Annotated in this window: 48 protein-coding genes, 2 tRNA genes and 4 pseudogenes (1 of these 54 cut by a window edge); 24 read left to right on the top strand and 30 right to left on the bottom strand. The window is 56.6% G+C overall.

The annotated features are described in order from the left end of the window. Window positions 1-1506 carry the 3' portion of an RNA polymerase sigma factor RpoD gene (gene rpoD, locus EIEH_RS14410; protein WP_015869958.1) on the top strand. The gene continues 330 nt to the left of window position 1, outside the view, so 1506 of the gene's 1836 nt are visible here — the last part of the coding sequence; the start codon falls outside the window, past its left edge; the stop codon is at window positions 1504-1506. A 124-nt stretch (window positions 1507-1630) separates the two neighbouring features. On the opposite strand, the pseudogene mug reads toward rpoD, so the two are convergent. Beyond that, a pseudogene (mug, locus tag EIEH_RS17975) lies at window positions 1631-2103 on the bottom strand (G/U mismatch-specific DNA glycosylase). Between the two features lie 141 nt (window positions 2104-2244). Here mug and EIEH_RS14405 point away from each other — a divergent pair. Beyond that, a tRNA-Ile gene (locus tag EIEH_RS14405) sits at window positions 2245-2320 on the top strand. Between the two features lie 491 nt (window positions 2321-2811). Here EIEH_RS14405 and EIEH_RS14400 read toward each other — a convergent pair. From EIEH_RS14400 to EIEH_RS14390, 3 genes are read right to left on the bottom strand one after another with little or no spacing between them, the layout of a single operon-like run. Continuing rightward, window positions 2812-6060: a type I restriction endonuclease subunit R gene (locus EIEH_RS14400; RefSeq protein WP_015869955.1), complete on the bottom strand. Its 3249-nt coding sequence runs from the start codon at window positions 6058-6060 to the stop codon at window positions 2812-2814. Further along, window positions 6057-7382 (bottom strand): restriction endonuclease subunit S, encoded by a 1326-nt coding sequence (locus EIEH_RS14395; RefSeq protein ID WP_015869954.1) that lies wholly within the window; start codon window positions 7380-7382, stop codon window positions 6057-6059. The genes EIEH_RS14400 and EIEH_RS14395 overlap by 4 nt, the downstream gene beginning before the upstream one ends. Then, on the bottom strand, window positions 7382-9742 hold the full coding sequence (locus EIEH_RS14390) for a type I restriction-modification system subunit M (protein ID WP_015869953.1): 2361 nt from the start codon (window positions 9740-9742) through the stop codon (window positions 7382-7384). Before EIEH_RS14390 ends, EIEH_RS14395 begins: the two co-directional genes overlap by 1 nt. 197 nt (window positions 9743-9939) lie before the next feature. On the opposite strand from EIEH_RS14390, the gene EIEH_RS14385 reads away from it, so the two are divergent. Next, entirely contained in the window at window positions 9940-10347 is a 408-nt protein-coding gene (locus tag EIEH_RS14385; protein WP_107775195.1) for a helix-turn-helix domain-containing protein, read from the top strand. A 19-nt stretch (window positions 10348-10366) separates the two neighbouring features. Then, a pseudogene (locus tag EIEH_RS18600) lies at window positions 10367-10480 on the top strand (formate acetyltransferase 3); the annotation flags it as partial. A 58-nt stretch (window positions 10481-10538) separates the two neighbouring features. On the opposite strand, the gene EIEH_RS14380 reads toward EIEH_RS18600, so the two are convergent. After that, entirely contained in the window at window positions 10539-10940 is a 402-nt protein-coding gene (locus EIEH_RS14380) for a YgiW/YdeI family stress tolerance OB fold protein (RefSeq protein ID WP_015869951.1), read from the bottom strand. A 212-nt stretch (window positions 10941-11152) separates the two neighbouring features. Between EIEH_RS14380 and qseB the strand changes: the two genes are divergently transcribed. Both qseB and qseC read left to right on the top strand, forming a co-directional pair. Continuing rightward, window positions 11153-11812 carry a quorum sensing response regulator transcription factor QseB gene (qseB, locus tag EIEH_RS14375; RefSeq protein WP_015869950.1) on the top strand — a complete coding sequence of 220 codons (660 nt, stop codon included), beginning with the start codon at window positions 11153-11155 and terminating at the stop codon, window positions 11810-11812. Further along, on the top strand, window positions 11812-13176 hold the full coding sequence (qseC, locus tag EIEH_RS14370; RefSeq protein WP_015869949.1) for a quorum sensing histidine kinase QseC: 1365 nt from the start codon (window positions 11812-11814) through the stop codon (window positions 13174-13176). The genes qseB and qseC overlap by 1 nt, the downstream gene beginning before the upstream one ends. 41 nt (window positions 13177-13217) lie before the next feature. Here qseC and EIEH_RS14365 read toward each other — a convergent pair whose 3' ends face one another. Beyond that, window positions 13218-14375 (bottom strand): pyridoxal phosphate-dependent aminotransferase, encoded by a 1158-nt coding sequence (locus EIEH_RS14365; RefSeq protein WP_015869948.1) that lies wholly within the window; start codon window positions 14373-14375, stop codon window positions 13218-13220. 178 nt (window positions 14376-14553) lie between these two features. Beyond that, window positions 14554-15699, bottom strand: a complete 1146-nt coding sequence (gene rlmG, locus EIEH_RS14360; protein ID WP_015869947.1) for a 23S rRNA (guanine(1835)-N(2))-methyltransferase RlmG — start codon at window positions 15697-15699, stop codon at window positions 14554-14556. A gap of 77 nt (window positions 15700-15776) precedes the next feature. Here rlmG and EIEH_RS14355 point away from each other — a divergent pair, with 77 nt between their 5' ends. Then, window positions 15777-16280 (top strand): M48 metallopeptidase family protein, encoded by a 504-nt coding sequence (locus EIEH_RS14355; RefSeq protein ID WP_015869946.1) that lies wholly within the window; start codon window positions 15777-15779, stop codon window positions 16278-16280. 55 nt (window positions 16281-16335) lie between these two features. Continuing rightward, window positions 16336-17316 (top strand): Gfo/Idh/MocA family protein, encoded by a 981-nt coding sequence (locus EIEH_RS14350; RefSeq protein ID WP_015869945.1) that lies wholly within the window; start codon window positions 16336-16338, stop codon window positions 17314-17316. Window positions 17317-17344: 28 nt separating this feature from the next. Here the strand turns inward: EIEH_RS14350 and EIEH_RS14345 are convergent, their stop codons facing one another. Next, a complete protein-coding gene (locus tag EIEH_RS14345) occupies window positions 17345-18253 on the bottom strand; it encodes a DMT family transporter (RefSeq protein ID WP_015869944.1) in 909 nt (302 codons plus the stop codon). Between the two features lie 384 nt (window positions 18254-18637). On the opposite strand from EIEH_RS14345, the gene EIEH_RS14340 reads away from it, so the two are divergent. Together EIEH_RS14340 and sstT are read left to right on the top strand one after the other, a co-directional pair. Beyond that, window positions 18638-19606 (top strand): TerC family protein, encoded by a 969-nt coding sequence (locus EIEH_RS14340; protein ID WP_015869943.1) that lies wholly within the window; start codon window positions 18638-18640, stop codon window positions 19604-19606. Window positions 19607-19954: 348 nt separating this feature from the next. Then, window positions 19955-21196, top strand: coding sequence for a serine/threonine transporter SstT (sstT, locus tag EIEH_RS14335; RefSeq protein ID WP_015869942.1), 1242 nt, complete (start codon window positions 19955-19957; stop codon window positions 21194-21196). 113 nt (window positions 21197-21309) lie between these two features. Here sstT and EIEH_RS14330 read toward each other — a convergent pair whose 3' ends face one another. From EIEH_RS14330 to uxaC, 4 genes are all read right to left on the bottom strand, one after another. Then, entirely contained in the window at window positions 21310-21831 is a 522-nt protein-coding gene (locus EIEH_RS14330; protein ID WP_015869941.1) for a YgjV family protein, read from the bottom strand. A gap of 49 nt (window positions 21832-21880) precedes the next feature. Next, on the bottom strand, window positions 21881-23371 hold the full coding sequence (locus EIEH_RS14325) for a UxaA family hydrolase (protein WP_015869940.1): 1491 nt from the start codon (window positions 23369-23371) through the stop codon (window positions 21881-21883). Window positions 23372-23389: 18 nt separating this feature from the next. Next, window positions 23390-24868 (bottom strand): tagaturonate reductase, encoded by a 1479-nt coding sequence (locus EIEH_RS14320; RefSeq protein ID WP_015869939.1) that lies wholly within the window; start codon window positions 24866-24868, stop codon window positions 23390-23392. A gap of 106 nt (window positions 24869-24974) precedes the next feature. Then, window positions 24975-26384: a glucuronate isomerase gene (uxaC, locus tag EIEH_RS14315; RefSeq protein WP_015869938.1), complete on the bottom strand. Its 1410-nt coding sequence runs from the start codon at window positions 26382-26384 to the stop codon at window positions 24975-24977. A gap of 485 nt (window positions 26385-26869) precedes the next feature. Between uxaC and EIEH_RS14310 the strand changes: the two are divergent. The 11 genes and pseudogenes from EIEH_RS14310 to nrdG all read left to right on the top strand — a co-directional run bounded on the left by EIEH_RS14310 (window position 26870) and on the right by nrdG (window position 35908). Then, window positions 26870-28096 (top strand): annotated as a pseudogene (locus tag EIEH_RS14310) (MFS transporter). Window positions 28097-28249: 153 nt separating this feature from the next. Then, window positions 28250-29017 (top strand): transcriptional regulator ExuR, encoded by a 768-nt coding sequence (exuR, locus tag EIEH_RS14305; RefSeq protein ID WP_015869933.1) that lies wholly within the window; start codon window positions 28250-28252, stop codon window positions 29015-29017. Window positions 29018-29296: 279 nt separating this feature from the next. After that, window positions 29297-29686 (top strand): fluoride efflux transporter CrcB, encoded by a 390-nt coding sequence (gene crcB / locus EIEH_RS14300; RefSeq protein ID WP_015869931.1) that lies wholly within the window; start codon window positions 29297-29299, stop codon window positions 29684-29686. A gap of 191 nt (window positions 29687-29877) precedes the next feature. Then, on the top strand, window positions 29878-30342 hold the full coding sequence (locus tag EIEH_RS14295) for a hypothetical protein (RefSeq protein WP_035610023.1): 465 nt from the start codon (window positions 29878-29880) through the stop codon (window positions 30340-30342). A gap of 100 nt (window positions 30343-30442) precedes the next feature. Further along, window positions 30443-31123, top strand: a complete 681-nt coding sequence (locus EIEH_RS14290; RefSeq protein ID WP_015869929.1) for a DedA family protein — start codon at window positions 30443-30445, stop codon at window positions 31121-31123. A gap of 1 nt (window position 31124) precedes the next feature. Next, window positions 31125-31541: an EnvZ/OmpR regulon moderator MzrA gene (gene mzrA, locus EIEH_RS14285; RefSeq protein WP_015869928.1), complete on the top strand. Its 417-nt coding sequence runs from the start codon at window positions 31125-31127 to the stop codon at window positions 31539-31541. Between the two features lie 272 nt (window positions 31542-31813). After that, window positions 31814-32119 (top strand): ElaB/YgaM/YqjD family protein, encoded by a 306-nt coding sequence (locus tag EIEH_RS14280; protein WP_015869927.1) that lies wholly within the window; start codon window positions 31814-31816, stop codon window positions 32117-32119. Beyond that, window positions 32119-32523: a phage holin family protein gene (locus tag EIEH_RS14275; RefSeq protein ID WP_015869926.1), complete on the top strand. Its 405-nt coding sequence runs from the start codon at window positions 32119-32121 to the stop codon at window positions 32521-32523. Before EIEH_RS14280 ends, EIEH_RS14275 begins: the two co-directional genes overlap by 1 nt. Next, entirely contained in the window at window positions 32520-32807 is a 288-nt protein-coding gene (locus EIEH_RS14270) for a YqjK family protein (protein ID WP_015869925.1), read from the top strand. Before EIEH_RS14275 ends, EIEH_RS14270 begins: the two co-directional genes overlap by 4 nt. 414 nt (window positions 32808-33221) lie before the next feature. Next, entirely contained in the window at window positions 33222-35360 is a 2139-nt protein-coding gene (gene nrdD / locus EIEH_RS14265) for an anaerobic ribonucleoside-triphosphate reductase (RefSeq protein WP_015869923.1), read from the top strand. Between the two features lie 83 nt (window positions 35361-35443). Continuing rightward, complete coding sequence (gene nrdG, locus EIEH_RS14260; RefSeq protein ID WP_015869922.1) at window positions 35444-35908, top strand: anaerobic ribonucleoside-triphosphate reductase-activating protein; 465 nt, start codon at window positions 35444-35446, stop codon at window positions 35906-35908. Window positions 35909-35920: 12 nt separating this feature from the next. Here the strand turns inward: nrdG and EIEH_RS14255 are convergent, their stop codons facing one another. Continuing rightward, entirely contained in the window at window positions 35921-36571 is a 651-nt protein-coding gene (locus EIEH_RS14255) for a Rossmann-fold NAD(P)-binding domain-containing protein (protein ID WP_015869921.1), read from the bottom strand. A 95-nt stretch (window positions 36572-36666) separates the two neighbouring features. Next, window positions 36667-37122 carry a YhbP family protein gene (locus tag EIEH_RS14250; RefSeq protein ID WP_015869920.1) on the bottom strand — a complete coding sequence of 152 codons (456 nt, stop codon included), beginning with the start codon at window positions 37120-37122 and terminating at the stop codon, window positions 36667-36669. A gap of 85 nt (window positions 37123-37207) precedes the next feature. Here EIEH_RS14250 and EIEH_RS17970 point away from each other — a divergent pair, with 85 nt between their 5' ends. Then, on the top strand, window positions 37208-37588 hold the full coding sequence (locus EIEH_RS17970; protein WP_071525737.1) for a GIY-YIG nuclease family protein: 381 nt from the start codon (window positions 37208-37210) through the stop codon (window positions 37586-37588). Here the strand turns inward: EIEH_RS17970 and putP are convergent. The 3 genes from putP to ubiT all read right to left on the bottom strand — a co-directional run bounded on the left by putP (window position 37509) and on the right by ubiT (window position 40339). Then, complete coding sequence (putP, locus tag EIEH_RS14245) at window positions 37509-38993, bottom strand: sodium/proline symporter PutP (protein ID WP_015869919.1); 1485 nt, start codon at window positions 38991-38993, stop codon at window positions 37509-37511. The genes EIEH_RS17970 and putP overlap by 80 nt on opposite strands. A 327-nt stretch (window positions 38994-39320) precedes the next feature. After that, a complete protein-coding gene (locus EIEH_RS14240; RefSeq protein WP_015869917.1) occupies window positions 39321-39824 on the bottom strand; it encodes a GNAT family N-acetyltransferase in 504 nt (167 codons plus the stop codon). After that, window positions 39818-40339 (bottom strand): ubiquinone anaerobic biosynthesis accessory factor UbiT, encoded by a 522-nt coding sequence (gene ubiT / locus EIEH_RS14235; protein ID WP_015869916.1) that lies wholly within the window; start codon window positions 40337-40339, stop codon window positions 39818-39820. The genes EIEH_RS14240 and ubiT overlap by 7 nt, the downstream gene beginning before the upstream one ends. A gap of 305 nt (window positions 40340-40644) precedes the next feature. On the opposite strand from ubiT, the gene ubiU reads away from it, so the two are divergent. Then, the gene (gene ubiU, locus EIEH_RS14230) at window positions 40645-41640 is read left to right on the top strand and encodes a ubiquinone anaerobic biosynthesis protein UbiU (RefSeq protein WP_015869915.1); all 996 of its coding nucleotides are present in this window, start codon (window positions 40645-40647) and stop codon (window positions 41638-41640) included. A gap of 11 nt (window positions 41641-41651) precedes the next feature. Further along, window positions 41652-42530 carry a U32 family peptidase gene (locus EIEH_RS14225; protein WP_015869914.1) on the top strand — a complete coding sequence of 293 codons (879 nt, stop codon included), beginning with the start codon at window positions 41652-41654 and terminating at the stop codon, window positions 42528-42530. Window positions 42531-42737: 207 nt separating this feature from the next. Here EIEH_RS14225 and EIEH_RS14220 read toward each other — a convergent pair. The 13 genes and pseudogenes from EIEH_RS14220 to EIEH_RS14165 form a co-directional block, all read right to left on the bottom strand. Next, window positions 42738-43078, bottom strand: a pseudogene (locus EIEH_RS14220) (L-serine ammonia-lyase, iron-sulfur-dependent, subunit alpha); the annotation flags it as partial. A gap of 356 nt (window positions 43079-43434) precedes the next feature. After that, window positions 43435-44766 carry an SLC5/6 family protein gene (locus tag EIEH_RS14215; protein WP_015869912.1) on the bottom strand — a complete coding sequence of 444 codons (1332 nt, stop codon included), beginning with the start codon at window positions 44764-44766 and terminating at the stop codon, window positions 43435-43437. A 577-nt stretch (window positions 44767-45343) separates the two neighbouring features. Continuing rightward, window positions 45344-47248, bottom strand: coding sequence for a DEAD/DEAH family ATP-dependent RNA helicase (locus EIEH_RS14210; RefSeq protein WP_015869910.1), 1905 nt, complete (start codon window positions 47246-47248; stop codon window positions 45344-45346). Next, window positions 47241-47318 (bottom strand): protein YrbN, encoded by a 78-nt coding sequence (gene yrbN / locus EIEH_RS20145; protein WP_107775295.1) that lies wholly within the window; start codon window positions 47316-47318, stop codon window positions 47241-47243. Before yrbN ends, EIEH_RS14210 begins: the two co-directional genes overlap by 8 nt. Before the next feature lie 103 nt (window positions 47319-47421). Beyond that, window positions 47422-48306 (bottom strand): lipoprotein NlpI, encoded by an 885-nt coding sequence (gene nlpI / locus EIEH_RS14205; protein WP_015869909.1) that lies wholly within the window; start codon window positions 48304-48306, stop codon window positions 47422-47424. 119 nt (window positions 48307-48425) lie between these two features. Further along, entirely contained in the window at window positions 48426-50549 is a 2124-nt protein-coding gene (gene pnp / locus EIEH_RS14200; RefSeq protein ID WP_015869908.1) for a polyribonucleotide nucleotidyltransferase, read from the bottom strand. 251 nt (window positions 50550-50800) lie between these two features. Further along, window positions 50801-51070, bottom strand: coding sequence for a 30S ribosomal protein S15 (rpsO, locus tag EIEH_RS14195; protein WP_005281373.1), 270 nt, complete (start codon window positions 51068-51070; stop codon window positions 50801-50803). A 148-nt stretch (window positions 51071-51218) separates the two neighbouring features. Next, window positions 51219-52181: a tRNA pseudouridine(55) synthase TruB gene (gene truB, locus EIEH_RS14190; RefSeq protein ID WP_015869907.1), complete on the bottom strand. Its 963-nt coding sequence runs from the start codon at window positions 52179-52181 to the stop codon at window positions 51219-51221. Continuing rightward, window positions 52181-52579: a 30S ribosome-binding factor RbfA gene (gene rbfA, locus EIEH_RS14185; RefSeq protein ID WP_015869906.1), complete on the bottom strand. Its 399-nt coding sequence runs from the start codon at window positions 52577-52579 to the stop codon at window positions 52181-52183. Before rbfA ends, truB begins: the two co-directional genes overlap by 1 nt. A gap of 97 nt (window positions 52580-52676) precedes the next feature. Further along, entirely contained in the window at window positions 52677-55382 is a 2706-nt protein-coding gene (gene infB / locus EIEH_RS14180) for a translation initiation factor IF-2 (RefSeq protein WP_015869905.1), read from the bottom strand. Window positions 55383-55406: 24 nt separating this feature from the next. After that, the gene (gene nusA / locus EIEH_RS14175; protein WP_015869904.1) at window positions 55407-56894 is read right to left on the bottom strand and encodes a transcription termination factor NusA; all 1488 of its coding nucleotides are present in this window, start codon (window positions 56892-56894) and stop codon (window positions 55407-55409) included. Between the two features lie 21 nt (window positions 56895-56915). Beyond that, the gene (gene rimP, locus EIEH_RS14170; RefSeq protein ID WP_071525738.1) at window positions 56916-57368 is read right to left on the bottom strand and encodes a ribosome maturation factor RimP; all 453 of its coding nucleotides are present in this window, start codon (window positions 57366-57368) and stop codon (window positions 56916-56918) included. Window positions 57369-57583: 215 nt separating this feature from the next. Next, a tRNA-Met gene (locus EIEH_RS14165) sits at window positions 57584-57660 on the bottom strand. Between the last annotated feature and the right edge of the window lie 11 nt (window positions 57661-57671).

The raw sequence follows: 57671 nt of genomic DNA, 5'->3' as shown, positions 1-57671 counted from the left end.
CTGACCCGTGAAGGGGAAATCGATATCGCCAAGCGTATCGAGGACGGTATCAACCAGGTTCAATGTTCCGTTGCCGAATATCCGGAGGCCATCACCTACCTGCTGGAGCAGTATGACCGCGTTGAGGCCAGCGAAGCACGTCTGTCCGACCTGATCACCGGCTTTGTCGATCCCAACGCCGAAGAGGATATGGCCCCAACCGCAACCCACGTGGGTTCCGAGCTGCCGGAAGAGGAGCTGGACGACGACGGGGATGAGAACGAAGACGAGGACGATGACAGCGACGATGACAACAGCATCGATCCAGAGCTGGCTCGTCAGAAATTCGTTGAGTTGCGCCAGCAGTACGAAAAAACCCGTCTGGCCATCAAGGCCGAAGGGCGTAGCAGCGGCAAGGCACAGGAAGAGATCCAGAATCTGTCTGAAATCTTCAAGCAGTTCCGCCTGGTGCCGAAACAGTTTGACTATCTGGTCAGCAACATGCGCGAAATGATGGATCGCGTTCGTGGTCAGGAACGTCTGATCATGAAGTTGTGCGTTGAGCAGAGCAAGATGCCGAAGAAAAACTTCATCACCCTGTTTACCGGCAACGAAACCAGCATCACCTGGTTTGACGCCGCGCTGGCCATGGGTAAACCCTGGGGCGAAAAACTCAAGGATATGCGTGAGGAAGTCGAGCGCAGCCTGCAGAAACTGCACCAGATTGAAGAAGAGACCGGCCTGACCATTGAACAGGTCAAAGACATCAACCGTCGTATGTCCATCGGCGAAGCCAAAGCGCGCCGTGCAAAGAAAGAGATGGTTGAGGCTAACCTGCGTCTGGTTATCTCCATCGCTAAAAAGTATACCAACCGCGGCCTGCAGTTCCTGGATCTGATCCAGGAGGGTAACATCGGCCTGATGAAGGCGGTCGATAAGTTTGAATACCGCCGCGGTTACAAGTTCTCCACCTACGCAACCTGGTGGATCCGCCAGGCAATCACCCGCTCTATCGCCGATCAGGCGCGCACTATCCGTATCCCGGTGCATATGATTGAGACCATCAATAAACTCAACCGTATTTCACGCCAGATGTTGCAGGAGATGGGGCGTGAGCCGACGCCGGAAGAGCTGGCCGAGCGTATGATGATGCCGGAAGACAAGATCCGCAAGGTGCTGAAGATTGCCAAAGAGCCGATCTCCATGGAAACGCCGATCGGTGACGATGAAGATTCGCATCTGGGTGACTTTATCGAAGATACCACTCTGGAGCTGCCGCTGGATTCCGCAACCTCTGAAAGCCTGCGCTCCGCGACCCGCGACGTACTGGCCGGACTGACCGCCCGCGAGGCGAAAGTCCTGCGTATGCGTTTTGGTATCGATATGAATACCGACCACACCCTGGAAGAGGTCGGCAAGCAGTTCGATGTTACCCGCGAGCGTATCCGCCAGATCGAAGCCAAGGCGCTGCGTAAGCTGCGCCACCCGAGCCGTTCTGAAGTCCTGCGCAGCTTCCTGGACGACTAAATCCGTTCCGGCCACGCTACGCATACCCACCCCGGCCGCCTGACCGGGGTTTTTCTTTTTCAGCGCGGCAGCGCGCCCGTCAGAATATCGCCAACCCGCTCGCTATGCCCCTGCGACATCAACGTTAATATAGCTCCCGATAGCTGTCTACCCGCGCGGCTGGTATCACCCTGCTCAGGCCACTGGGGTTAGGTAACACCCATAGCATCGTCCCGTCGATACGCAGCGCCGGGCATCCCCAGGCGGGGCGGCGAATCCCAAACGCCTGGGTAAAAGCCTGTTTACCCAGTACTGTCCGCGCCTGCGGCTGGTAACGCGTGATCTTCGCCTGCTGAACATCACCCCGGTGCGCAGCGCCGCAGCAATCAGTTCAGCAGCCGTTGCCATCGGGGACGCGGTACCAGCGCGATAATCCCACAGCCGGTATCAATAGATGAGGCTCCGCCTGGGGCGCCAGCGGACGATCGGTAAAACCCGCCAGATGGATCACCGACCAGAAACGGTTACGCGGATTGGCAAAATGATCACCCGGGCCGGGCTCAGTCCCCGGTTGATACCGCAAAACACCACCCGTAGCCCGGTTGTCAAAATGTCCACGCTTGTCACGTCGCCTTTGCATTCTCGTCATACCCGAAATCTTACCGTAATAACAATGGGCTAGCTATGTTCAAAAAAGCGGCGTCCGCTGCGCAAGCACTGGATTTTCCTCCTTGATTTACTCTATAATCTTCGCCATTCGGCCCCTTAGCTCAGTGGTTAGAGCAGGCGACTCATAATCGCTTGGTCGTTGGTTCAAACCCAACAGGGGCCACCAAACAAAACAAGGACTTGCGAGAGATCGCAGGTCCTTATTCTTTTCTAGGATACCTAAGTCAGGTATCTACAGGTATGTCATGCTAGAGCCAGCCATCAAATCAAACTGTCGTTTTCGATAAAATCTCCGTATCCTGATCCTCTAGTGAATGCTAAAGGAGAGAAATAATGAGTCATCAAGAGGAGTATGCTCGCGGATACAGGGACGGATACAAATCAGTGCAAGGGAACGTGATCCCTCCAGTTGCGCCAATCGGCCCAATAACGCCATTAGGCTCAGATCCTTACCAAGAGGGGTATAAAGCTGGAGTGAAATCCGCTGGCGGCTAATACAATTTACACCACCTTGACGGACTCGACCTCCAACCTACGGTAGGCATAGCTTGTTCCTGTAAATGAACGCCACTAACTCAAGAAGTCAGAAGGAACAGAGCAGGCGCATCATCTGTTCTCGGTGATTTCCTGCTCTATTGCTCCCAATCAGTGCAACAATTAAGCCCCTTTCAACATATCAAATACCACCCGGGCAAAGCCTTTCGCCAGCTCAGGGTTAGAGAGGTATTGCAGCATCATCTCTTGCTGGGCGTCGTTGCTGTCCATCACGGCATCATCAATGGCTTGTGGGAAATCGCCCAGCATCGCCTGTTCGCGCGTATTGTTGGCGATCTGGGTCATCACCGCCTGGTTTTCTGACAACTTGTCACGCACCGCGAAGGCATAATTAATCATGTCTTTATCGGTGAGATTATCGGTGACAAAAAGCTCATTAAGGCGGGCCAGGATATTCGACAGAAACTCCTCTTTCTTGTCCTTCGGCTTCGCCGTACCGACCTCATTACCCGGTTTGATTTTGTCATCTTCTGCATCCTCTTGCAGCTTCAGATGCTGTTCGTGGAGCTTCGACAGGCGATAATGGCTCATCTCCACGTTGCTTAAATCAATCTCGTCTTCTTCGATACGCTGTTCATGCAGCAACGGACGCAGATGGCGGGCAAACAGGCTCAGCTTTTCCAGGTTCTTGTCGTCGTAATCGACGATTTGCGACATAAACTCGTAAAAGCGGACAAAGCTGCCGAGATCTTTCTTGAAGATATCCAGCTTACTTTTTTCTTTCTCGCACTCTTTGAAGGTGTTTTCCGCGTTGGTGATCAGCACAATATCGCCGGTCTTCCTGGTGCGTTCAAACATCTCTTTGGCCAGCAGATAGGCATCAATCGCCGAGGTGTAGCGGTTTTTCCAGCGCTGCACCGCCGGTTTGCAGATATTACTAATGGCCGCGTTGGATTTGTTTTTGCTGAAGAACGCCGTGCAGAACTGCTCCACTTCGTTCCATAGGAAAATGCCGCTGGTACGCAGCTTTTCATAAAGTTCAAAGACCAACTGCGGATCGCTGACATCCGTCAGTTCTGCGGTCTGGTAGTAGGGCTGGAAAGCCCCCAAAATATCTTCAGGCTCATTGTAGAAATCGAGCACAAAGGTGCCGGACTGCGCCTTCCCAGGATAGGTACGGTTCAGGCGCGACAGGGTCTGTACACACTCCACGCCGCCCAGCTTCTTATCCACATACATGGCACACAGCTTGGGCTGGTCAAACCCGGTCTGGAATTTGTTGGCCACCAGCATCACCTGGTACTCATCGGTATCAAACGCTTTACGCATATCCCGGCCTTTCAGGCCCGGGTTCATATTGATCTCGGTGAACTTCTGATGAAGCAGCGCAAGGCTGTTGTGGTCATCTTCGTGGAACTCCACTTCCCCGGAGAACGCCACCATCGCGCTGATCTTGGCGTACTTGCGCTCGGCGATGTATTTATCGAACGCCAGCTTGTAACGCACCGCCGCTTTACGCGAGCTGGTCACCACCATCGCTTTGGCCTGACCGGCCAGTAAGTGCATCACATGCTGGCGGAAGTGTTCAACGATCACCCTCACCTTCTGCGACACGTTATAATCGTGCAGCGAGACCCACTGGTTCAGTTTGACCTTGGCTTTCTTGCTGTCCACTTCCCGGTCAGGATCGCCCAGCTTTTGCAGCAGCTTGTACGCCACCTTGTAGTTGGTGTAGTTCTTCAGCACATCAAGAATAAAGCCCTCTTCGATGGCCTGACGCATGGAGTAAACGTGGAACGCTTCCGGTTTGTTGGTTTTCGATGCCGGCTCCAGCGGATTCGGGCGACGGCCAAACAGCTCCAGGGTTTTGGCTTTCGGTGTGGCGGTGAAGGCGTAATAGTTGAGGTTGCTGCTGCCTCGACGCGCGGCGACGGTGGCATCCAGAATATCCTCTGAGGACATCTCCACATCGTCATCCGCCTCTTCGGTCATCAGCACCTCTTTCAGCTGTCGCGCCGTTGAGCCGCTCTGCGAGGAGTGCGCTTCATCGGCAATCACCGCATATTTACGCTGCTTGAGGCTGACGCTGTTTTCAATCGCCTTCAGGACAAACGGGAAGGTCTGGATGGTGACGATAATGATCGGCTGTGAGTTTTCCAGCGCGCTGGCCAGCTTCTCCGATTTTGAACCGTCGCCTTCCTTGTTATTGATCCGCCCGACCACGCCATCCTGATGCTCGAACTGATAGATGGTGTCCTGCAGCTGATCGTCGAGCACGGTGCGGTCCGTCACCACAATCACCGAGTGGAACTGCTTCTCGCCATTTTCATCGTACAGGCGGGAAAGCTGATGGGCCGTCCAGGCGATAGAGTTCGATTTGCCCGACCCCGCGCTGTGCTGGATCAGGTATTTATTGCCGGTGCCTTCCACCGTGGCGGCGGTGATCAGTTTGTTCACCACATCCCACTGGTGATAGCGTGGGAAAATCAGGCTCTCGCTTTTGTACTTCAGGCCAAGGGCGTTCTCTTTTTCGACGATTTGCAGATGCATAAAACTGGCGAGAATTTTCAGCAGATTGTCCGGCAGCAGCACCTCTTTCCACAGGTAACTGGTCGCATAGTCGTTGGCATCTTCCGGGATGTCGTTCCCCGCACCGCCGTCATGGGTGCCTTTATTAAACGGCAGGAAGAAGGTTTTATCGCCGTCGAGTCTGGTTGTCATAAACACGTCGTACTGGCTGACGGCAAAATGCACCAGCGCCCCACGTTTAAAGGTCAGCAGCGGTTCGGGTTTATTGGTGCCGGGATCCTTGGGCAAACGCGTTTTCTTATATTGCGTAATGGCGTTTTGCACTGTCTGCTTAAATTCAGACTTCAGTTCCAGGGTCGCTATCGGCAGGCCATTGACGAACAGAACCAGATCGATACGCCATTTCTTGGCCTTGACGCCGGTTTCTGCAAAGGCGCCGTTCGAGGCATGCGGGCTATAAACCAGCTCCGGCACCAGGCGGCAGATATTCTGCTGGTAGCGCGTCAGGGTTTGCGGATTGAGGTTATGTTCCGGCTTAAACTGGCACAGGGAGAAGCGCGCATTGTGGCTCTTGATGCCATGACGCAGCACGCCGAGGGTACCGTAGGTACGCGACAGCATATCGGTGGCATTGATATCCGCTTTTTTTAGCTGCGCCACCAGCGCATCGAGGAAATGACGCTCGGTATCGCTGGGATAAACTTTGGTAAACTTCTCCCACTCCTGCGGCTGGGTGGTCTGCACAAAGGTCAGTGCATCCTGCGAGTACAGCGCACGTTCGCGATCGTAGCCGTCGGTTTTGCCGCGAACCCAGCCACGATCGATCATCTGTGCGATCATCTCATCCTGGAAAATCCGCTCTTTGGTGCTGTCCATGCTCATGCGCTGACCTCCTGTGGCTCCTCTGCTTCCTGTGTATCTGGCGCAACCCAGTCGCGGACGTCGATTTTCCCGGTGACGGCGGCGGAGATTAGGGCGGTGCGGCGTTCCTGAATAAGTTGAATCATATTAGATGTATTTTTAATCAGACCATCAAAGCGCTTAATCTCTAATTCTAAAAATTTATTAATTGTTAACTGTTCATCTATAGGAGGAACAACCATAATCATACCTGAGAAAATAGCATTATTTAGTTGTTGCTGAGCAGTTCCATATGCGCCGACATTTAATTGTTCCATCCAATAATGACCTTGTGCAACATTACACAAAAAACGATTATTGAAACTATTTTTTAATCTAATAATCATCATTTGGGCATTTATAAAGGCAGTGCTTTTATTTAACCGCTCAGTTTCAAAAATAGCTAACTCACCGATTCGCCCCGTGCTCCCTCTAACTTTAACAATTACATCACCGTTTATAGCTTTACCTCTATTTAGGCGATTGAATTTTTCGCGAGAAATATAATTTGCATCATCAATATTTATCTCCCAATTAGAAATGTTCTTTGAAGAAAGGAAAACAACTCCATCATCTACAAGATCATTATCATTAGGATACTCACTTCCTCTGTCACCATCGATAAATTTTGCATGATGTTTTAATGTGGAAATAGTCCAATGCTCCGGCACTTCCCCCAACCACTCAACACCAGAGTCTTTCATCGGCACATCAGGGTTTAGCCCTTTGGTAACGGCATGACTAATCACTGCATGGCGCTTTTCTTTCAGCAGTTCAATCAGTTGCTGTTGCTTCTCGATCAGGTTGTCGATTTTTGCGGTTTCGTGATCTAAAAACTTAGTTATTTTCTTCCGTTCTGATTCAGCCTTTGGTACGGAAAATTTATAATTACTCAAGTGCTCCTGAGTCATACTTGGCAGGGCTGTATTTGTAGAATAACGAGAAAACTGTATCGTGAGTGCAAGATAATAAAGATATCTTGCATCAAAACCTTCATTTAATTCCGTGTAATACATTGTATCAACAGTCCAGAATGGCTCATTTATATATAATGGCTTGTCGATAGTTCCCTTGCGTCCAAGTAATACAGATGGCTTGTCATACATAAATTTAGATGCGAACGTAAACTGTCCACCTGACCCCATAACTGGATAGCCATCATCAGTTTGAACAGATTTATAATCCTGGCCATTTTTTATTGCCGCCAAGTTTTTCAATCTACAAATAGTCCAAGACTCAGGCACTAGCCCCAGCCACTCAACTCCAGAATCCTTATACTCCGGATACGCCTTATAGTTAGCCATCAGGAATGTACCTCCTGCAGCAGCTTCATCATCTCGGCGCTGACCGCATCCAGATCGGCATCGATCTCGGATAGTGGGCGCGGCGGCTGGTAGACATAGAAATGGCGGTTAAACGGGATCTCGTAACCGACAATCCCCACCTCGCCATCTTTGGCATCGCGCTTATCGGCGTTGATCCAGGCGTCGTTCACATGGGGCAGCACTTCCGCCTGGACGTAGTTTTCAATCAGGTTGCTGGTAGACTGCGCCGGATTCAGCGGCACGTTTTCGTTATCACGCAGTTCGCCGTCCTGTTCAAATTCCACCACCTTGCCCTTGTATTCAAACGCACCGTACAGTGGCTGAGCGGCCTCTTTCAGCACCTTCTTCACCACCGGCTCGGCATCCGGATTTTTGCTGGTGATAGCGTCGATAAACTGCTTGTTCTCTTTCGCATCCAGCTTCACGCCCGCCGTCTTGATGGCCCCCTTCAGGGTCAGCTTAAACTGGTTGAAGTCATTGCTGACCTGCGTTTTACCGCCCACCTGCGTACCCAGAGCGGCCTGAATCTGCTGCGCTTTTTCCATTAAACTACGCTGTGCCAGCCACAGTTTGCTGTCGAGCAGGTCTTTAATCTGCTTCTCTTTCAGCTCGGCAAATTCGGCTTTGATGATGGCGCGCGCTTCGGCTTCCAGTTCGGAGAGATCACCATAGCTCTCCGCCTGCCATTGGACCGCAAACTCGTCATACAGGCGTTCCATCGGCACATTAAACGGCTTCGGCGCAAAGCGCAGCGTCGCAATCGCCTCATCCGTCACCTGAGCGGATAACCGCAGCGGGCGCTCAATGGTCAGGCGGCGATAGCCAAAGTCGGTGCTGTTAAAGATTTTGCTGGCGAAGGTTTTCGGCGCTTCGGCTTTGGCGGTGGCAGGCTGACGACCACGGTTGGATTTTTGCTCGGCGGCTTTTTCCAGCCCCAGTGCTTCCAGGGTGGTGGCATTCATCACCTTAAAATCCCCGAAGGTCTGGGTGATCAGTTTGATGTCGTCGTCCCCCATCAGGTTACGCTTGGAGCCCAGCGATTTACGCATCTTGCCGCACAGGTTGCTGCCATCAATCAGCTGGACTTTGCCTTTACGCTCCGCAGCCTTCTGGTTGGAGAGGATCCAGACGTAGGTAGCAATGCCGGTGTTGTAGAACATGTCGGTTGGCAGCGCGACGATGCCTTCCAGCAAATCGGCTTCCAGAATGTAGCGGCGGATTTCGCTTTCGCCGCTGCCCGCACCACCGGTAAACAGCGGGGAGCCGTTAAGGATGATCCCGATGCGCCCACCGTTGCTCACGCTGCCATCCACATTGTGGCTGTCGCGCATTTTGCTGATCAGGTGCATCAGGAACAGCAGCGAACCGTCGGAAACACGCGGCAGGCCCGGACCAAAGCGACCGTTAAAGCCCTTCTGCATATGTTCGTCGTTAATCTCGCCCTCAATCTTCTTCCAGTCCACGCCAAACGGCGGGTTAGAGAGCATGTAGTCGAACTGGTCCTGCGGTAACTGGTCGTTAGAGAGGGTGTTACCCAGCTTAATACGGCTGACGTCCTGACCTTTGATCAGCATGTCGGCTTTACAGATAGCGTAGGATTCCGGGTTCAGCTCCTGACCAAAGGCACGCATCACCGCGTTTGGGTTCAGCTCATGCACATACTCCATACCCGAAGAGAGGAAGCCACCGGTCCCCGCCGTCGGATCATAAATGGTGCGGATGATGCCATCCTGGGTCAGCGCTTCATCATCCTCCATAAACACCAGCGAAGTGGTCAGACGCACGATATCGCGTGGGGTGAAGTGCTCACCGGCGGTCTCGTTAGAGCTTTCCGCGAAACGACGGATTAGCTCTTCAAACACCAGGCCCATCTCATAGTTGGAAATCGCTTTCGGGCTGAGATCGGTGGTGGCGAATTTCTTCACCACTTTGAACAGCAGGTTGGCATCTTCCAACAGGCCGACAAACTCGCTGAATTTGAAATGCTCGAAGATCTCTCGCGCATCGGGCGAGAACGCCTGGACATAATTCTCCAGGTTGGCTTTGATGTCGTTCTGCCCCATCTTGCCCAGATCCATCTTCGAGGTATTGAAGAAGGCAAGCCCGCTGGCGCGCAGCAGGAACTTCTGTTTGGCCTCTTCCGGCAGTGGGCTGGTTTTTAACTCATCGTATTTCGCCACCACCGCATCTTTGCTCTCCGCCAACACACACTCAAGACGGCGCAACAGTGTAAAGGGCAGGATCACGCGCCCATACTGAGACTGTTTGAAGTCACCGCGCAGCAGATCAGCCACCGACCAGATAAACGCAGCCGTTTGAGAAAAGTTAGTGTTAGTCATGAAACCCTCGGAAGAGATTGCAGCCCTGGAGCAAAATGCTCAGGCAAAATTCAATTTTGGAATGCAGTGCGCAAAATAATACCGGCTACGAAGACTATCGCAAACGATACAGGACAAAGAAATGAACGGTGGCCAGAATGAGCGCGTTACCCACGTCCTGCACTCATCAGTGACAGGTTAGAATGGCGCAAAACCCCATGTCTGATGACCAGGCTGGGCACCAGAACACGCTTGTCAATGGAACAATCGTCATGCCAACTGATGATGCCTACGAACGGGCCCGCCAGGCGGAGCGCAGAGCGCTACGCTCCTGCGCTCGCTGGATGCAAGGGTATGAAAATCTGCAAGGCCCTGTCCCGGCAGAAAGCGTCAGAGGGATTCTTGCCATGAATGAAATCACGCTGATCACTTGCGCCAGAGCAATGAACATGAGCCTTTCAGCCTGTCATTCTCTGGTATACGGCAGCTCGCGGATCACCCCAGCAACCGCTGTTCGGCTCAGCTCGGTGTTAGGCGGAACGCCCGGGCACGGGTTGAAAATGCAAAATGATTACGAAGTACTGCAGATAAAAGGAGATAACCGCCCACTGTCACGGCGGGCATGATCCAGTGATCGTCTCACTCCCGATGTCAAACCGCGATCTGGTGGTACGTATCACCGGCTATTCGGCGTTCTTTAGCGCGCTGTCGACGGATACCCAAGACGATATCATCACCCATACCGAACAGGTGCTGTAATAAAAAACGACGCCCTCCAACCGGAACGGCGCCGCCATGATCACCTTCTCTGGATTAATCAGTTCATCTTATGCAGGCGCTTAACATCAATCTTGGTGGTGCTCCAATCCTTATCGATCTCACCCTGGATCTCCACCTTGTCTTTCGGCGTTATGGTCTGCCCGTTCCAGTACTTATGATCTATCTCAACTTCAATGGTGCCGGTGGCATCGCGGAAAGTATAGTGATCGCCGCGCACGCGCTGTTCAATATTACCCTGCAGCACAACCCAACTGTTATCGCTGAGATCTTTCGCCTTCGCCACGGTGGTTACCGCCTGTTGGCCGCTGACAAAACCGCCGCTCTGCTGGGTATCCTGAGCCTGTTGCATCGCACCCGGGCCAGAGAATCCCCCTGTCTGAGCCAGAACCGGTGCACTGCACAGGGCCAGAATAGCAAAAATAGCAGCACCTTTTTTCATCATTATTCTCCCGTTATGGAATTCAGAAAGCAGCCTCGCTGACTGCCAATGTATGCATTACACCAAACAGTCCTTAACAAGATCTTAAATATGTATGATAGCGCTCAATTTTTTTATCACCGCCGATAGTGGCTAATTACGCAGCACTAACGCTGTACAAAAGGCTTGCCACACGGTTAAATCGGGCGCAGTAGCCAAGGGAAAATGAGCATATGCGCGTACTGTTAATTGAAGATGATCGCCTGATCGGCGACGGTATTAAAGCCGGATTAAGTAAAATGGGATTCACCGTGGACTGGTTTACCGACGGTCAGCAGGGCATGACAGCACTGGATAGCGCGCCCTATGACGCCGTGATCCTCGATCTGAGCTTGCCGGGCATCGACGGACTGGAGATCCTGCGCTGCTGGCGCGAGGCCGGACACGCGGAGCCGGTTCTGATCCTGACCGCCCGCGATGCCCTGGAGCAGCGGGTGATCGGGCTACAGCAGGGCGCAGACGACTATCTGTGTAAACCCTTCGCCCTGATCGAGGTCGCTGCACGCCTGCAGGCCCTTATCCGCCGCAACCACGGCCAGGCCCAGACGCTACTCAGCCACGGTGCGGTGAGTCTCGATCCCCTTAGCCTCACCGCAACCCTTGACGGTGCATCGCTGCCGCTAAAGCCCAAAGAGTTCGCCCTGCTGGAGCTACTGCTGCGTAACGCCGGGCGCGTGCTGCCGCGCTCACTGATCGAGGAAAAACTCTACAGCTGGGATGATGAGGTCTCCAGCAACGCCGTCGAGGTCCACATCCACCACCTGCGCCGCAAGCTGGGCAGCCACTTTATCCGCACCGTGCACGGCGTTGGCTACACGCTGGGAGACGCCTGATGCGCCATCTTCCCCGCCAGCTGACCCACAGCCTGCGTGCCAGGCTGACCGGAGGCTTTTTGATCCTGGTACTGCTGGTCTGGAGCAGCGCCAGCGCCCTGACCTGGTATCAGACGCGCGATGCGCTCAACGAGCTGTTCGATACCCAGCAGATGCTGTTTGCCAAGCGCCTGCTGGCCTTTGATCTCAGTCAGCTGAAGCACCCACTGCAGCTGCCGCAAAGCCATGATTTGCTACATAAGCACCGCGGTGATCAGGACAAGGACGCGCTGGCGTTCGCCATCTTCAATGCCGATGGACGCATGCTGCTCAACGATGGGGACAACGGCGATAATCTGGTGTATCGCTACCAGGGGGACGGCTTTACCGATGGCTATCTGGATAACGACGATGACAGCTGGCGACTGTTGTGGCTCACTACCCCGGACGGGCGCTACCGGATTTTAGTCGGCCAGGAGTGGGACTATCGCAACGACATGGCGCTGAGCATCGTCGGGGGACAGATGATACCCTGGCTGGTGGCGTTGCCGGTCATGGTGATCCTGCTGCTGCTGGTGGTCAGCCGCGGACTGGCTCCCTTGCACCGACTGGCAGCGGCGCTGGGACGCCGCCGCCCGGACGATGCCACCCCGTTACCCCGCGATGCCATCCCCAGCGAGGTCTGGCCGGTGGTAGAGTCACTCAATACCCTGTTTTCCCGAACCAATGCACAGATGGTACGCGAGCGGCGCTTTACCTCTGACGCTGCCCATGAGCTACGAACCCCACTGGCGGCGTTACGGGTTCAGGCCGAAGTGGTACAACTGGCGCAGGATGATATCGCCCTGCGTCAGCGTGCGCTGGGCCAGCTGGAGCAGGGTATCGATCGTGCGACCAGGCTGGTGGATCAGCTGTTGACCCTGTCGCGCCTCGACTCGCTGTCCCAGCTGGATGATGTACAGCCACGGGTGCTGGCCGAGCTCCTACAGACAGCGGTGATCGACATGGACGCGAAGGCCCATGCTGCCGGGGTTGCTCTGGCGCTGTCGGTGGATGATCCCAAGGTGCGCCGACGTATCCAGCCGCTGCTGTTCTCTCTGTTGATCCGCAACCTGCTGGATAACGCGATCTGCTACAGCCCGGCAGGCAGCCAGGTCACCCTGAGACTGACCAGCCATAGGCTGCAGATCACCGATAATGGCACCGGCGTCAGCGATGCCGTGCTGCAGCGCTTGGGCGAGCGCTTTTACCGCCCGCCGGGCCAGGAGAAAACCGGCAGTGGACTGGGTCTCTCCATCGTCCGTCAGATAGCCTCTCTGCACGAAATGCAGGTACAGTTCAGCCACGCACCGGGTGGGGGATTTCAGGTCACGCTGCGCTGGTAAGTGACGCGCCCACCGAAACGCGCCCTAAGACTCGCCGGGGCTCAAACCCACCCCTGACGGCGGAACGCGTGCAGCTGCGCGACAAACAGCTGCATCTCCTGCGGTGTGCCCAGTGTCAGACGGTTCCAGTTATTTAACGGAGGGAATGGACGCCCGACCAGGATATGGTGCTGCTTCATTCGCGCCTGATAGCGCGCAGTATCGCCGTTAACCTGATGAAAAATAAAGTTGGCCTGCGACGGCAGATAGGTCAGCTGCAGCTTATCCAGCGCCGCGCACACGATCTGCCGCGAGAGATCCATTGTCTTGCGGCTGTGCTCCACAAAGGTGCGATCCTGCAGGGAGGCCAGCGCCGCAGCGGCGCCTGCGCTGTTGATATTATCCAGCGACATCAACGCATTACTCTGCACGGCGACCGACGGCGCCGCGACCCCGTAGCCCACCCGCAGCCCGGCCAGCGCATACAGCTTAGAGAAGGTGCGCGTCACCAATAGGTTCTCATACCCCGCCTGCACCAGCGTCACAGCGCTGCGAAAGGCCGGATCGCTGACAAACTCGGCATAGGCCTCATCGATGACAAAGAAGGTATCCGGCGGTGCCTGGGTGATCCACGCCGCCAGCGCATCGGCCGCGGTGAGGGTCGCCGTCGGGTTATTTGGGTTACACAGATAGACCAGCGACAGGCCGTTAAACGCGCGGGTGCGCCGCTGCATTTCTGCCAGCGGGAACCCCAGCTGCGCATCCAGCGGCACCTTTACCACCTCGACACCCAGCGGCTGCAGACACAGCTCTGCGTAGTTAAAGGTGGGATCCGGCACCACCAGCTGCACCGCCCTTCCCCGGCGCTGTGCGGCGATCGCCTGCGCCTGCAGAATAGCGCGAATACACTCCGAGGAGCCATTGCCCAACGACAGGTGGGCCGGCGTCAGTGCCATCTCGCTGGCCAGCGCGGTCATCAGCGCCTCCCGCGCCGCATCGGGATAACGAAAGGCCCCGGGCAACGCGGCGACGATCGCCTGGCGCGCCTGGGCAGACATACCGAGGGCATTCTCGTTAAAATTCAGTGCCAGAGGATGGTCAGCATCGGGCGCGGCGGGCCGTTGGGCGACAGACGGCACCCGGGCCAGCGCGCCCTGGCCAGAGAGCGACAGCGCGCCCAGCAGGGCGACGGAGGATTTAAGCAGGGTGCGACGATCCATGGTAACATCCTTTCATTGCCCGGCCCGACCGATGCGGAGGCAGCCCCGCATCGGTCGGGCCGGGAAAAATATTAGGATAACGATGGGATGAGGATAGCCACACTCAGCATAACCAAGATTATACCAAACCAAATAATGATTCGATTTTAATGTCTTCTTACCTCAGCCAAGGCGGTACTCAGACCGTTTTCACCGCCTTGAGCACCACAAATTTACGGTTCATTCCCAGAGTGGTGCAGTTGCCAAACAGGCGGCGCAGCTTCGGATAATAGTCCAGGTGACGGTTGCCGACGATATACAGCACCCCATTGCGTTTCAAACAGCGACGCGCGGCGACGAACATGTCCCACGCCACCTGATCGGTAATCGAATGCTGCTGATGAAACGGCGGGTTACACAGCACGGCATCCAGCGTGCCGCCTTCGCGCCCCGCCAGCCCGTTACCGACCCAGAACTCACAGCGCGCCAAATCCTGCGGACGGTTATGCTGCACGTTCAGATGCGCCGAGGCCACCGCCATATAGGATTCATCGGCAAACAGTACCCGGGCCTGCGGGCTGCCGCTCAGCGCCGCCAGCCCCAGTACGCCGTTGCCACAGCCCAGATCGGCCACCTCGCCCTGTAGCCCCTCCGGCAGATGCTGCAGGAAAAAGCGCGCACCGATATCCAGACTGCCACGGGAGAATACACCCGCATGATTATGCATGGTGTAAGGTGTACCCTCCAGTGGCCAAACGGTCGTAGCCGGCGCCGGTATCACCGTGCGCTCAGCCACCTGACAGTAAATCAGGCGGGCCTTTTTCCACGCCAGAGAGGTATGTGTCTCCCCCAGGATCGACTCAAACAGCTGTAGGGTCGAGGTATGAATATCACGCGCCTTGGCCGCGGCGATAATACGGGTATCCGGCGCGACCACCGCCCGCAGCGCATGCAGCTGTTGCTCCAGCAACGCCAGCATTTTAGGCAGCTTAATCACCACCAGCGCGGGGGCCTCCGGCAGTGGGCTCAGGCTGTCTAACAGGGTAACGGCATCCCCGTCCAGATCATTAAGCTGCAGATTATGGCGCGTCGCCAGCTGGCTGACGTAGGAGTCGCTCACCGAGTAGGGACGCAGAGCGTGCAGAGCGCAGGCCAACGCGCCAAAGGCATCGTTAAAGATGATGGTCGGGCGTCCCTGCGCCTGGGTCGGATCGATCTGCTGTAGCAGGTATTCGTCTGCGGCCTCCCAGGCCTGCAGGGAAGGATCGTCAGACTGATGGGGAAAACGCGCCAGCGTCAGGTCGGTGATAGCCGGACAACCGGCGCTGGATTCGAGTTGGCTCATCGCCCCTCCGCAAAAGTGCCCCGCCGTAGGCGGGCATAAAGTACAATAGCCCGCCATTGTACCTGAAGGAGGGCCAAATGACGCACCTGAGTTACCTGGTCGGATATCCGGAGCCCCTGCTGGCGCAGGTTCGTACCCTGTTGGAGCAAAAGCGCCTGGGCGATACGCTGCGGCGCCGCTACCCCGAGCGCCATGCGATCACGACGGACCGGGCCTTATATGACTATGCACAACGCCTGAAAAATCACTATATGCGCAATACCCCACCCCTTAGCCGGGTGCAATACGATAGCCGCATTCAGGTGATCCAGCAGGCGCTCGGCCTGCACCGCGCCGTATCTCGCGTTCAGGGCAACCGGCTGAAGGCCAAAGCGGAGATCCGTATCGCCAGCTTGTTCCGCCAGGGGCCGGAGGCCCTGCTGCGAATGATCGTGGTGCATGAGCTGGCCCATCTGCGCGAAAAAAATCACGATAAGGCCTTCTACAGTCTGTGCTGCCATATGGAGCCCAACTACCACCAGCTGGAGTTTGATGCCCGGCTCTACCTGACCTGCCTGGATGTTGAGGGAAGCGTATATTGATCGTACAGCGAGTGTGTTAGCCTGACGGGTAATTTTTATCCTCAGGGAGAGTGTCATGATCCGCCTCGCTATCATCGGAACCAACTGGATTACCCAGCGCTTTGTCGATGCCGCGCTGGCCTGCGGCCAGTATCGCCTCAGCGCCGTTTATTCACGCCGCCTGGAGCAAGCCGCCGATTTTTCCGCGCCCTACGGGACGGTGCACTGCTTTGACAGCCTTGAGGCGCTGGCCTGCAGCCCGGAGGTCGACGCGGTCTATATCGCCAGCCCTAACGCCCTGCACTGCGCCCAGACGCTGCTGATGCTGCGCCATGGCAAGCACGTCATCTGTGAGAAGCCGCTGGCCTCAACCCACGCGGAAGCCCAGCGCGCGTTCGACTGCGCCCGCGCCAACGGCGTCATTCTTTTCGAAGCCTTTAAAACCGCCTATCTGCCCAACTTTGACGTCATCCGTAGCGCGCTGCCGCACCTTGGGCGCCTGCGCAAGGCCTTTCTCAACTATTGCCAATACTCCTCACGCTATCCCCGCTATCTCAACGGTGAAAACCCCAATACCTTTAACCTGGCCTTTTCCAACGGATCTATCATGGATATCGGTTTTTACTGCCTGGCCAGCGGCGTCGCGCTGTTCGGCGAGCCGCAGCGGGTAAGCGCCGGGGCGGTACTGCTGGACTCCGGTGTTGATGCCCATGGCCACGTCGCCATGCACTATCCCGGTCTTGAGGTCGTGCTGTTTCACTCCAAAGTCAGCGATTCGGCGCTGCCCAGCGAGATCCAGGGGGAAGAGGGCAGCCTGGTGATCGAGCACCTCTCCCAATGTCAACGGGTAACCCTGATCCCGCGCGGCGGCGCGGCGCAAGAGATAGGCGTTATTCAGCGTGAAAATACCATGGAGTATGAAGCACAGGCTTTCGCCCGCCTGATAGGAGAGGGCCGGGTAACCCATGCCGGGGTAGCGCGCACGCTCACCACAGCCCGCCTGCTGGACGAGATACGCCGCCAAACCGGGGTCGTCTTTCCCGCCGATCGCGCCTGATACCGCGCCGACCGCCAACGGCCCAGCGCTATCGACGGGTGCTCTGCGCCTGAGGCCCCTGCCTCTTGATGCTAATCGCCGCCAGCGCCAGCACGATCAGCACGATACCACTCCCCTCTACCGGGCCCGGATCCTCACCCAGCAGCCACCAGGAAAACAGTACCCCGCAGACCGGTACCGCCAAGGTGCTCAGGCTGGCGATCCCGGCCGACAGGTTTTTCAACACGAACAGCCACAGGCTCCAGGCCAGCGCCGTCGCCAGAATCGCACTGTAGGCCAACGCCCAGAACACATAGGGCTGCCAGTCCACACTGCGCTGCGGCACCAGCCAAGCCACTGCACTCATCACCACGGCGGCATACAGCATCTGCCAGGTCGTTAGCCCCAGCAAATCAACGCCTGGATAGCGGGCGTACATACGTTTGGCCACGATGGCGCTCGCCCCCCAACTGATGCCGGAGAGCACCGCCAGCAGCGCACTTTTCAGCGAGGAGAGATCCAGCTTCCACGGCTGCAGCACCAGCAGCAATCCCAAGGCCGCTACCGCAATCGCGGCATACTGCAGGCGCCGCATCCGCTCGCCAAGAAACAGGGCGGCCATGATCACCACCCAAAACGGCATGGTATAGCTTAAGATCGCCACCTTACCGGCACCGCCGCTCATAAGCGCCCACTGAGCCAGCCCAACCATACCGCAGGTTTGCAGCAGCGCGATGGCCAGCGTATAGCCAAACGGCGTCGGCCGCATACCGTGTCCGCGCAGACGCAGTACCAGCAGCAGCAACAGCGCGCCGCAGACGCAGCGCAGCGCGGTAAAGTCGAACGCCCCGATATACTGCGTTACCTGTTTCATCGCAATCCAGTTGTAGCTCCAGATCAGCGTCAGGGCGATCAGGCCCGCTATCGCCAGTAGATTGGTTTTTCTTGCAACTTCCATGACATTGCCACCCCTCTCTTATCCAACAGGAACTATAGCGGCTTCCGCCTGACGATGCATGGATAACCCCCTAATTACTTATGCCATCTCGATCTGAGAGAAGAGCGGTTCATACCTATCCGGGATAGCGAACAGGGATTGACCAATGACACATTTTGCATTATTTTTTGCGCAGCAAAGGGGAGTAACTTCTTATTTGCCGGTTAATCGTCATTACGGTGCACAGCACCCGGTTGCCGGGCAACCCCACGGGTTCCCGCCCGTGGATGCGTTGTAAGTGAGACCTTGCCGGAAGGCGAGGTACAGGCAACGCGTGGTTAATAAATGCACGCACGGTGTCCGCCCTCCAACACCCGTTATTGATTAACCTTATAGGAGACTTCCATGCTCAACTCTGTTGGCACCCCCTGGCTATGGGGGAGCTTCGCCCTGATCATCCTGATTATGCTGGCTATCGATCTACTGCTGCAGGGACGGCGTGGCGCCCAGGCGATGACCATGCGCCAGGCCGCAGTCTGGTCGCTGGTCTGGGTCAGCCTGGCGCTGTTGTTCAACGCCGGTCTTTGGTTCTATCTGAGTGAAACCCTGGGGCGGGCGGCGGCCAATCAGCAGGCGCTGGCATTCCTCACCGGCTATTTGATCGAAAAGGCGTTGGCGGTCGATAACGTCTTTGTCTGGCTGATGCTGTTCAGCTATTTCTCCGTTCCGGCCAGCATGCAGCGCCGGGTGCTGGTCTACGGCGTACTGGGGGCGATAATCCTGCGAACGGTAATGATCTTCGCCGGTAGCTGGCTGGTGACCCAGTTCCAGTGGATCCTCTACCTGTTTGGCGCTTTCCTGCTGTTTACCGGCGTTAAGATGGCCATGGCCCGCGATGACGAAGGCGATCTCGGCGAACGCCCGCTGGTACGCTGGCTACGCCGCCACCTGCGGATGACCGACAGCATTGAAAGCGAGCACTTCTTTACCCGCCGCAGCGGTATGCTGTTCGCCACCCCGCTGCTGCTGGTGCTGATCCTGGTCGAGCTGAGCGACGTGATCTTTGCCGTCGACAGCATTCCGGCAATATTTGCTGTGACCACCGATCCGTTCCTGGTGCTGACATCCAATCTGTTTGCCATTCTGGGGCTGCGCGCCATGTACTTCCTGCTGGCCGGCGTGGCCGAGCGCTTTACCCTGTTAAAGTACGGGCTGGCAGCCATTCTGACCTTCATCGGCATCAAAATGCTGATCGTCGATTTCTACCATATTCCCATCGCCTTCTCTCTGGGTATCGTCGCCGGGATCCTGGCGCTGACTCTACTGATCAACGCCTGGGTCAACCATCGCCGCACATCGTGCGCTCTCCGATAACTCGCCTTCCCCGGTATGCCAATATCGGGGAGTTTTACCTTATAAAACGTCAGAACACCCGCAACATCTATAGAATAATTCTTTGATATAGCCATTTTTCAGAAAATTCATCTTATTTTTATTTTTCCACGTGAACACGGTTGGATTTTTCTCCTATATCTCGATGCGATCGCGAATGAATATAATTGAAGGTAAATTCAACGTTAAATTTATGGCGTAGCGGCAGAATTTTATAAATTCAGCGTTCCCAATTGGATCGATTTCCCTATACTGGGATAGCAAACACATTTAGTTACAGATTGCATGGGTGACATGTAATCCAAAAATATAACAAGTGGATAATCGATTATGGAAAAACACTCTGGATTCGTGCGTTTCATTACACGCGGTAGCCTGGTCGGACAGATCCTGGTAGGGCTGGTACTGGGGATTGCGCTGGCCTCGTTCTCCCAATCCGGCGCCATCGCCGCCGGTCTGCTGGGGACGCTGTTCGTCAGTGCCCTTAAAGCCGTCGCGCCGGTGCTGGTCTTCATTCTGGTGGCAGCCTCCATCGCCAACCACCGTCAGGGACAGAAAACCAATATGCGGCCTATCGTGCTGCTGTATTTGCTTGGCACCTTCGCCGCCGCACTGGTGGCTGTGGTGGTCAGCTTCGCCTTCCCATCACAGCTGGCACTCGTCAGCCATACCAACGATATCACCCCGCCGGGCGGGATCGTCGAGGTGCTGCAGTCCCTGCTGATGAACGTCGTGGATAACCCGTTTCACGCCCTGGCCAGCGGCAACTTTATCGGTATTCTGGCTTGGGCCATCGGCCTGGGCGTCGCCCTACGCCATGCCTCAGACACCACCAAACGCGTGGTGGGTGACCTCTCCTATGGCGTCACCTTTATCGTCCGCGTGGTGATCCGCTTTGCACCGTTGGGCATCTTCGGTCTGGTCTCCTCGACCCTGGCTGAAACCGGCTTTGACGCCCTGTGGGGCTATGCCCACCTGCTGATGGTGCTGATCGGCGCCATGCTGCTGGTCGCCCTGGTCCTCAACCCCCTCATCGTGTTCTGGAAAATCCGACGTAATCCCTATCCGTTGGTATTTACCTGCCTGCGTGAAAGCGGTCTGACCGCGTTCTTTACCCGTAGCTCGGCCGCCAACATCCCGGTAAACATGGAGCTGTGCAAGAAGCTGGGGCTCAATGAGGATACCTATGCAGTCTCCATTCCGTTGGGCGCCACCATCAATATGGCCGGTGCGGCCATCACCATCACCGTCCTGACGCTGGCGGCGGCGCATACGCTGGAGATCAGCGTCGATCTTCCGACGGCACTGCTGCTCAGCCTGGTGGCTGCAGTCTGCGCCTGCGGCGCATCAGGGGTCGCCGGTGGCTCCCTGCTGTTGATCCCGTTGGCCTGCAGCCTGTTTGGCATCAGCAGCGATATCGCCATGCAGGTCGTCGCAGTCGGCTTTATCATCGGCGTACTGCAGGACTCGTGCGAAACCGCGCTCAACTCCTCAACGGACGTCCTGTTCACCGCGACCGCCTGCGTGGCGGCAGAGGAGAGTACCGGCGATAGCGCCGCAGAGCTGGGATAACCCCACGGCATGGCATAACGGAACGGGCTCCGCGGCGCCCGTTTTTTTGTATATTGAAAACCACGGCTATGCCGGTAGATATTTATTTTTTCCTGAAGGCGTTTCGTTGAAGGCTACGAGCGGAAGGGGTCGATGCCGCGCCGCTGCATACGGTAAAAGCGGACGATATTATAGCCATTGATCAGCAGGAAGCTGCCCTCTATCAGCGAGCCCCCCAGCGAGCCCAGCCACAGATTGTGGATCACCCAGCAGGCGGTGGAGCACCACATGAGGCAGCGAGTGACCAATCCACGACAGCGGAACAGCGCCCAGGTGCTGACAATCGTCCCCGCGATAGGCAAAACTTCAACCGGGTGCTTCAGCTCCCAGCTGCCCAGCCCAAGGGTCAGCGCAATAAACAGCACCATAATCCAGACATTGCGCGTGCGTGTCGTCGCCACCGAACGGATCGCGTTCAACTCGGCGCTCATCCCGGCAGCGCTGGCGCCCATCAGAAAAAAATGGGCACCGATGATCGCGCTGTACAGCGCCAGCTGCAGCCGGAAACGGCGTTCATCGCGGTTGAAGAACGTCGTAATCCCGATCAGAAAGGCGACGACGCCTACCCCCTGGGCAAACAGAAGCTCACCGTTCATATAATTAATCCCTTAAGGGGCGGGAGCTCGCCCCGCGATCCGATGGCGGTTACAGTGTTACACCGCTTTTAAATATGGCCAGCTCACGAAAGTCATTCTTCTCATTACAGGTCTGTCTGCCGTCGGCGATCGCCACAATCAGATCGATAAACTCACTCAGCAACTGCTCCATCGGCTTGCCCTGCAGCAGCTGACCGGCGTCAAAGTCTATCCAGTGCGGTTTTTTCACCGCCAGCGGCGTATTGGTCGCCAGCTTTACCGTCGGCACAAAGCCGCCGTATGGCGTGCCGCGTCCGGTGCTAAACAGCACCATATGGCATCCGGCAGCGGCCAGCGCACTGGTGGCGACCGCATCGTTTCCCGGCGCGCTGAGCAGGTTCAGTCCCGGCATACGCAGACGCTCACCGTAGCGCAGTACATCCATCACCTGGCTCTGTCCGGCCTTTTGGGTACAGCCGAGGGATTTTTCCTCCAGGGTCGTGATGCCGCCGGCCTTATTGCCCGGCGAGGGATTCTCATAGATCGGCTGCTGATGGTCGATGAAGTAGCGTTTGAAATCGTTGACCATCGCTACCGTCTTTTCAAAGGTTTCCCCATCACGGCAGCGGCTCATCAGGATCTGCTCCGCGCCGAACATCTCCGGGACCTCGGTCAGTACGCTGGTGCCGCCGTGGGCTATCACATAGTCGGAAAAGCGCCCCAGCAGCGGATTGGCACTGATGCCGGAGAAACCGTCCGAGCCGCCGCACTCCAGACCGAACCTCAGCTCGCTGAGACGGCCCGGCTCCCGGCGATCGCCGCGCATGGCGCCATACAGCTCATGCAGCGCCTCCATACCGGCCTCAACCTCATCATCCTGCTGCTGGCATACCAGAAAACGCACCCGCGCCGGATCATAGTCGCCCAGCGTCTCGCGAAACGCCGCGATCTGGTTATTCTCACAGCCGAGCCCGACCACCAGAACGCCGCCGGCGTTCGGGTGGCGCACCATATTCTGCAGAATGGTACGGGTATTCTGGTGGTCATCGCCCAGCTGTGAACAGCCGAACGGATGGGTAAACAGATGAACGCCATCGATCTCCGGCGCCCCGTCACTTTCGCGCAGAAAGCGCTGCAGCATCTGACGGGCCATGCCATTGACGCAGCCGACGGTCGGCAGGATCCACAGCTCATTGCGAATGGCCACCTCGCCACTGGCGCGCCGATACAGGGAGATCGCGCGATCCGTCGGCTGTGACGTCGGTATGGCAAAGTCCGGCTGATACTGGTAACTGTCCAGATCGCTGAGGTTGGTACGCAGGTTATGGGCATGCACGTGATCGCCGGCGGCGATGGCCATCAACGCATGGCCAATCGGCAGACCATACTTAATCACCATCGCCTGCGGCGCCAGGCTACACAGCGCCACCTTGTGCCCGCGCTGCACCGCGGCGCGCAGTGTCAGCGCCCCGTCGTCCAACGCTATCGTCTCTCCGGACACAAGATCGCGCAGGGCGACCGCCACGTTATCCTGAGGGTGGATCTTAATGATACTTTGCATATGACTCAGTCCGCTCCGTTAACAAGATGATGCCAGCAGCGTACTCAGCGCGGCACGCATTCCCTGCTGTTCAATGGCCTGCAGCGCGCCGCTCACCTGCTGTCTCAGTCCGGGGATGCGGTTAAGATCCTCGCCCCAGTGCGCCGACTGCGCCAACGCCGCGCAGACCAGTTGCTCCAGCGTCTGCTCCCCTGCGCGCACCGCCTGCCAGCTGGCGGCGTAAAAATCCAGCCAATGGGCATTATCCTGCAGCGGGTAGCGCTGGCCGTCACGTTCGCCGCGGTAAAAGGCAATCAGCGCCGCCAGCGCAAAGCTCAGGCGTACCGGCACCGTGCCCTGACGGGCGTGGTAAGAGAGCAGCTGAGGCAAGATCCGGGTCCGGAATTTGGTCATCCCGTTCAGCGCTATCGACAGCAGCTGGTGCTGAATATAGGGATTCCGGAAGCGGGTAATCACCGCCGCGGAAAAGGCACTCAGCTCCTCGGCGGGCAGATCCAGCTGCGGGACGATCTCCTGAGCGATCGTCTGCGTCACAAACGCGGCCACCAGGGCATCGTCCATGCTCTGACCCACGGTATCCAGACCGGCCAGGTAAGCCACCGGAACCAGCGCCGTATGCGCACCGTTCAGAATCGCCACCTTACGCTCTTTATAAGGGCGAATATCCTCTACGATTCGGATATTCAACGGCCCCTGCGCGGCGGCATAGGCATCCAGGCACAGCGCCTGCGCCAGCCACTGCGGCCCCTGAATCACAAACAGATAAAAGTATTCTGCGGTATCCAGCAAACTATCCTGATAGCCGAGTTCATCGCACAGTGACGTGGCCTCATCGTGTGGGTATCCGGTGACAATGCGGTCAACCAGGGTTGAACAGAATGTATTGTGCTCAGTCAACCAGACGGTGAACGCCGGCGGCAGATCCCACTGCCCGGCGTAGCGCAGCAGCAGCTCACGCAAGGCCTCACCGTTGTAATCGATCAGTTCACAGGGCAGCAGTACCCAGCCTCTATCCGCAGCGCCATCAAAGTGGCAAAAGCGCTCATACAGCAGACGCGTCAGCTTGGCCGGGAAGCTGGAGGGCGGCGTGTCGCTCAGGCGATCCTGCGGCGCATAGCTGATACCCGCCTCCGTAGTATTGGAGAAGACAAAGCGAATGTTCGGATCGCGCGCCAGAGCCAGAAATGCATCAAACTCGCGATAGACGTTCAATTCACGGTTAACGCTGCGGATCACCCGGCTGGCCGATACCGCCTCGCCCCGTTCGTTCAATCCGCGCACGATGGTGGTATACAGGCCGTCCTGACTGTTCAGTGACGGCGGGAAATCGCTGTCGATTGGGCGGACCACCACGATCCCCGCATCCAGATCGGTATGTTCATTCAACAGATCCAGCTGCCAGTCGATAAAGGCGCGCAGGAAATTTCCCTCGCCAAACTGGATCACTCTATCCGGGTGCTGACGGCCTGGAAAATCACGACGGTTCAGGGTTTGCATCAGGAACTACCTCAATAGCGGGCCCTCCACCCTGCGGCGGCCCGTAACAGTCAAATTTGGATTCAGCGGCAGCGGGCGAAGAACGCCGGCTACCGTAGGTCAACGATTACAACTCAATGGCGAAGTAACTTTTCGCGTTGTCGAAGCAGATGTTCTTCACCATGCTACCCAGCAGGGCAATATCGGCAGGTGCCTCACCCTGGGCGACCCAGCGACCGATCATCTGGCACAGGATGCGGCGGAAATACTCATGGCGGGTATAAGAGAGGAAACTGCGGCTATCGGTAAGCATTCCCACAAAACGGCTCAGCAGCCCCAGCTGTGCCAGCTGGGTCATCTGACGCTGCATGCCATCCTTCTGATCGTTAAACCACCAGCCAGAGCCAAACTGCATCTTGCCCGGCATCCCCTCGCCCTGGAAATTGCCAATCATGGTCCCCAGCACTTCGTTATCGCGTGGGTTCAGGCAGTACAGGATGGTCTTCGTCAGCCCGCCATTGCGGCTCTGGGCATCCAGTAGACGCGACAGCGGCTGCGCAACCGGCGCATCGTTAATCGAATCAAAGCCAATATCCGGCCCCAGACGCTCAAACATCGGCGTATTGTTGTTGCGCAGCGCGCCAATATGGTACTGCTGTACCCAGCCGCGCCTCCGATATTCGCAACCCAGGAACAGCAGCACGGCCGTCTTGAACTGCGCAACCTCGATCTCGCCCGGCGTACCGCCGCTCAAACGGCGGGCCAGGATCCCATCCAGAGTTGCATCATCCGCCTCACCGTAGACCACCACATCCAACGCGTGGTCAGATACCTTGCAACCGTGAGCGGCAAAGTGATCCATGCGCACCTTCAACGCCTGACACAGATCGGCAAAGCGGGTAATATCGACGTCGGCAACAGCGCCCAACTTAACGATATAGTCAGAAAACAGCGCGGCCTCGATGTTAAACGCTTTATCCGGGCGCCAGCTCGGCAGCACTTTCGTGGTAAAGCTGCTGTCAGCGGCGATCGTCCGGTGATGGCGCAGATCGTCGATCGGATCGTCGGTGGTGCCCACCATCTTCACATTCATCTGGCCCATTATGCCGCGTGCCGTAAAGCTATCCTCCGCCAGCATTCGGTTGCAGCGGGTCCAAATATCCTCGGCCGTCGTGGCAGACAGCAGCGTATCGGTGATGCCGAAGGGGCGGCGCAGCTCCAGGTGGGTCCAGTGGTACAGCGGATTACCGATGGTATGCGGCACCGTCTCGGCCCAAGCCTGAAACTTCTCACGATCGCTGGCCTCTCCGGTACAAAAACACTCCGCAACCCCGTTGGTACGCATCGCACGCCACTTGTAGTGGTCACCTTTCAGCCAGATGTCATACAGATTTTTGAAACGATAGTTTTCGGCGATCTGCTCCGGTGGCAGGTGGCAGTGATAATCGAAAATAGGCTGTTCTTCCGCATAATCGTGGTACAAACGGCGGGCAAATTCGGTATCAAGTAAAAAATCTTCAGTCAGAAACGGAGACATAATCAGGGTTCCTCAGATGCGGTTGATGCACTCGCACGGGGTGCACTGGCAGAAGTTATCACACCAATTCAAAATTTAGTCTAGAACTTTATCCAGGTTTGCGGACTGCATGACAAAAAACGTCGTGCCACGGCGCTAAAAGTGTTATTTAGCCCACTACCATGAACATCCAACTTATTATTCAGCAATCCAATTGTAGTTTTTGTGATAGTTCTCAACCTTTCAATCTGTATGACAAGTCATCTTACTCATCGCACCAACTCGGCTTATGGCCAACCAATTTAACCTATTGTGGTTTGGCCAATAATCCACAGACGAGCCCTCCCCCAGCCACTGTCAGGGCCACGGGAACACGCGGTATACGCCCCATGTTTTTCCAGCAGGAAAGTCAATTACCGTACCACTGACGCAGATATGGATCTTGGCCACCCCGTATCCGTTACGCGTGCACTATCGGTAATACATTAAACGGGGGGCGAATTTAAATATGTAAAATTAAAGGGTTAGGACGGTACATGATCGGTATGGTCACCATTGGTGTGGTCCTAGGCTATCTGACGCGCAACGCCATTGCCGCACCCGCGTGGAAGACACCCTGCGTATCACAATCCAACATCATCGCGACCTACTCTGCCTGCGATACCATCATGCAACCCGTGGCCGGGTACATGCTGGATCCCTTGGGTACCCAAATCGACTATGCGGTTTTTACTGTTATCTGGACATAAGAACGGCGCTGACGGCCAACAGCTGGGGTGAGCTGGTCATTGCCCACTGCGCGGTAGGGATGGACTAGCCCTCCATGATCCCGGCGGGACTGAAAACCTCTTCAGGGTGATTCCCGGCCAAAGTGCGATCTATCGCCGTCGGTTATTGCAACGTAGGCTCCACCATCATGATCCACCGCCTGGAAATGGCCTTTATCATTACCGGCGCCCTGAGCATGCTGTGAGCGATCGGTCGACTTATCCTCTACTCCTCTACAAACAGCCCAAGGGTCAGAATCGCCGGAGCGACGAAGAATGTCAGTACATTCTGAGCGACCAAGCAGCTCAGAATAATGGCGATAACGCGACCCACATATCGGCCTGGCAGATTCTGCATAACCGCCTGTTTTGGGACATCTCCCTGTCGCGCCTTCTCGCAGAATCCGACAGGGGTATCTTCTAACGCCGGGATCCCGCTATTTATGTTTAAGGCCTATGGATTCAATCTGCAAGAGATTGCCATGTTCGCCTGGATACCAGTGCTGTTCGCCGATCTGGGCTGCGTCATCGGCGGCTACCCTGACTCCACTGTTTCAGAAGTACTTCAAATTCAACCTGCCCGCCTCCCGTAAGTTGGTGGTCACCATAGGTGCCGTGCTGATGATTGGCCCCGGCATGATCGGTCTGTTCAGCAGCCCGTATATCGCCATCGCCCTCCTGTGCATCGGGGGATTTGCCCATCAGGCGCTCTCTGGCTCGCTGATCACTCTCTCCTCCAATATCTTTGACCGCAATGAGGCCGCCACGGCCAACGGCTTGACAGGTATGGCCGCCTGGACCGTCAGTACCTTGTTTGCCCTGGTGAGCAGCACATTGACCAATACTCTGGACTTCAGCCCGCGATTAGCCACGCTGGGCGTCTTTGATCTATTGGACGTCCTGATCATCTGGACCGTACTGCAAAACTGTACCGCCAACGATCCACTGTCGCTCCTGCCCGGCTAACGCTAACGTCTAACCGATCAATGTCACAGGATTTTGTCCACGAAGGCTCACACTCTATGTGCTTGCCGCTGGAGACTGCCCGATGAAAGTGGTATAACAACTCGCACTGTGGCACCACGCCACCCGCGTTACCAACCCTAGCCGAGCACGAATATGGAATGCACGAGACTCTACCAACAGCTTGCAGCCGAACTGACACAACGTATTGAAGGCGGCGTTTATCCCGTCGGCGATAAGTTGCCCGCCGAGCGTTTTATCGCTGAAGAGATGGACGTCAGTCGTACTGTCGTGCGGGAGGCCATTATTATGCTGGAGGTCGAAGGCTATGTTGAGGTGCGTAAAGGCTCTGGCATTCATGTCATCAATAATCAGCCCAAGTCGCTGATTCAGCCGGACAACACCATTGAATTCGCCAGTGCAGGACCGTTCGAACTGCTGCAGGCACGCCAGCTTATTGAAAGCAATATCGCCGAATTTGCCGCCACCCAGGTCACCAAGCAGGATATCGTCGCGCTGATGGAGATTCAGGAACGGGCGCGCCAGGAGGATCGATTCCGCGATTCGGAGTGGGATCTCAAGTTCCACGTCCAGGTGGCTCTGGCAACCCAGAATAGCGCCATGGCCACCATCGTAGAAAAGATGTGGAGCCAGCGCACCCATAATCCCTACTGGCTAAAGCTGCACGAGCATATCGACGACAAATCGATCGAGAGCTGGTGCGAGGATCACGATAAAATTCTTAAGGCGCTGATCCGTAAAGATCCCTATGGTGCCAAGATCGCCATGTGGCAGCACCTGGAGAACACCAAGCAGATGCTGTTTCACGCCACGACAGACGACTTTGAGTTCAACGTCGATCGCTACCTGTTTGCCGAGAACCCTGTCGTGCATCTTGACGCGGTGGCCAATAGCGGCAAGTAATTCCCTTGTATCTGAAATAAATAGGCTCCTATAATATCTACCGGTGATGATGTTCCACCTTTAATTCAACAAATGAATTAAAAACTGTCGGGGATAGCCGGTCACACAAGCCGATATCGGTCGCACTGCTGTCATAGCGAGCGACCTCGCCTAATCCTATGCTGATGACGCCTGGCAAAACGGTGTGTTTCCCATTAATGGGCGGCATGTGTTTGCCCGGCGGAATCGTTTTCCGTGGCCTACGCATCCCCCCAGCTTAGATTTGTAAAGGAGTCTGCCATGAATTATGGTCTCACGCTGCTGGTCGTCGCCTGCGGCGGCGCTCTCGGTGCCATTAGCCGTTTTCAAATCACTAACTGGTTCAGTTCGTGGTTTGGCGACGGTTTTCCCTACGCCACGCTCACGGTCAACGTCATTGGCTGCTTTATCATGGGCGCGCTGGTCTCAATGCTGAACAGTGGTACCCTAATCGCTCCGCACTGGCGCCCGCTGATCGGCGTTGGCTTTCTCGGCGCGCTGACCACTTTTTCCACTTTCTCTTTCGATACGTTCGCTCTGTTTAGCGAAGGTTTTTGGGTGAAGGCGATGCTGAACGTCGTGCTCAATCTGATCCTATGTATGGCGGCCGTGAGCGCAGGTTATTATCTGTTACTCTCCCGCAGTGCCTGACGCGCCGGACAGCAGGGAATCCGCGCCATATCCGTCCACTCCAGCGATTTTGTAAGATAAAATTGCTGGATAAAAAGCATAGGATTCTACCTAATTTGGCCAGGAATCCCCCATTTTGTGCTGTCTCCATGTGGGCGATTTTGCTAAAGTGGACGCCTATTTTTCTATCTGTATCTGGAAATGACAAAATATTGAAGCGTGTAACCTCTGCCTCTCTGCTGCTATTACTGTTTTGCTGGGCCGCCACGGCCATCGGCAAAATAGGGGCATGGCATTCTCAGGTCATCACCACGCTTCCGCTGAACCAGCTTCCCTGCAATACGGCAATCTTCAGCGAAGACGACCGCAATCCGGCGGGAGGCCACTGCCTGAGCCGGATACCGCACAATCGTAAGATCACTGCGCTGATCCGACTGCATATCTGCGGCGGCAGCGAGGTGGCACGCAACGGCCTTGTCCCACCCGATGTTCCGCCGCCGGAGAGCCGCCAGCCCTATCCCCCCCAGGCACCGGGCAACGATGGCCACTATGCACGTCTATCGCGTATTCTGCTGCGAACCCTACAGCTACCGCCCCACCAAAACCGGCTGGGGGGTTGGAAAGAGAGTAATATTCTTTACCGCGGGCAAGTCACCTATCACCCAACGCTCGCCTAAGCTGACAGTGTTGTATCTGGTGATACGTTAGCGGATCGCCCGGTGCTATCACAGCGCCAGATCGGCAAACGGTCTCCGAGATTTCTGCTAGGAATTCGCGATGGATATAATTAGAGAATTAATCACTGCCCTGTGGCATCAGGACTATGAGACGCTGGCGAATCCTTCGCTGGTCTGGACGATTTACGGCATTCTGTTCATGATCCTCTTTCTGGAAAATGGCCTGCTGCCGGCAGCCTTCTTGCCCGGGGACAGTCTGCTTATTTTGGTCGGGGTGCTGATCGCCCGCGATACCATGGATTTTCCGCTGACACTGCTGGTGCTAACCTCCGCCGCCAGCCTGGGCTGCTGGGTAGGCTACCTGCAGGGACGCTGGCTGGGCAATACTCACTTAGTCCAGAAATGGCTTTCACATCTGCCCGCCCACTACCATCAGCGCGCCCACCAGCTGTTCCATCGCCATGGCCTGGCCGCCCTGTTAATTGGGCGCTTTCTCGCCTTCGTCCGCACCCTCCTGCCGCTGATTGCCGGCCTCTCAGGGCTAAGCGCTCCTCGCTTCCAGTTTTTCAACTGGGTAAGCGGCCTGCTGTGGGTTTTAATCCTGAGCACCCTGGGCTATGTGCTCGGCAAAACACCGCTATTCCTGCGCTATGAGGATCAACTGATGAACCTGCTGATGCTGCTGCCGCTGGTACTGCTGGTCTTTGGCCTGTGTGGTTCTCTGCTGGTGCTATGGCGGAAAAAGCACGCCCATGCCACCGATAAAAGCCCGAGGAAATGACGTGAACCAGGCAAACTCACAGCCATTTACCCGCAGGCAGGGCTGGAAACGCATATTAGGCCTGCTGCTGTTCATCGTCGCCGCCCTTACGGTGGTGATCTTACCGCAGCTGGGTCATAAAGAGGTCTCTCTACAGATCCGGGCAACCCATAACGGCCTGGCCACGCCCGACGGCTTTTTTGTCTATCAAAAGCTGGACGAAAACGGCGTCAGTATCACCAGCATCACACAGGATAGGGAGGGGCTGGTCATACGCTTGGCGCATCCCGAACAGAGGACGCTGGCGCTGCAGGTACTGCAGCGTGAACTACCGCCCGGTTATAGCATTGCCGATAAAATCCTGCATCGCTCGCTGTTTTATAAAAGCGAGCGCCCCGCTGCCGCCACCCTTTCTTACAGCGCTGGCCACAACCGCTAATCCCCAGCGGGAAGAGACTTTCCCGCGCCGTTCATCCCGGTTGGGCTAAAAGTGAGATTATTTCCGCCCATAGGGTGCCCAAGAACAACTATGATAGAAGACAGAGAGGCAATCTCTGCTTAGCAAAATCCCTACGGTGCGACGCTGATCGTCTGCAATATATTACGATAAAGCTAAGTTATTACATAATGTTATGTAATTATATCCTTTGCACTCTCTGTAAAAGCCCGCTATGTTGAAAGTTCCAATCTGTAACGTGAAGGAGCGTAAGAATGACTAACGATTCCACCGCTGAACATCTGCGTGCCGAGCTGAAATCCCTGGCTGACGCGCTGGAAGATGTACTCAACTCATCTACCGATAAGCCTAAGGCCGAGCTGGAAAAACTGCGCGCCCGTGCCCATGATGCGCTGCACAACAGCCGTGAGCGTCTAAGCCAGGCCGGCGAAAGCGTGGCGACACAGACCCGAGAAATGGCCGGACGAGCCGATGACTATGTCCGGGATAATCCCTGGACCGGCGTTGGTATCGGTGCCGCTGTCGGCATAGTGCTTGGCGTGCTGCTGGCCCGCCGCTGATGCCAGGCGATACCTCCCCCTCCCAGGGTTCCGCCTCCGGGATCCTGGGCACAGCCCGACGTATCGTCACCCTGCTGCTCGGAATGACGGAAACTCGTTTACGCCTGGCAGTTGTCGAACTGGAAGAGGAAAGAGCCAACCTCATTCAGTTACTGCTGATGGCCGGCATCACGCTCTTGTTCACCGCCTTTGGTTTGATGTGCCTGTTGGTACTGCTTTTTTTGGCCGTCGAGCCAACCTATCGCCTGATGGCCTTGGGGATAGCTACCGCTCTGCTGCTGTTGCTGGCCTGCGTCGGCGCGATCTGGACGCTGATAAAAGCGCGCCGCTCCACCTTTTTACTGGCCACCCGCAAACAGCTTGAGATCGATCGCCAGCTGCTGGAACGCCGGGAGAAACCATGAACCACCAACGCCAGACCCTGGCCGCTGAAAAAGCGCGACTTTTGCAAAAAATTGCGCAGCAGCGCCTGGATCTGCATACCGAGTCGCTGTGCGCCGAACGGCTGTGCATCAATGTGGATCGCACTCTGACCACGCTGTGGCGTCTACGTCGCTCTCTGTCGCTGGCCGCTGGTCTGGCTGTGGTCTACGCTGCCCGTCATCCCTCCCGCCTGCCGGGCGGTATAAAACAGGCCGTTGGCCTATGGAGCACCCTGCGTTTGGCACGTCGCATGTTTTATCCATGATCGCCGCCAGCGTCCTCGCCGCATATAGCACCACTGCGCGCTGCTGATACCGCCTTATCGACCACGCTTTCCTTCACCGACGCGGGGGTGAAGCGTACACGTCATAGACTACCTCTCGTGACCATTAGCACATTTTTTATACAAAAATTCATTATTACATTTTTAAAAAATAGCGCAGATCACCCTCTGTATAACGATTCTACCGATGCTAAAAATCATTGATTCAGGTCAATAAAATTTACTTTATCAAATCGCCATTCCCATATATAGTGTCTGTAGCGTAAACAAACACCTATATATAGTAGTTATCCACAAAGCATCCACACAACGCGTGTAAAGCCTGATTTCACGCGGCTTTGTGCTGTGGATAACCGGTAGATGGATGCACACCACAATCACAGGAGCGAGAAAACGGTGAAACCTATAGTGATTAAACGGGACGGTTGTCAGGTACCCTTCAACGAACAGCGAATCAAGGAAGCGGTGCTGCGTGCAGCGCAGGCAGCTGACGTGAATGATGCCGATTACTGCGCAACCGTTGCCCGCGTAGTCGCTATGCAGATGGCCGATCGCGAGCGTGTGGATATCAACGACATCCAGCACGCCGTAGAAAACCAACTGATGGCGGGCAACTATAAGCAGCTTGCGCGCGCCTATATCGAGTATCGTCACGATCGTGACGTTGCCCGTGAGCAGCGTGGCCGTCTTAATCAGGATATTCGCGGACTGATCGAACAGAGCAACTCGGCCCTGCTCAATGAGAATGCCAATAAGGATAGTAAGGTTATCCCAACCCAGCGCGATCTGCTGGCAGGGATCGTTGCCAAACACTATGCCAAGCAGCATTTGCTGCCGCGTGACGTAGTGCAGGCCCATGAGCGCGGAGAGATCCACTATCACGATCTCGACTACTCGCCGTTCTTTCCCATGTTCAACTGTATGCTGATCGATCTGAAAGGCATGCTGACCAACGGCTTTAAGATGGGTAACGCAGAAATCGAGCGGCCGAAATCTATCTCTACCGCCACCGCCGTTACCGCACAGATCATCGCGCAGGTTGCCAGCCATATCTATGGCGGGACGACCATCAACCGCATCGATGAGGTGCTTGCTCCCTTCGTCAGCGCCAGCTTCACCAAACACCGCCAAATCGCTGAGCAGTGGGATATCCCTGACGTGGAGGGCTATGCCCACGCGCGCACTGAGAAAGAGTGCTACGATGCGTTCCAGTCGCTGGAGTATGAGGTAAATACCCTGCATACTGCCAACGGGCAGACCCCGTTTGTCACCTTTGGCTTTGGTCTGGGCACCAGCTGGGAATCGCGGATGATCCAGCAGTCGATTCTGAAGAACCGTATCGCAGGCCTGGGTAAAAACCGTAAGACCGCGGTATTCCCCAAGCTGGTATTTGCCATTCGCGACGGACTCAATCACAAATTTGGCGATCCGAACTACGATATCAAGCAGCTGGCCCTCGAGTGTGCCAGCAAGCGCATGTATCCGGACATCCTCAACTACGATCAGGTCGTCAAAGTCACCGGCTCCTTCAAAACCCCGATGGGCTGCCGCAGCTTCCTTGGCGTCTACGAAGAGAACGGCGAGATGATCCACGACGGGCGTAATAACCTGGGGGTCATCAGCCTTAACCTGCCGCGCATTGCGCTGGAGGCACACGGTGATGAGGCAGCCTTCTGGAAGCTGCTCGATCGCCGTCTGATACTGGCCCGCAAGGCACTGATGACCCGCATCGCGCGTCTGGAAGGGGTGAAGGCTCGCGTTGCACCGATTCTGTATATGGAAGGGGCCTGCGGCGTTCGTCTGAAAGCGGACGATGCCATCGCCGATATCTTTAAAAATGGCCGCGCCTCCATATCGCTGGGCTATATCGGGATTCATGAAACCATCAATGCCCTTTTTGGCACCCAGACGCACGTTTTTGACGATGCGGCGCTGCGCGCCAAGGCTATCGCCATCGTCGAGCGCCTGCGTCAGGCTACCGATACCTGGAAACAGGAGACCGGCTATGCCTTCAGCCTGTACAGCACGCCGAGTGAAAACCTATGCGATCGCTTCTGCCGCCTGGATACCGCTGAATTTGGCATCGTTGAGGGGGTTACCGACAAGGGGTATTACACCAACAGTTTCCATCTGGATGTGGAAAAGCAGGTCAATCCCTACGACAAGCTGGACTTTGAGGCGCCTTATCCCCCGCTGGCCAACGGTGGATTCATCTGCTACGGCGAATATCCTAACCTGCAGCACAATCTGAAAGCGCTGGAGGATGTCTGGGACTACAGCTATAGCCGGGTCCCCTACTACGGAACCAACACGCCGATCGATGAGTGCTATGAGTGCGGCTATACCGGCGAGTTTGAGTGTACCAGCAAAGGCTTTACCTGCCCGAAATGCGGTAACCATGACTCCACCAAGGTCTCGGTTATCCGCCGTGTCTGTGGCTATCTGGGCAGCCCGGACGCACGTCCGTTCAACGCCGGCAAGCAGGAAGAGGTGAAGCGTCGTATCAAACACCTGAACAACGGTCAGATAGGCTAAACGCGCCTAGGCGATCGCCATCCCATCCCGGGCAGCCCGCTGCCCGGTTGCTTTTGCGGGGCGCACCCCGCAGGACAAACATCATGAATTACCATCAGTATTATCCGGTCGATGTCGTCAACGGCCCGGGCACCCGCTGCACGCTGTTCGTTGCGGGCTGCGTCCACCAATGCCCCGGCTGCTATAACAAAGCCACCTGGCGCCTGGACTCCGGCGTACCGTTCACGGCGGCACTGGAGGATCGCATCATTGCCGATCTCAACGATACCCGGATTAACCATCAGGGGCTCTCCCTCTCGGGCGGTGACCCGCTGCACCCGCATAACGTAGCGACGATCCTACGCTTGGTACAGCGGGTACGCGCCGAGTGCCGCGGCAAAGACATCTGGCTGTGGACGGGCTATCGCCTGGAAGAGCTTACGGCGGAACAGCAGGCCGTGGTGAATCTGATCAATGTCTTGGTGGACGGCAAGTTTGTACAGGATCTCAAAGATCCCATGCTGATCTGGCGAGGCAGCAGCAATCAAGTCGTCCACTGCCTACGCTGAGCCGCTCTGAGATCAGAGGGCGCCTGCCACCGTCTCTCCCAAACGCTGCACCTGCTCAGACTCCAGGATCTGCAGGCGATACTCCGCCGGATACAGCGCACAACGCAGCATGGCACGCGCCACGCAGTCTGCCTCGATCGCCTTCCATTTTTCAGGCAGCAGACGAAACAGCGGTTCAGAAATCTGCTCCAGCAGGCGCGGCTTGGCCCGCTCTCCCTGAAGCAGGGAGGGACGCAGCAGAGAGAGTCGTCGCCAGGCCTGCAGCTCTAAAGCCTGTTCCATCTCCCCCTTGGTGCGACTGAACAAAAACGGCGACTGGGCATTGGCCCCCAGCGCGCTGACGACCACATAGTGGCGGCAACCATGCTGCAGCGCGACCGCACCGCACTCAACCACCAGCGAGTAGTCCACGTAGCGAAAATTGCTGTCGCTACCGGCTGCTTTGCGGGTGGTTCCCAGGCAGCAAAAGGCCACGTCGCAGGGGGTATCCCAGTCCAGCATAGCCCGGCAAATGTCTGCACCGACGGGGTTAATCAGCTTGTCCGACGCCGGCAACGCCGTACGCGTCGGCGCATAGATTTGGGTAACGCGGGGATCCGACGCCAACAGCGTCAGTAGCGCACGCCCGATAAGGCCGGTCGCCCCAAGAAGCAATACATACATCGGTGACTCCTCACTGTTCTTTTGGCGGTTTCCGCCACGATATACACCCTCAACGCCGAAAACGGTCGCCCACTCCGCGCCGACACCTCACACAGCTAGTATACCCCCACTGGCTCACCCTCGCGGGCCCAATGACGTTTATGGCCAAAGCCACAGGTATTATCGGTCATCTTCACCCGCATCAGGTGCAGCCCCCAGACCGGCGATGGCCTGGCCCTCGCCAGCGGAAAACGGCGATAGTAGGCAGCATACGCCACCGCCGCGTCCTCTCCATCAAGACATGCAATCCGGCCGTGAAACTGTATCCCCTGGATCTTCGCCACGCTGCGCGTCTGATGTGCCACCGTACCAGCGACCCGTGGATTGGCCGACATCAGCCGCCCGTGATGGGACGTCGGCGAGGTCAGCAGGTACAGCGTCATTGGCAGCGCATCCAGCGCATAAAAACAGTCAGCGCACCACAGCGTCTCCCCCTGCCCAACTGCCAGCGTCACAACGTGCTGGCGGGTCAGGAAACGCCGGATGGCCGCCAGCGTATCGTCGTTGATCATTCTCTCTCCTACCGCCGTGTCGGGGCTCGCCCCAGATGCCGCCGTCGCGTACACTGATCCCACCGTTCACCACCGGGATATCCCAATGCAGGATACTGTAGCGCATAATGACTGGTATCTGTACATATTGCGTACCGCCGGTGGCGCGCTGTATACCGGTATCACCACCGACATCGCGCGCCGCCTCCGCCAGCATCAGTCGGGTCGTGGAGCCAAGGCACTACGTGGTAAAGGACCGCTGACGCTGGTATACCAGTGCGCGCTCGCGCGCGATCTGGCCGCGCGGCTGGAGTATTGCGTTAAGCAGCTGAGCAAGAAACAAAAAGAGAGGCTGGTCGCCGACCAGCCTCTCTGTCTGTTGCCGTGGTTAGCCGACGGCGGTTATCTCACTTCGTCAGGTAAATCTTATTCGCCTGCGCAAAACGTTCCCGCATCTGCGGCGACGGCCCCCTGCCCACCAGGCTGACCAGCACGATAGCCAACGATGCCAGTATAAAGCCGGGAATAATCTCATACAGGTGGAACCAGGCATATTGCTTCCATACGACCACGGTGGCCGCCCCCACCAGCATACCGGCCAGCGCGCCGTTACGTGTCATTCCCGGCCACAACAGGGAAATAATAATCACCGGGCCAAAGGCAGCGCCAAAGCCAGCCCAGGCATAGCTGACCAGATCGAGCACATAGTTGTGCGGATTAGCTGCCAGTCCGATAGCGATCAGTGCGATCAACATCACCATAGTGCGGCTGACGATCACCAGCTCCCGCTGATTGGCGTGCTTGCGCAAAAACGCTTTATACAGATCTTCGGTCACCGCGCTGGCGCTCACCAGCAGCTGGCAGCTCAGAGTACTCATCACTGCGGCCAGAATAGCCGACAGCAGTACCCCGGCGATCCATGGATTAAACAGCAGCTTGGCGAGGGAGATAAAGACCCGCTCTTTGTTTTCATGCACCTCCAGCGCCAGCTGGGGATGCGTAGAGAAGAAAGCGATACCGAAGAAACCAACCGCTACCGCCCCCCCCAGACAGAAGATCATCCACACGATGCTAATTCGACGTGCCTTACGGATCGTATGGTGGGAGTCCGCCGCCATAAATCGCGCCAGGATATGCGGCTGCCCACAATAGCCCAGCCCCCATCCCATCAAAGAGACGATCGCCACCCAGTCCAGTCCGCGGAACAGATCCAGATAGGCCGGACTGCGTTGCGCAATGGCATTGATGGCATCGTCAAAGCCACCAACGCTGACCACCACCATCACTGGCGTCAGGATCAGGGCAAAAATCATCAGAGTCGCCTGCACGGTATCCGTCCAGCTGATGGCCAGGAAACCGCCGATAAACGTATAGGCAATCGTCGCCGCCGCACCAGCCCACAGCGCACTTTCGTAGCTCATGCCAAAGGTACTTTCAAACAAACGGGCCCCAGCGACGACACCTGAAGCGCAGTACACGGTAAAAAATACCAGAATAATCAACGCCGAAATCAGACGCAGAATGTGCTGCTTGTCCTCAAAACGCTGGGTAAAGTAGTCCGGCAGCGTCAGCGCATTATTGTTCAGCTCAGTGTGCACCCGCAGGCGCCCGGCCACGATGCGCCAGTTGAGATAGGCCCCCAGCACCAGCCCGATGGCAATCCAACTCTCCGACAGTCCGGCAACAAAGATCGCGCCCGGTAACCCCATCAATAGCCAGCCGCTCATGTCCGACGCCCCGGCGGAGAGCGCAGTCACCACGCTGCCCAGACGGCGCCCTCCCAAAATATAGTCAGAGAAGTTATTGGTAGCGCGATAGGCCAGCAGACCGATCAAGATCATGCCGAAGATATAGATTAGAAACGTGATTAGTGTCGGTGTATTAACACTCATCCTGTACCCCTGTCATCACGGTGTCACGCACCGTTTTTTTTGTTGTTAAAGGAGGCGCTGTCCACGGCGTGGAGCTGCGGGCGAAACACAGATGATACCGCCGCTGTCTGGGCTATGACCCGGATGCGTACGGCAGTACGGCAGTGAAACGCCCAATACGCGATCAGGCGCGGCGAAAGGCGCAGAAGATGGCGATAAATGCGTGAAGCAGGCAGACTTATCCCCCGCACGCCGACAGGCGAATGGGGGGAAGCATGATAGACCCAGAGGGGAAGAACGACAAGCGTTCAGAAGATAAGCGGCGTGATCGCCGCCTACCGCACCGGCTTAGAAATGGTTAAATGGCTCGGCGTACTCAATACACCCTCGGGCCTGCTCCAACGCCTGCGGCGCCAGCGCGTACACCTGAAAGAGTGCATCGCATCCCGGCCAGCGGCAGTGCAGACCGTGCTGCGCCGCGTTAACAAAGCCAAAGCGCTGATAGTAGTGTGACTCACCCAGCACCGTCACACCGGCATAGCCGAATTCATTCAGGGTATCCAGCCCCTCATAGACCAGCTGCTCCGCGATCCCCTGACGGCGGTAGGCTTCATCCACCGCCAGCGGTGCCAGGCCAACCCACTGACACTCCTCACCGTCGACTGTCACCGGGCTGAAGGCGACGTAGCCGACCACCCCCCCCTCGTCATCCGTAGCCACGATCCCGAGGGTCAGCAGCCCACCCTCACGCAGGCAAGAGACCTGTTCTGCCTCATCAGCGCCCGGAAAGCAGCGGCGCAGCAGCCGATCAATGCCCGGCGCATCAACGGGGATCTCCGCCCGGATCAGCATGATGTCACCGCACGCGCATCGATCGGCGTGCCCTCCCGCAGACCAGCCTCTACAAAATCCGCCAGCTGCATCAGCGCCAGGCGCAGCGGCGCCGGCATCAGCTCAGGATCGATAGCATCCATCAGATTTTTAACCTGCAGCCCCAGCTCGGTATCTCCCTCAATACGCAGGCGACGCTGGAAGAAAAGCGTATCGGGATCCTCTTTGCTGGCAGCGATCAGGATCAGATCGTTAGCATCTGCGCTGAAGCTGACATCCGCCTGTTGATGACGGCTAACGCGCAGCATCCCCTGCTGCACGGTGACAAACCAGCGCAGACCAAGATCGCACACGTCAACCTGTAGCCAACGCCCGTCAAGAAACGCCAGATCGCCCTCAGCCAACGCCTGACGAAACTGCCAGGACAGCAACTGTTCCAACACATGCCGCTGCAGGACAAACGGCGTAACTTTTAACGGCAGACTCAAGAATGCCGGTCCCTGACGCACGATGCGTGCTCGCAATTGTTCCAACACCGCAGTGACTCCTTCTGATCAGACTGCGTCTATTTTGCCACAACCGCCCACGCAGACTGCGTCTTATATCAACAAAAAGGCCCGTCATTGTCACGGATTAATACGCCGCCACCGTCGCCATTGCACAGGCTATCTGGTAACAGTGATTCAACACGCCGGAAACTGCCTGAAATCAAAACAATTACATAAAACCTTATCTAGAATAGTACCCTTGCGGACAGAACACCGCCCGGGCCGCGGTGTCGATATTCTCCCATTACACGCCACCCCGGGCGTTATCCGTGAACAAATACAGGAATTCACCTATGGAGCTGCTGTGCCCCGCCGGCAACCTACCCGCCCTCAAAGCGGCCGTAGAGAATGGTGCCGACGCTGTCTATATTGGACTGAAAGACGATACTAATGCCCGCCATTTCGCCGGCCTCAATTTTAATGAAAAAAAGCTGCAGGAAGCACTGGAGTATGTGCACCAACGCGGCCGTAAGCTGCATATCGCTATCAATACCTTTGCCCACCCCGATGGCTACATCCGCTGGCAGCGGGCGGTGGATATGGCCGCCCAGCTGGGTGCGGACGCGCTGATCCTTGCCGATTTGGCCATGCTGGAGTACGCCGCCGAACGTTACCCCCACATTGAACGCCACGTTTCGGTACAGGCATCGGTAACTAACGAGGAAGCGATCCGCTTTTACCAGCGTCACTTTGCAGTCGCACGCGTGGTGTTGCCGCGCGTTCTTTCACTGCATCAGGTAAAACAGCTGGCGCGCTGCAGCCCGGTTCCGTTGGAGGTCTTCGCCTTCGGTAGCCTGTGTATCATGTCCGAGGGACGCTGCTACCTCTCCTCCTACCTGACCGGAGAGTCCCCCAATACCGCCGGTGCCTGTTCGCCTGCCCGCTTCGTGCGCTGGCAGCAGACCCCGCAGGGTATGGAGTCCCGCCTCAACGACGTCCTGATCGATCGCTATGCCAATAACGAAAATGCGGGCTATCCCACACTGTGCAAGGGGCGCTACCTGGTCGACGGCGTGCGTTACCATACGCTGGAGGAGCCGACCAGCCTGAATACGCTCACGCTGCTGCCGGCGCTGATGGAGGCCAATATCGCCTCGGTTAAAATCGAGGGTCGCCAGCGCAGCCCGGCCTATGTCAGCCAGGTAACGCGGGTGTGGCGACAGGCTATCGATCGCTGCCGTCACGATCCTGAACACTTTACCCCCGACGCCGCCTGGATGGAGGCGCTCGGCGCCGTTTCAGAAGGCGCGCAGACCACTCTCGGCGCCTATCACCGCCGATGGCAGTAAGGAGCCAGACCATGCAATTCGCACTCGGCGCAGTACTGTACTGCTGGCCACAGGCCCGCCTGGAGGCCTTCTATCGGGCCGCCGCCGTCAGCGAGGCCGACATCATCTATCTGGGCGAAACGGTCTGCAGCAAACGGCGGGCCATGAAGTCCAGCGACTGGCTGGCTCTGGCCCGTACGCTGGCTGACAGCGGCAAACAGGTAGTTCTGTCAACCCTGGCGCTGCTGCAGGCACCCTCGGAGCTGAGCGAGCTACGCCGCTATATCGAGAACGGCGAGTTTCTGATCGAAGCCAACGATCTGGCGGCGGTCAACATGGCCGCCGAGCGGCGCCTGCCGTTTGTTGCCGGCCCGGCGCTCAACTGCTATAACGCCATCACGCTGCGCCTGCTGCTGCGGCAAGGGATGGTACGCTGGTGCATGCCGGTAGAGCTATCGCGCGACTGGCTGCGCAACATTCGCCAGCAGTGCGATGAGCTGGGGATCCTCGGGCAGTTTGAAACTGAAGTCTTCGCCTACGGCCATCTGCCGCTGGCCTACTCCGCCCGCTGCTTTACCGCCCGCGCGGAAAACCTGCCCAAGGATGAATGCGACATCTGCTGTATCCGCTACCCTCAGGGGCGTCAGGTCCTGTCGCAGGAGCAGCAGCAGGTTTTTGTCCTCAACGGGATCCAGACCCTGAGCGGCTATTGCTACAATCTGGGCAACCAGCTGCGGGAGATGCAGGGATCGGTCGATATCGTACGCCTATCACCGCAGGGGGAAGATACGCTGGAAATGCTGAGCCGCTTCCGGGCGAACCAGCAGGGAGAAGCGCCGCTGGCGCTGGAGCGTCAGGCCGAATGCAACGGCTACTGGCACCAGCTGGCCGGGCTGACCCTGTCAAGCTAAGCCAGCCTGACAAAACGGGCGCACTGAGCGCCCGTTTGACTTAGAACCTATCCCATTAGGCTATTTGATTTTCCATTTCGGTCCGGGGCCGTGCTCACCATCCTCACGTACTGCGTGTACGCTCCGGTTATTGCGCGCTGTCCGTGTCCAAACGGGCTGCAACAATATATTCCTGCTGGGATGAGCTCTTAATCTCCCCACCGTGGCTCAAGAGGCCTTGCACGCCATGATCTCAATAATCTGGGTATCCGTCTGGTGCATTACGCCACTGGCCAGCAAGCACAGGTAGCGATTGAGTGATCCACGTCGTGCGCCACGATCCTCTCATTACCACTCATCGCGCTGTTGTCCTGTGCCATCAGCACTACCTTGAACGCAGCGCTGAGGCTGATGGAAACCTTCATCGTGCAGCTATTGGAAGCCCCATCGCAAATCATTCCGCTTACATCACCGCTCATACTGCCGATTGACATAGCTACCACCTCATAGCGACCGTCGATAAGCCATGCAATACCGACCGCCGCGCCCATTACCGCCGTTGTGGTAGCAGCGTCGGCAACTTACTGCGGTGTAGACGCCGTCAGATGCGCTCGCGCCAGCAGCTCCTGCGAGGCCTGAGCCAGGCCGTATCCGCCCTCGTTGCCACGTTCGCTGCATAATCAGCGCGAAAGATCTCGCGACCGTTATGCATAATATGCTCCACGCGGGTATGGTGCCGCCAGCTGACGTGCCGCAATAGCGGCGGCCAGCGCCAGAGAAACCGGCTCGGTACAACTGACGGCCGACTTGGCCTCTTAACGCACGGCGCGAATAAACTCCGTCCACAGCGCGCCGGTATCACCGGCGATTTATATCGTACCAATGATTTAATTATTTTATTACCGATAGTTATACGCATTCCCACTTAGAAAAAGGCCAGCAGCGGCGAGATACACAGCAGCAGCCCGGTGATGATAATCACCAATAGGGACACACCTTTATACTTATGCAGCGCCGGAACCCGGTACACCAGATACGCGGGGATCAGGCATCCCACCATGCCAAAGATCGGGCTGCAGATAGAGGTGAAGCTCAGCACCGGCGCATTGAGAATAATAGCTCCCCAGGCGAGCAGAACGGCAAGCGCCATGATGCTGCCCTGAACCCAACGCTCCTTAATCCGCTCCGGTGGAACCATGCGCCGCAGCAGATTCATCACGATTCCCTGAGTGGCTTCGCGAAAGCCCAGATACACCCCGAAGAATGCCGTCATCACCGCAAAGATATTCAGGATGACGCTCACCACGGTAACCCAGTTATCGATTCCACCATCGATGAACTGCGCGGCGATAGCCAGCGCGGAGATATTCTGCTGATAGGCCTTAACCGCCTCGTCGTGCCCCATCGCCAGCGTGAAGGAGACCGCGTAGAAGAAGACCGTCACGAACAGAACGCCGAAGGCGATGTTCATGGCGCGCAACGCCTTGTAGCGGGCAACTTCGCGCGATTTGCAGTGCGCCCGGTATGAGATAACCATCGGACTGAGCGTCTGAATGAATAGGATCGAGGTCAAGGTAAACGGCAGCGTGATCACCGCATTTTTCACCAGCAGCCCCAGCGGCGGCAGCGCACCCACGTTATACAGATGCCACATTCCGACCATAGCAATCCCCAGCGCAGCCACTACCAGAAGTTTGGTCAGCACCATAAAGCTGGAAAGCTTAAACAACAGCTGCTCTCCGCGAGATGAGATAGCCACCAAGACACAGATCAGCGCCAACCCGTAAAAGGGGTTTTCCGAGAGCAGCCCTTCCGTCACACCGAAAGTATGCAGGTAGGAGGCGCTGTCATTGGTAATGGCGGTGGAGTAGACGAACATCCAAATCACCAGCATCACGAAGTAGAGTCCCCCCAACAAAATACCCCAGTTTTTCCCCAGGTAACCGCTGATCACGCTGGGATAATCACGGCACTCCGGCGACTCGGCCAGGGTGTTGATAAACAGGCGCTGAAACAAATACATCGCCGGATAGCCCACAACGGACGACAACAGGAAAACCCACAGTCCCATCAGCCCAACCTGAACCGGCAAAAAGACAATACCGGCGCCAATCGCCATCCCGATGCTCATCATCACCCAGCCCACATCGGTACTGTCAAAACGGGTGGCCGCCCACCACTCGCTGTCGCTCATACCATCCCGGGTGACAGCGGGGTGACCCGCTAGTATCACACTGCTCATTTGTGTCGTTTCCATCGTCTCTCTCGCTTGCCATTCAACGGCAGGATTCGTAACCAATAGGAGTCTGTCTCTACCGTGCCGGAGCCGCCTGTAGGGAATTATCATCGTTATGATTTACAGAGTCGGATGCCGCACAGCAGGGCGATGTCGCAATAACATCATCGGGGACAGGAATTATTATTGTGATGTGATCATAGTGCTGTCACGGGAGAAATTTTTTCAACTCATCGCTCTGTCACTGGGATGACATAAAAATTTCTCTAGAAAAGGTAATATTTTAATATATTTACCTACAGGAAGAGGAAAAGGTAAAATTATTTTTTATACAAATAAGAAGTATATTAATAATGTATTGATATATGAGATTTTTTATATCGAAAACACGATAGGCTGGCTAACAAGAAAAATGCGTCAGGAGAAAAAATAGTGTCTGTTATCTCAGGTTTTATAGATGCAGCGCATATTTTAGTTGAGTATTCTTTTTTTTATTATTTGAATAAGTTTAAAAATAAAGCATTAGTCACTCACATAAGCCGGGACCATAAAAAAGGCCAGCCCGAAGGCTGGCCTTTTACGCGCTTACCGTTGCTGATTACGCATCATTAAAACGACGACGGCTGTTGCCGTTATCATCAGAGCGAGCGCTGCGACTATCGCGGTTGAACCCGCGATCGCCGCGGCGGTCGTCAGAGAAACGACGCTGACCGCCAAAGCTGCGGCGATCGCCATCACGACCACCGTCTCGGCCGCCAAAGCTGCGACGCTCACCACCGCGTTCTCCATTGCGCTCGCGACGCGGCTCACGCGCCGGTGCATCCCCAATCAGCTGCATGTTCATCGGCTTGTTCAGGATACGGGTACGGGTAAAGTGCGTCAGCAGATCGCCCGGCATACCCTTCGGCAGCTCGATGGTGGAGTGCGAACCGAACAGACGAATGTTGCCGATATAGCGGCTGCTGATATCCCCTTCGTTGGCGATAGCCCCCACGATATGACGAACCTCGACACCATCGTCACGACCCACTTCGATGCGATACAGCTCCATATCACCGACTTCGCGGCGCTCACGGCGCGGACGATCGCCGCCACGCTCATCGCGTTCGCGACGGGCGAAACGATCGCCACCGCGCTCATCGCGCTCGCGGAATTCACGACGCGGACGACGTTCAACGATCGGATCTGGCGGCAGGATCAGCGGACGTTCACCCTGCGCCATCTTCAGCAGCGCAGCAGCCAGCGTTTCCATATCCTGTTCATCTTCCGGCTGCAGCTTAGCCAGCAGCGCACGGTACTGATCCAGATCGCTGCTCTCCAGCTGCTGCTGGACGCGAGCGCCGAACTTAGCCAAGCGACGCGCGCTGAGCAGCTCGGCATTCGGCAGTTCGACTTCCGGGATAGTCAGTTTCATGGTGCGCTCAATGTTGCGCAGCAGACGACGTTCACGGTTATCAACAAACAGCAGCGCACGCCCGGCACGACCGGCACGACCGGTACGGCCGATGCGGTGCACGTAAGACTCGGCATCCATCGGGATATCGTAGTTGACGACCAGACTGATGCGATCGACGTCCAGGCCACGGGCGGCCACATCGGTCGCGATCAGGATGTCCAGACGACCGTCTTTCAGACGCTCCAGGGTCTGCTCACGCAGCGCCTGGTTCATGTCGCCGTTCAGCGCCGCGCTGCTGTAGCCATTACGCTCCAGCGCTTCGGCCACTTCCAGGGTGGCGTTCTTGGTGCGCACGAAGATGATCGCCGCATCAAAGTCTTCCGCTTCCAGGAAACGCACTAGCGCTTCGTTTTTACGCATCCCATACACCGTCCAGTAGCTCTGGCTGATGTCCGGACGGGTCGTCACGCTGGACTGAATGCGCACTTCCTGCGGCTCATTCATAAAGCGACGGGTTATACGACGGATAGCCTCCGGCATGGTGGCAGAAAACAGAGCGGTCTGATGCTCCGCCGGGATCTGCGCCATGATGGTCTCAACGTCTTCAATAAAGCCCATACGCAACATTTCGTCCGCTTCGTCCAGCACCAGGCCACGCAGGCTGGTCAGACTCAGCGTACCACGCTTCAGGTGATCCAGCAGACGGCCCGGTGTACCGACCACGATCTGTGGCCCCTGGCGCAGGGCGCGCAGCTGAACGTCATAACGCTGGCCACCGTACAGGGCGACCACATTGACGCCGTGCATGTGCTTGGAGAAGTCCGCCATGGCTTCAGCAACCTGTACCGCCAGCTCACGGGTCGGCGCCAGCACCAGAACCTGCGGTGCTTTCAGGGACGGATCGATATTGTTCAGCAGCGGCAGAGAGAACGCCGCCGTTTTACCGCTGCCGGTCTGCGCCATACCCAGCACATCGCGCCCGTTCAGCAGGTGGGGAATACAGGCCGCCTGAATCGGTGACGGCTTCTCATAGCCCAAATCATTCAGAGCTTCAATAATAGGTGCAGCTAACCCCAGGTCAGCAAAAGTAGTTTCGAACTCAGCCATGTAAACGTGCCTCATGTGCAATGGCGGCCAGTCTGCATAACTCGTCTAGAAAACGAACAACATTTTTCATTGAAAAGTGTGAACCGGCTCAAATTAGATGAAATAACGAACAAAAAAACCTCGCCCGTAGGGACGATTAAATCAATGATTTAAGGATATAAATGCCCGTCAGCTTATTGCTGGTCCGATTCTGGTATGTCGTCTTGCTCTTGACCCAAGCGGGCCAATTCCAACAGTGCGTAACGGTTCTCAACAAAGTTATGAACGTTGTTGGCCACCGTCAGTTTGAACAGCGCAGAAGCACTGCTCTTCTCCCCCAGACTCAGGTAATGTTTACCTAAATAGAAGTCAGTTTCACTGAGATGCTCAGCGAGCGAAGTGTTATCCGTTGCATCTGCCTGTAGGCGTTCCATCAGCGTTTTCTCGCTGATTTTGCCCAGGTAGAATTCGACAATATTCCATCCCCATTGACTCCGGTTCGCCTTATTGTAGCGCTGGCTCAGCGCCGTAAGCGCCTGATCCTGGTTAAGCTCACGCTCAGCCAGGTAAAGCCATAACGACCGGAACGGATCGTTGGGATCGTCTTGATAAAACGCCTGCAGATCATCTTGCGCTAACGAATACCGCCCACCATAGTAGAGGGCAATACCGCGATTTAAACGCGCATAGCTATAAGTTGGATCAAGCTCTAGTACAGAATCAAACGCTTCATAGGCGGCATCAAAGTTGCCTGCCTGCGTTAAATAAATACCCAGATAGTTAAAAACTTCTGGCATATCAGGACGAATGGCCAGCGCCTGCGAAAAATCGTTACGCGCTAACGCCCTCAGCCCGAGACTATCATACAGTACTCCGCGCTCATAGAGAAGCTGTGCGCGTTCATCATCCGTTAATGCCCGGCTGGCAAGGATCTGCTCCATGCGCGCCAGCATTACCTCCTGCTGCAGCGAAGGCTGCAAAGGAATGGCCAGTACTTCGTTTTGGCGCCAATCAGCGTTGCTGCATCCTGCCAACAGAATTGCTGTCGCAACATAACACCAGCGCAAGATAGGCTTCATTTCCCAACTCCCGAAGACCAACACGGATAAACTTCCTATCATCCATCAACGTGCCACCACATCCTGCGATAGCGTAACAAACGGCTTCCCGAAAATGGGAAGCCGTAATACCAACGAGATTACTCTGCGTCAGTCGGTGCGTCCTGACCCGCAGCTGCGCTGGCGTTGGCTTCCTTGATGCTCAGACGTACGCGACCCTGGCGGTCGACTTCCAGCACCTTAACCGCCACTTCCTGACCCATCTGCAGGTAGTCGGTCACTTTTTCAACGCGCTTGTCGGCGATCTGAGAAATATGAACCAGACCCTCTTTACCGCCGCCGATGGCCACAAAGGCACCAAAGTCAACGATACGGGTCACTTTACCCTGATAGATACGGCCAACTTCGATCTCGGCGGTGATCTCTTCGATGCGGCGAATGGCGTGTTTAGCCTTATCACCGTCGGTCGCTGCGATCTTGACGGTACCGTCATCTTCGATTTCGATGGTGGTGCCGGTCTCTTCCGTCAGCGCGCGGATCACAGAACCACCCTTACCGATCACGTCCTTGATTTTCTCAGGGTTGATCTTAATGGTATGGATACGCGGGGCGAATTCGGAGATATCACCGCGCGGCGCATTGATCGCCTGCTCCATCACACCAAGGATATGCAGACGCGCACCCTTGGCCTGGTTCAGGGCAACCTGCATGATCTCACGGGTGATACCTTCGATCTTGATATCCATCTGCAGCGCGGTCACGCCGTCACGGCTACCGGCCACTTTAAAGTCCATGTCACCCAGGTGATCTTCGTCACCCAGGATGTCTGACAGAACGACAAAGTTATCCTGCTCTTTCACCAGCCCCATGGCGATACCCGCCACAGCGGCTTTGATCGGTACACCGGCGTCCATCAATGCCAGAGAGGCACCGCAGACAGAAGCCATAGAGGAGGAGCCGTTGGATTCGGTGATTTCAGAAACCACACGCACTGTGTACGGGAACGCATCCTGAGACGGCATTACCGCCAGCACACCACGCTTGGCCAGACGGCCATGACCGATTTCACGGCGCTTCGGTGAGCCCATCATCCCGGTTTCACCGACGGAGTACGGCGGGAAGTTATAGTGTAGCAGGAAACGGTCGGTGCGCTCGCCCATCAGCTCATCGATGTTCTGCGCATCGCGTTCGGTGCCCAGGGTCGCCGTTACCAGCGCCTGCGTTTCACCGCGGGTAAACAGCGCAGAGCCATGGGTACGCGGCAGTACGCCGGTACGCACGTCCAGCGCACGGATCATGTCCTTCTCACGGCCATCGATACGCGGCTCACCGCGCAGAACGCGACCACGCACCACAGCTTTCTCCAGCGCACCCAGGATGTCGCTGATCTCACCGGCATCCAGCGCATCGTCTTCCGCCAGCAGATCGGCGATGACGGACTCTTTGATCTCGTCAACTTTCGCGTAGCGGGCCTGCTTTTCAGTGATGTGATAGGCTTCACCCAAGCGGGCCTCGGCCATCTCGGCCACGCGGCGCTGCAGCGCAACGTTCACTTCCGGCGCATGCCATTCCCAGCGCGGTTTACCGACTTCGGCAGCCAGCGCTTTGATATTTTCGATGACGATCTGCTGCTGCTCGTGGCCAAAGACCACCGCGCCCAGCATCTGATCTTCGCTGAGCAGATCGGCTTCAGATTCCACCATCAGCACGGCGTTGTCGGTACCGGCCACCACTAGATCCAGACGGCTCTGCTTGAGCTCATCCTGAGTCGGGTTCAGCACGTACTGATCGTTGATGTAACCCACGCGAGCGGCACCGATCGGGCCGTTGAACGGGATCCCAGACAGGCTCAGCGCCGCGGATGCACCGATCATCGCCACGATATCCGGGCTGACCTGCGGATTCACGGAAACCACGGTCGCAACGACCTGCACCTCATTGAGGAAGCCTTCCGGGAACAGCGGGCGGATCGGACGGTCGATCAGACGCGCGGTCAGGGTCTCACCTTCACCCGGACGGCCTTCACGGCGGAAGAAGCCGCCGGGGAAACGACCGGCCGCGTAGGCACGCTCCTGGTAGTTAACGGTCAGCGGGAAGAAGTCCTGACCTTCACGGGCTTTTTTCGCCCCCACCACGGTAACAAATACCGCGGTGTCATCCATGGTCACCATTACGGCTGCGGTGGCCTGGCGTGCCATCATGCCGGTTTCCAGCGTAACGGTATGCTGGCCGTATTGGAATTTGCGAACGGTTGGCGTTAACAAAGTCATATTCCTTGTATCAATCGCGCACCGCCCCTGCGGAGCGGTGCCTTTTATATAACCGGAGGCGTTGCTACATTCTCGCGACTAATGCAAGCCGTCCCAGATGGCGGCTTGCATTAGTCGCGCGAACCTCTGTAACAAGACCCAGCTATACCCTTTTATCTGCAACGACAATACATTAACCTGATTTGCCGTTGCTTCCTAGAAGAAAGGGGCCAACATTGGCCCCTTTGCTTCAGAAAATCGTTAGATTAGCGACGCAGACCCAGACGCTCGATCAGGCTGGAGTAACGTGCTACATCTTTACGCTTCAGGTAGTCCAGCAGCTTACGACGCTGGGAAACCATGCGCAGCAGACCACGACGGCTGTGGTGATCTTTTTTATGCTCAGCAAAGTGGCCCTGCAGGTGGTTAATCTGCGCGGTCAGCAGTGCAACCTGCACTTCGGTGGAACCGCTGTCGTTGGCATCACGACCGAACTCAGCAACGATTTTAGCTTTCGCTTCAACGCTTAGAGACATTATAGAACTCCAAATTTGAAAAGTTTAAAAAAACGGGCGCCGATCTCTAATTCAGCAACCCAATGTATAAGCCGCGTTATTCTACTCTGCACCCCGCCCATTGGCAAGAAATCAGCCGATTCTGAGCGCGGTTGGCACGCCGCAAATCTCAGGCAGGATCGTCCTCGGAGAGGCGCGATGTCACCACCATACGGCGCGGCGCCAGGCGCCCCTGCTCGTCCACTTCGCCAACGCCGATAAAGCGGTGTGGCTCCCCGACGCTGATGCGTACCATGCCGCTTTGCGGTAGATTCGGCGTCTGTACCGACTGTCCCAGCTGTACATAGCCAGCGACGATCTCCGACAGGTTTACCTCCGGCAGGTGCGCGGCGGCCGTATCCATCGGCAGCAGCAGCGGATCGAGCAGCAAACGCGGATCGCGCTCTTGCTGCTGCGCCTGCGCCAGCAGCACCTGCAGCTGCTCCAGCGTGACCATCCGCTCGCTCGGATAGCCGGAAACCTGCAGGCGCCGCAGATAGATAACGTGCGCGCCGCAACCGAGCACTTCGCCCAGATCGTCGATAATGGTGCGAATATAGGTGCCCTTGGAGCAGTGGATCTCCAGCTCCAGCTCATCCCCTTCCCAGCGGATAAAGCGCAGCTCAAACACCGTGATCTCACGCGATTCGCGCGGCACGTCGATCCCCTGACGGGCATATTCGTACAGTGGACGCCCCTGGTACTTGAGCGCCGAGTACATGGAGGGCACCTGGCGACCAGGGCCGCGGAACCCCGCCAGCGCCTGCGCCAGCTCGGCCTCGCTGAAGGTCAGCGGTCGCTCACACACCACCTGACCATCGGCGTCGGAAGTATCGGTACGCTGGCCCAGGCGGGCGATGACACGATAGCGCTTGTCGGCATCCAGCAAAAACTGAGAAAACTTGGTCGCCTCACCCAGGCAAATCGGCAGCATTCCGGTCGCCAGCGGATCCAGCGCACCGGTATGCCCCGCCTTGTTGGCATTATAGATGCGCTTTACCTTCTGCAGCACATCGTTAGAGGAGATCCCCTGCCCTTTATCCAGCAGCAGGACGCCATTAATATCACGGCCGCGGCGACGGGGTCGAGACATTACGCCTCCTCATCGCGATCGGCGGCGCTCCGGCGCGCCGCATCGTCTTTCACCACGTTGCTCACCAGATTAGACATGCGCATCCCCTCAACCAGCGAGGCGTCATAGGCAAACGTCAACTCCGGCACCACGCGCAGACGCATCGCTTTCCCCAGCAGCATGCGGATAAAACCGGACGCATCCTGCAGCGCCTTCAGACCGGATTTTACCGTCTCCGGCTCACCGTCATTCAAAAAGGTGACAAACACCTTGGCATAGGCCAGATCGCGTGAAACTTCGACGCCGGATACCGTCGCCATACCAACCCGCGGATCTTTGACCTCACGCTGCAGGATAATGGCGATCTCTTTCTGCATCTCCTGCGCCACGCGCTGAGTACGGCTAAATTCTCTTGCCATGATAGTTTCTCCAGACAAACAGGGGGGCCTGAGCCCCCCGATTAGCATATGCGGTTGTAACGCGTATCCACCGCCCGCCCCGGGCGGTGCGACAGGCTTAGTCGATAGTGCGTTTCACTTCGATGGTCTCGAAGACTTCGATCACGTCGCCCGGACGGACATCGTTGTAGTTTTTCACACCGATACCGCACTCCATGCCGTTACGCACTTCGTTGACGTCATCCTTGAAGCGACGCAGGGATTCCAGCTCGCCTTCGTAGATAACCACGTTCTCGCGCAGAACACGGATCGGGCTGTGACGCTTGACCACGCCCTCGGTCACCATACAGCCAGCGATCGCGCCAAACTTCGGTGACTTGAACACATCGCGAACTTCGGCCAGACCGATGATTTCCTGCTTGTACTCCGGCGCCAGCATACCGCTCATCGCCTGCTTGACTTCATCGATCAGATCATAGATCACGGAGTAGTAGCGTAGATCCAGGTTCTCGGCTTCCACTACGCGGCGGGCAGAGGCGTCGGCACGGACGTTGAAGCCCAGCAGAATGGCGTTGGACGCCGCCGCCAGGGTCGCGTCGGTTTCGGTGATACCACCGACGCCGGAGCCCACGATCTTCACTTTCACTTCGTCGGTAGACAGCTTGCGCAGAGAGTCGGCTATCGCCTCGACAGAGCCCTGAACGTCGGCTTTCAGCACGATATTCAGCTCGGACACTTCGCCTTCCACCATGTTGGAGAACATGTTCTCCAGCTTAGCTTTCTGCTGACGCGCCAGCTTCACTTCGCGGAACTTGCCCTGACGGTACAGCGCCACTTCGCGGGCTTTCTTCTCGTCACGCACTACGGTCGCTTCATCACCGGCGGCCGGCACACCGGACATCCCGAGGATCTCAACCGGAATGGACGGACCGGCTTCCGTGATTTCACGGCCCAGCTCGTCACGCATGGCGCGCACGCGGCCATACTCAAAGCCACACAGAACGATATCGCCCTTGTTCAGGGTACCTTCACGTACCAGCACCGTCGCCACCGGACCACGGCCCTTATCCAGGAAGGACTCGATCACCACGCCGCTGGCCATGCCATTGCGTACCGCTTTCAGCTCCAGTACCTCAGCCTGCAGCAGGATGGCGTCCAACAGCTCATCGATCCCGGTACCCGCCTTGGCAGATACGTGGACGAACTGAGCTTCACCGCCCCACTCTTCAGGCATAACGCCGTACTGAGACAGCTCATTCTTCACGCGATCCGGGTCAGCTTCCGGCTTATCGATCTTGTTCACCGCCACCACCAGCGGAACGCCGGCGGCCTTGGCATGCTGGACAGCCTCGATGGTCTGCGGCATCACACCGTCATCGGCAGCCACCACCAGAACAACGATATCGGTCGCCTGGGCGCCGCGTGCACGCATTGCGGTAAACGCAGCATGCCCCGGGGTATCCAGGAAGGTGATCATGCCGTTATCGGTCTGTACGTGATAGGCACCGATGTGCTGGGTAATACCACCAGCTTCGCCCGCGGCTACCTTGGTGGAACGAATGTAGTCCAACAGAGAGGTTTTACCGTGGTCAACGTGGCCCATAATGGTCACAACCGGTGCACGCGGCTCAGCCGCAGCGCCAGTATCACGATCGCTCAGCACCGCCTCTTCCAGCTCGTTCTCCCGGCGCAGGATCACTTTATGACCCATATCTTCAGCAACCAACTGAGCGGTTTCTTGATCGATAACCTGGTTAATGGTCGCCATCGCGCCCATCTTCATCATCGCCTTGATAACCTGAGAGCCTTTCACCGCCATCTTGTTGGCCAGTTCGGCCACGGTAATAGTTTCACCGATCACCACGTCACGGTTGACCGCCTGGGCCGGTTTGGTAAAACCCTGCTGCAGCGAGCTAGGCTTGCGCTTACCACCTTTACCACCGCGATTAACCGCACGGGCCTCTTCGCGGTCGGCCTTAGACTCAGACAGCTTGCTGCCTTTTTTCTGCTTGGCCGCTTTGCCACCGCGACCGCGCGCACGACGATCGCCTTCAACCTGGCGATCGTTCTCATCTTCCGCTTCACGAGCGTGATGAGAGGTAGTCACGTGGTAATCGCTGTTGTCTTCTTCGCTGGCGTTTTCAGTCCACTTGCCTTCGTTAGCTTCGGCCATACGGCGGGCTTCTTCAGCCACCTTACGGGCGTCTTCTTCCAGCTTACGGCGCGCTTCTTCTTCAGCCTTGCGTTTCAGTTCAGCGGCTTCAGCTTCGCGCTTGGCCTTTTCCGCCTGCGCAGCTTTAGTTTTTTCGTCGATATGTTGGTTAGTCACTTTTTCTTTTTCCGCTGCTTCACGCTTAGCTTTTTCAGCGGCCTCACGTTTGGCTTGTTCTTCTTGTTGACGCTTGGCCTGCTCTGCAGCTTCACGCTTGGCCAGTTCGGCCATATCACGTTGTGTCTGCTCTTCTGCCTCGCGTTTCACCTGTTCTTCTGCTTCGCGCTTCGCCAAAGCTTCGGCTTCCGCCTGCTGGGCCGCTGCGTCGCTCTTCACATAGGTGCGCTTTTTACGGACTTCAATCTGCACTGACTTGCTTTTGCCGCCGGTACCCGGGACACTTAGCGTGCTGCGGGTTTTACGCTGCAGCGTCAGTTTATCGGAAGATCCGCCGTGCTCACGGTTTAAATGAGCCAGCAGCGCTTCACGTTCCTGGGGGCTCACAGAGTCGTCGGGTGATTTATTGATACCTGCATCAGCCAGCTGCTGTACCAGGCGCTCAACCGAAGTTTGGATCTCTGCTGCCAGTGATTTTACCGTTACTTCTGCCATGCTGTTCCTTCCTGCTACAGTTCATTATTCACTATCGCCAAACCAACAGATATTACGCGCAGCCATAATTAGCTCGCCCGCCTGTTCATTGTTCAGGCCTTCAATATCAGTCAGGTCGTCGACACCCTGCTCGGCAAGATCTTCCAGCGTGCATACACCGCGTGCGGCCAGCTTAAAGGCCACGCTGCGTTCCATACCCGGCAGATTGAGCAGATCATCCGCCGGTTTGTTGTCGCCCAGGCTCTCTTCCTGCGCCAGCGCCAACGTCGTCAACGCATTCTTGGCACGAGTACGCAGCACCTCAACGGTATCTTCATCCAGACCGTCAATGGACAACAGCTCGCGTTCCGGCACATAGGCCAACTCTTCCAGCGAGGAGAAGCCTTCCTCGACCAGCAGCGTGGCAAACTCTTCATCGATATCCAGATGCTTAGTGAAGGTATCGATAGCCGCATGGGCTTCCGCCTGATGCTTGGCCTGCAGATCCTCCGCCGTCATCACGTTCAGCTCCCAGCCACTCAACTGAGATGCCAGGCGGACGTTCTGACCGTTACGGCCGATGGCCTGGGCCAGGTTGGAGGCTTCTACGGCGATATCCATGGTGTGTTTATCTTCATCCACCACGATGGATGCAACGTCGGCAGGCGCCATGGCGTTAATGACGAACTGTGCCGGATTATCATCCCACAGCACGATATCGATACGCTCACCGCCCAGCTCGCTGGATACGGCCTGCACGCGCGCACCACGCATACCAACGCAGGCGCCGACCGGATCGATACGCTTGTCATTGGTCTTCACGGCAATCTTGGCCCGGGAACCCGGATCGCGCGCGGCGCCCTTAATTTCGATCACCTCTTCACCGATCTCAGGCACTTCGATGCGGAAAAGTTCAATCAGCATCTCCGGACGGGAGCGGGTAACAAACAACTGTGCACCGCGGGCCTCCGGACGTACGGCATACAGCACACCGCGAATACGGTCGCCCGGGCGGAAGTTTTCACGCGGCAGCATGTCTTCGCGACCAATCACGGCTTCCGCGTTGTTGCCCAGATCCAGGGAGATGCTATCACGATTAACTTTCTTGACCACGCCGGTGACGATTTCACCTTCGTGTTCGCGGAAAGCATCAACCACCATCGCACGCTCGGCCTCGCGCACTTTCTGCACGATAACCTGCTTGGCGGTCTGGGTGGTGATACGGTCAAAGGTCACTGATTCGATCTGATCTTCTACATAGTCGCCCAGATCCAGCGCAGGATCTTCAAAACGCGCTGCATCCAGCGTAATTTCACGGGTCGGCTGGGTCACTTCTTCAACGATCAGCCAGCGGCGGAAGGTATCAAAGTCACCGGATTTACGATCGATGGCAACACGCACATCGATTTCCTGCTCATATTTTTTCTTGGTGGCCGTGGCCAGCGCAGTCTCCAGCGCTTCAAAAATCTTCTCGCGCGGCAGCGCCTTTTCGTTGGAAACGGCCTCCACAACAGCCAGAATCTCTTTATTCATCCTAGTTGCCTCATCCGAACGTTAAAAGTGGGGTACCAGGTTCGCTTTCTGGACATTGCTCAGCGCGAACACTTCATCTTTGCCATCAACCGTGACCGTAATCATCTCGCCGTCTACTGCCTTGATGATACCCTGCCACTTCCGGCGGTTCTGCATCGCCATCCGCAGTACCAGCGTCACTTCCTCATTCAGAAAACGGGTGTAATGTTCAGCGATAAACAGGGGGCGCTCCATCCCCGGTGAGGAGACTTCCAGGTAATAGGCGACTGAAATCGGATCTTCTACGTCAAGAACGGCGCTGACCTGGTGGCTAACATCAGCACAATTATCAACAGTGATGCCTTCTTCACTATCGATATAGATTCGCAGCGTTGAATGGCGACCACGGATGAACTCAATACCAACCAGCTCAAAGCCCAGGGCTTCTACTGGCGCCGTAATCATCTCTGTTAACTTTTGCTCTAATGTGGACAAGCCCACCCCCAAGACATAAAAAAAGGGCCTTATAGCCCAGTGATTCTGTTGTCAGATAACAAAAAACCCCGAATAATCGGGGCTTTATGCAACTGGACCCTATATACCGCCAGGCGGGATTCGAAGCCAGTCTCGCAAGTATATTTTTCAAATGATACTTCGCGGCCCGAGGCTATGCGATAACAGTATATTTGAAAACAGATACTGAAGGAAATTGGTTGCGGGGGCCGGATTTGAACCGACGACCTTCGGGTTATGAGCCCGACGAGCTACCAAGCTGCTCCACCCCGCGTCCGAATCGTG

Origin of the sequence: Edwardsiella ictaluri ATCC 33202, assembly GCF_000264785.1 — a bacterium.
Lineage (GTDB): Bacteria > Pseudomonadota > Gammaproteobacteria > Enterobacterales > Enterobacteriaceae > Edwardsiella > Edwardsiella ictaluri.
The sequence above is the reverse complement of the archived record's forward strand: the minus strand, read 5'-3'. Positions and strand labels throughout refer to the sequence as shown.

Excerpts from the sequence above, each read along its gene's own strand:
- EIEH_RS14400 (WP_015869955.1), bottom strand. The coding sequence starts at position 6,060 with ATGAGCATGGACAGCACCAAAGAGCGGATTTTCCAGGATGAGATGATC.
- EIEH_RS14395 (WP_015869954.1), bottom strand. The coding sequence starts at position 7,382 with ATGGCTAACTATAAGGCGTATCCGGAGTATAAGGATTCTGGAGTTGAG.
- EIEH_RS14390 (WP_015869953.1), bottom strand. The coding sequence starts at position 9,742 with ATGACTAACACTAACTTTTCTCAAACGGCTGCGTTTATCTGGTCGGTG.
- EIEH_RS14385 (WP_107775195.1), top strand. The coding sequence starts at position 9,940 with ATGTCTGATGACCAGGCTGGGCACCAGAACACGCTTGTCAATGGAACA.
- EIEH_RS14380 (WP_015869951.1), bottom strand. The coding sequence starts at position 10,940 with ATGAAAAAAGGTGCTGCTATTTTTGCTATTCTGGCCCTGTGCAGTGCA.
- qseB (WP_015869950.1), top strand. The coding sequence starts at position 11,153 with ATGCGCGTACTGTTAATTGAAGATGATCGCCTGATCGGCGACGGTATT.
- qseC (WP_015869949.1), top strand. The coding sequence starts at position 11,812 with ATGCGCCATCTTCCCCGCCAGCTGACCCACAGCCTGCGTGCCAGGCTG.
- EIEH_RS14365 (WP_015869948.1), bottom strand. The coding sequence starts at position 14,375 with ATGGATCGTCGCACCCTGCTTAAATCCTCCGTCGCCCTGCTGGGCGCG.
- rlmG (WP_015869947.1), bottom strand. The coding sequence starts at position 15,699 with ATGAGCCAACTCGAATCCAGCGCCGGTTGTCCGGCTATCACCGACCTG.
- EIEH_RS14355 (WP_015869946.1), top strand. The coding sequence starts at position 15,777 with ATGACGCACCTGAGTTACCTGGTCGGATATCCGGAGCCCCTGCTGGCG.
- EIEH_RS14350 (WP_015869945.1), top strand. The coding sequence starts at position 16,336 with ATGATCCGCCTCGCTATCATCGGAACCAACTGGATTACCCAGCGCTTT.
- EIEH_RS14345 (WP_015869944.1), bottom strand. The coding sequence starts at position 18,253 with ATGGAAGTTGCAAGAAAAACCAATCTACTGGCGATAGCGGGCCTGATC.
- EIEH_RS14340 (WP_015869943.1), top strand. The coding sequence starts at position 18,638 with ATGCTCAACTCTGTTGGCACCCCCTGGCTATGGGGGAGCTTCGCCCTG.
- sstT (WP_015869942.1), top strand. The coding sequence starts at position 19,955 with ATGGAAAAACACTCTGGATTCGTGCGTTTCATTACACGCGGTAGCCTG.
- EIEH_RS14330 (WP_015869941.1), bottom strand. The coding sequence starts at position 21,831 with ATGAACGGTGAGCTTCTGTTTGCCCAGGGGGTAGGCGTCGTCGCCTTT.
- EIEH_RS14325 (WP_015869940.1), bottom strand. The coding sequence starts at position 23,371 with ATGCAAAGTATCATTAAGATCCACCCTCAGGATAACGTGGCGGTCGCC.
- EIEH_RS14320 (WP_015869939.1), bottom strand. The coding sequence starts at position 24,868 with ATGCAAACCCTGAACCGTCGTGATTTTCCAGGCCGTCAGCACCCGGAT.
- uxaC (WP_015869938.1), bottom strand. The coding sequence starts at position 26,384 with ATGTCTCCGTTTCTGACTGAAGATTTTTTACTTGATACCGAATTTGCC.
- exuR (WP_015869933.1), top strand. The coding sequence starts at position 28,250 with ATGGAATGCACGAGACTCTACCAACAGCTTGCAGCCGAACTGACACAA.
- crcB (WP_015869931.1), top strand. The coding sequence starts at position 29,297 with ATGAATTATGGTCTCACGCTGCTGGTCGTCGCCTGCGGCGGCGCTCTC.
- EIEH_RS14290 (WP_015869929.1), top strand. The coding sequence starts at position 30,443 with ATGGATATAATTAGAGAATTAATCACTGCCCTGTGGCATCAGGACTAT.
- EIEH_RS14280 (WP_015869927.1), top strand. The coding sequence starts at position 31,814 with ATGACTAACGATTCCACCGCTGAACATCTGCGTGCCGAGCTGAAATCC.
- EIEH_RS14275 (WP_015869926.1), top strand. The coding sequence starts at position 32,119 with ATGCCAGGCGATACCTCCCCCTCCCAGGGTTCCGCCTCCGGGATCCTG.
- EIEH_RS14270 (WP_015869925.1), top strand. The coding sequence starts at position 32,520 with ATGAACCACCAACGCCAGACCCTGGCCGCTGAAAAAGCGCGACTTTTG.
- nrdG (WP_015869922.1), top strand. The coding sequence starts at position 35,444 with ATGAATTACCATCAGTATTATCCGGTCGATGTCGTCAACGGCCCGGGC.
- EIEH_RS14255 (WP_015869921.1), bottom strand. The coding sequence starts at position 36,571 with ATGTATGTATTGCTTCTTGGGGCGACCGGCCTTATCGGGCGTGCGCTA.
- EIEH_RS14250 (WP_015869920.1), bottom strand. The coding sequence starts at position 37,122 with ATGATCAACGACGATACGCTGGCGGCCATCCGGCGTTTCCTGACCCGC.
- EIEH_RS17970 (WP_071525737.1), top strand. The coding sequence starts at position 37,208 with ATGCAGGATACTGTAGCGCATAATGACTGGTATCTGTACATATTGCGT.
- putP (WP_015869919.1), bottom strand. The coding sequence starts at position 38,993 with ATGAGTGTTAATACACCGACACTAATCACGTTTCTAATCTATATCTTC.
- EIEH_RS14240 (WP_015869917.1), bottom strand. The coding sequence starts at position 39,824 with ATGCTGATCCGGGCGGAGATCCCCGTTGATGCGCCGGGCATTGATCGG.
- ubiU (WP_015869915.1), top strand. The coding sequence starts at position 40,645 with ATGGAGCTGCTGTGCCCCGCCGGCAACCTACCCGCCCTCAAAGCGGCC.
- EIEH_RS14225 (WP_015869914.1), top strand. The coding sequence starts at position 41,652 with ATGCAATTCGCACTCGGCGCAGTACTGTACTGCTGGCCACAGGCCCGC.
- EIEH_RS14215 (WP_015869912.1), bottom strand. The coding sequence starts at position 44,766 with ATGGAAACGACACAAATGAGCAGTGTGATACTAGCGGGTCACCCCGCT.
- EIEH_RS14210 (WP_015869910.1), bottom strand. The coding sequence starts at position 47,248 with ATGGCTGAGTTCGAAACTACTTTTGCTGACCTGGGGTTAGCTGCACCT.
- yrbN (WP_107775295.1), bottom strand. The coding sequence starts at position 47,318 with ATGAAAAATGTTGTTCGTTTTCTAGACGAGTTATGCAGACTGGCCGCC.
- nlpI (WP_015869909.1), bottom strand. The coding sequence starts at position 48,306 with ATGAAGCCTATCTTGCGCTGGTGTTATGTTGCGACAGCAATTCTGTTG.
- rpsO (WP_005281373.1), bottom strand. The coding sequence starts at position 51,070 with ATGTCTCTAAGCGTTGAAGCGAAAGCTAAAATCGTTGCTGAGTTCGGT.
- truB (WP_015869907.1), bottom strand. The coding sequence starts at position 52,181 with ATGTCTCGACCCCGTCGCCGCGGCCGTGATATTAATGGCGTCCTGCTG.
- rbfA (WP_015869906.1), bottom strand. The coding sequence starts at position 52,579 with ATGGCAAGAGAATTTAGCCGTACTCAGCGCGTGGCGCAGGAGATGCAG.
- infB (WP_015869905.1), bottom strand. The coding sequence starts at position 55,382 with ATGGCAGAAGTAACGGTAAAATCACTGGCAGCAGAGATCCAAACTTCG.
- nusA (WP_015869904.1), bottom strand. The coding sequence starts at position 56,894 with ATGAATAAAGAGATTCTGGCTGTTGTGGAGGCCGTTTCCAACGAAAAG.